The following is a 40,710-nucleotide window of genomic DNA, read 5'->3' as shown; positions in this document are numbered from 1 at the left end:
GCGCCTGTAGGAGCTGGCTTGCCTGCGATGGGGGCGCTACATGCCCAGCCAGTTGGGCAAGGCCAGGGAGATCAGCGGCACGTAGGTCACCAGGATCAGGAACAGCAGCAGGATCATCAGCCACGGCATCGCCGCGCGGATGGTCTGGCCCAGGGTCAGGCCGGTCACCGCCGAGGTCACGAACAGGTTCAGGCCCACCGGCGGGTGCACCAGGCCAATCTCCATGTTGACCACCATGACGATGCCCAGGTGAATCGGGTCGATCCCCAGCTTCATGGCAATCGGAAAGAAGATCGGCGCCAGGATCAGCACGATCGCCGAGGGCTCCATGAAGCTGCCCGCCACCAGCAGCACCACGTTGACCATCAGCAGGAAACCGATCGGCGTCAGGCCTTCGGAAATCACCCAGGCGGTGATTTCCTGGGGGATCTGTTCGGTGGTCAGCACATGGGCGAAGAGCATGGCGTTGGCGATGATGAACATCAGCATGATCGACAGCCGGCCCGACTCCAGCAGCACCTTGGGGCAGTCGCGCAGCTTCATGTCGCGGTACACGAACAGGGCGACGAAAGCCGAGTACACCGCCGCCACCGCCGCCGCCTCAGTGGGCGTGAACATGCCGCTGTAGATGCCGCCAAGGATGATCACCAGCAACAGCAGGCCCCAGAACGCCCGGCGCGCAGCACTCAGCCACTGGCCAAAGGTCGCCCGTGGCTGGGCCGGCAGTTTTTTCACCCGCGCCACAATGTAGATCGCCACCATCAGCAGCAGGCCCAGCAGCAAGCCGGGCACCACGCCGGCCATGAACAGCTTGCCCACCGAAGTCTCGGTGGCCGCCGAGTACACCACCATGACGATCGACGGCGGAATCAGGATGCCCAGGGTCCCGGCGTTGCAGATGATCCCGGCGCCGAATTCCTTGGGATAGCCGGAGCGCACCATGCCCGCCACGGCAATCGAGCCCACCGCCGCCACCGTGGCCGGCGAGGAACCGGACAGCGCCGCGAACAGCATGCAGGCCAGCACCGCCGCAATTGCCAGGCCGCCACGGATGTGGCCGACGCAGGCATTGGCGAAGTCGATCAGGCGCTGGGCCACGCCGCCGGTGGTCATGAAGGCCCCTGACAAGAGGAAGAACGGAATCGCCAGGAAGGTGTAGGCGTCGGAGGTCTCGAACAGCTTGATCGCCAGGGAGCTCAGGGAGTCCTGGCTGAACATCAGGATCGACACCGCCCCCGACAGCCCCAGGGCAATGGCGATGGGCACGCCGAGGAACATGAACACGAACAGCAGCAGAAACAGACAGAGCACGGCCATCAGTGACGCTCCTCATGGCTGCCCGCCAGCTTGCTGGCCTCGCCCGCCTCGTCGGCCAGGCCCAGGCCGAACTGCCGTCGGGTGAAGATGCGGTAGAAGATTTCCAGGTAGCGGATCAGCACCAGGGCGAAGCCGATGGGCACGATCACCACGATATGGCTGACCCGGATGCCGAAGCGGTCCAGGTCTTCGGCGCCGATATGGGCGGCCATGATCGCGCTCAGCCACTTGAAGCTGGCCACCATGAACAGCCCGGCGTACACCAGGCAGCACAGGCAGGCCAGCAGCGCCAGGTAGCGCTGTACCGGGCGCGGGGTCAGGCGCACCAGGGCGTCCACCCCCAGGTGCCCGGCGGTGCGCACGCCATAGGAGATGCCGAAGAAGATCAGCCAGCCGAACATCGCCTTGGTCAGGGCCACGCTCCAGGTCATGTCCTGGGCCAGGCCCATGGTGGTGTCGCCCAGAGCGTTGAAGAAGGCGCTGCTGGCGGCCCATTTGTCGGCCAGGGTGAAGAACAGGGTGTAGGTGTTGTTGAGCATCACGTAGACGAAGGTCACCAGGGTCATGGTCGCCAGCAGCAGGGCAATCAGGCCCTCCTCCAGGTGCTCCCAGATACGTCTCAGGGACTGCATAGAGATACCTCGCAAAACGGCGGGGCCGTCCGCAGCGGGACGGCCAGAAGGCAATCAGTGACGCTGGTTGGCGGCGTCGGCGGCCTTGATCAGGTCGGCGCCGATCTCGTCCTCGAACTTGTTCCACACCGGGCGCATGGTGTCGCGCCAGGCCTGGCGCTGCTGGGGGGTCAGTTCGATGATTTCGCTGGTCTTGGCCTCGACGATCTTCTGCTTGGCGCTCTGGTTCAGGGCCTCGGCCTGTTTGTTCACCTCCACCGAGACCTCGGCCATGATGGCTTCCAGCTCGCCGCGCACGTCCGCCGGCAGGCCGTTCCAGAAGCTCGCGTTGGTGATCACCATGTAGTCGATCAGGCCGTGGTTGGACTCGGTGAAATACTTCTGCACCTCGTTGACCTTCTGGCTTTCATAGTTCGACCAGGTGTTCTCGGTGCCGTTGACGGTGCCGGTCTGCAGGCCCTGGTAGACCTCGGCGAAACTCATCTTGCGCGGGTTGGCGCGCATCGCCTTGAACTGCTCTTCGAGCACGCTGGAGGCCTGCACGCGGAACTTCAGGCCACGGGCGTCCTTGGGTTCGTGCAGGGGCTTGTTGGCCGACAACTGCTTCAGGCCGTTGTGCCAGTAGGCCAGGCCGAGAATGCCCTTGCCCTGCATCGAGGTCAGCAGCTGCTTGCCCTCGGCGGCCTGGAAGCGGTCCACCGCCGCCAGGTCGTCGAACAGGAACGGCAGGTCGTAGATCTGGATCTTTTTCGTGTACTGCTCGAATTTGGCCAGCGACGGCGCCAGCATCTGCACATCCCCCAGCAGCAGCGCCTCCATTTCCTTGCCATCGCCGAACAGCGAGGAGTTGGGGTAGACCTCGACCTTGACCCGCCCCGGCAGGCGCTCCTCGGCGAGCTTCTTGAACAGCAACGCGCCCTGGCCCTTGGGGGTGTTCTCGGCCACCACGTGGGCAAACTTGATGATGATCGGGTTGCCGGTGGATTCGGCGGCCTGGGCCACCCCGGCAGCGAGCAATGCGGCGGCACAGAACAGCGCTCTTGAGAGCTTGAACATGGACATCACCTTTTTATTGTTGTGATTGAGGGAAGAGTGCCTAAGGCATGGCGTATAGAGAATTTCGAATTTTTGATACCCGCGTTCACCCCCGCCGAACGCCCCTCCCCATTCGGCGCCACCTGCCGCCCCGTAGGAGCCGGCTTGCCGGCGAAAGGGCCCTTGAGCCCTGCGCCGCCCCTGCCAGCGCCTGCAAGGGGCAATTGAACCGCGGGCGCGTAACCCCTAAAGTCACGCCTCCCGATATCACTCTGAGATCGTCGATGACCGCTCTTCGCTTGACCACCCTGCATACCACCCAAGCGGTGCTGGACGCCTTCCGTGACAGCGACGTACCCGCCCAGGTGCTGCTGGAGGGCAGCGGCATCCAACTGGCGGACCTGGAGCTGCCCAACAGCCTGATCAATATCAGCCAGGAAATGCGCGTGTTCAGCAACGCGGTGCAGTTTCGCCAGGACCTGGGACTGGTGCTGGGGCGCAACCTGCACATTTCCGCCTACGGCATGTTCGGCCTGACCCTGCTGACCAGCGCCACCCTGCGCGAAGGCTGGTCCCTGGCGCTGCGCTACCCCTTGCTGCTGGGCACCTTCTTCCGCCTGGACCTTGAGGTCCGCGACGGCCTGGCCTGGCTCACCGCCGACCAGTACAGCGAAAGCGAACTTGAGGTGTTCAACACCGATTTCTGCATGTCGTCCTACCGGGTCACCTGCCAGGACCTGCTGGGCTGTGCCCTGCCCCTGCGCCAGGTGCAACTGATGCATGGCCCCCAGCCCTATATGGACAGCTACGAGCAGGCCTTCAATTGCCCGGTGCAGTTCAATGCCGGGCGCAATGCCATCGGCTTCGACCTGGAGTGGCTGGACCGGCGCCTGCCCCTGGCGGACCTGGTGACCCAGAACGACATGCTGCAACGCTGCATCCGCCTCAACGAGGAGCTCAGCGCGCGGCCGACCTGGATCGACCAGGTGCGGCGCATCCTCAATGAACAACTGCACGCGGTGCCGGATTTCGACAGCCTGGCGCGCCAGGTGCACTGCTCCCCCAGCACCCTGCGCCGGCGCCTGCGAGCCCAGGACACCAGCTATCAGCAGTTGCTGGACGAGTTGCGCTACGCCCGCGCCCAGCAGTTGCTGGGCCAGCACAGCCTGCCCATCTACCGCATTGCCGAAGCCCTGGGCTTCAAGGAAACCGCAAGTTTCCGCCACGCCTTCCAACGCTGGAGCGGCGTCGCTCCCGGGCGCTTCCGCCAGCTGGCCGGCCAGCTCGGGCCGCTCTCGGACTGCGCCGAAGATTGACGCTAAATATCCCCTATTGACCGTTGCAAGCATTCTCTCTGCGACCTATCCGACGAAAAATGTCCGCCTCGGATGGTTCCGCTCATTTCGGACATGGAGTTGTCATATGAAATCGTTGCACACCGCCCTTTCCCGCCTCACCACGGCCTGCACCCTCGGTGCCCTGGCCCTGGCCGCCTCTGTCACCGCCCAGGCCGCCCCCGAGCGCACGGTGAACATCTTCAACTGGTCGGAGTACATCGCTCCCAACACCATCAAGGATTTCCAGGCCCAGAGCGGGATCAAGGTCAAGTACGACATCTTCGAGAGCAACGAAGTGCTCGAAGCCAAGCTGCTGACCGGCAACAGCGGCTATGACGTGGTGGTGCCCTCCAGCGGTTTCGTCAGCAAGCAGATCAGCGCCGGCGCCTTCCAGCCCCTGGACCGCGGGCAGTTGCCGAACTGGAAGAACCTCGACCCGGCCGTGATGAAGCTGCTGGAGCAGAGCGACCCGGGCAACCGCTACGTGATCCCCTACATGTGGGGCACCAACCTGATCGGCTACAACCGCGACAAGGTCCAGGAACTGCTGGGCAGCGACGCGCCGGTCAACAGCTGGGACCTGGTGTTCAAGGAAGAGAACCTGAAGAAGCTCAGCCAGTGCGGCGTGACCTTCCTCGACTCGCCCACCGAAATGCTGCCCCTGGCCCTGCACTACCTGGGCCTGGACCCCAACAGCCAGAACCCCGAGGACTACCGCAAGGCCGAGGCCCTGCTGCTCAAGCTGCGTCCCTACGTGCGCTACTTCCATAGCGCCAAGTGGATGGGCGATATCGCCAACGGCAACATCTGCGTGGCCGTGGGCTACTCCGGCGGTTTCCTGCAGGCGGCCAACCGCGCCAACGAAGCCAAGAACGGCGTGCACATCGAAATGCGCATTCCCAAGGAAGGCACCCTGGTGTGGATCGACACCGTGGCCATTCCCGCCGGCGCCAAGCACGCGGACACCGCCCACGCCTTCCTCAATTACCTGATGGAACCCAAGGTCATCGCCTCCATCAGCAACTACGTCGGCTACCCCAACGGGGTGACCGATTCCAAGCCATTCATCCAGCAGTCACTGCTGGACAACCCGGACCTGTTCCCCAGCGCCGAGACCATGACCCGCCTCTACCCCCTGGCCCCGCTGCCGGCCAAGGCCGAGCGCACCCGGACCCGCACCTGGGTCAAGGTCACCAGTGGCCGCTGAGTCATTCACTGCGAAGGCCCGCCAGGACGCCGCCAACGGCGTCCATGCCGCCTTTCCACACCGTGGCGCAGCCCGCGCCCGGCGTGCTTGAACAAAGAGCCGAATATGCCGTTGCCCACTTCCAGCCAAGCGGCCCTGCCGCACCTGTCGATCGAGGCGCTGCTGCAGGGGTTCGCCACCTTGCAGTTCACCCCGGTGGACGTGCTGCGGGCCGTGCTGGCGCAGATCGAGCGCCACGAGCCACAGCTCAACGCCCTCTGCGAACGCCAGGACCCGGCTGCGCTGCGCGCTGCCCAGGCGTCCACCGCGCGCTGGGCCGCCGGGCAACCCATGGGCCGGCTGGACGGCATTCCGATCCTGGTCAAGGACAACAACGACGTACAGGGCTGGCAGACCCGCAGTGGTTCCCGGGCCCTGGCCAACCGCCCGGCCATGACCCGGGACTCCAGCCTGGTGGCGCGCCTGCGTGAAGCCGGGGCGATCTTCATCGCCAAGACCACCCTGCCGGAACTGGGCAGCACGCCCCTGACCGACAGCCCGTTGACCGGCATCACCCGCAACCCGTGGAACCTGGCCCTGCATGCCGGTGGCAGCAGTGGCGGCAGTACGGCGGGGGTCGCAGCCGGTTATGCCCCGGCCGCGACAGGCAACGATGCCGCCGGTTCGATCCGCACCCCGTCGAGTTTTTGCGGCGTGGTCGGGTTCAAGCCCAGCCATGGCCTGGTGTCCGCCTGCCCGAGCATCGACCCTGGCGGCATGGCCGCCGAAGGCCCGATTGCCCGCTACGTGCGCGACATTGCCCTGTTGATGGAGCTCATGGCCGTGCACGAGCCCGGCGAGCCCTTTGCCTGGCCCCATGGGCCCCGGGATTTTCTCAGTTCCATCGAGGACGGCGTCGCCGGCCTGCGCATCGCCTTCAGCGCCGACCTGGGCTACGCCGCCCATGTCGACCCGCAGATCGCCGCAGCCTGCCTGGACGCTGCCAGGCTGTTGCAGGAAGCCGGCGCCACCCTGGTCCTGGCCTCGCCGGACATCGGCAACCCGGCGCCGAACTACCTGCGGGCCTGGCCGGTGGAAGTGGCCTGCGCCGTGGCCCAGGAAATACCTGCCGAGGACCGCCATCTGGTGGGGGACTTTCTCCAGCAGGCCCAGGTCCGCGCGCGCCAGCTCAATGCCCTGGACTACGCCTGCGCGGTGGAGGAGCGCCATCAGGTGGCGCACAAGCTTCACGCTTTCCTGGGTGAATACGACCTGCTGCTGACCCCTACCGCGGTCGTCGAACCCTTCGCCGTGGAACGCCTGCTGCCGCCGGACTGGCCGGAACAGATCAGCGCCATGTGGCAGCCCACCACCTTCCCGTTCAATTTCAGCCGCCAGCCAGCGTTGAGCCTGCCTTGCGCCCTGAGCGAGGCGGGCCTGCCCATCGGCCTGCAGATCGTCGCCCGCTTCGGCCGCGACGCCCTGGTACTGAGGGCCGCACGGGCCCTGGAAAAACGGCTGCCCGAGGGAGTGTTCCGCCACCCCGCCGGGCTGCACGACGCCCCCCAGGCGTCACCCGCAAACCGCTAGACCCGCACAGAACACAATGCCGACGCCGGCCACGGCGAAGGCTCACGGACAAGGAGGTGGACCATGGATTCTTCAAGCAGTTGGTATCAAGACACCCAATTCGACCACGACATCTACGTGATGATCATTCGTGAACCGAGCTCTCCCAGCCTTGATCCCCATCAGTCCGGTTCCAGCTACAGCTACGTCGGCCGCCTCACCGGCCACGGCCAGCACCCGTGCTTTTCCGTGCACTTCGCCTGCCCGCCCTACGGCAACGACTACGCCAGCACTGAAGCCGCGCTGCAGGCCGGCCTGGCCCATGGCCGGGCGCTGATCGAGCACTGGCGCACCCGTGGGCGCAAGCCACCGGCACGCACCGCCGAAGTGGCGCTGTCCAGCTACAGCAACTGACGCACCAAGGCCCCTGGCTGGCAGGAGGGCAGCGGCTGTCGTAGGCTGCCCTGCCGCCCGTCCATGCGCCATCACCTGGAGTGTCGATCCATGCCCTATATCAACCTGCAGATCACCAAGGGCGCCACGCGCCAGCAGAAGGCCCAACTGGTCAAGGAGTTCACCGAATCCCTGGTGCGGGTACTGGGCAAGAAGCCCGAGCATACCCACATCGTGATCCAGGAAATCGACGGCAGCGATTGGGGGTTTGCCGGCGAGCTGAGCGACGACGACCAGGCCTGAGCCGCTGCTGGGCGCAGGTATCACGAACTCAGTCGCGCGCCAATGAGTTCAGGTAGTCCGTGGCCTGGCGGTACTTCTCCAGGCGCCGCAGGTCTTCGGCACCCGGTTCGGGGATGCGCGACAGGTCGCTGTTTTCCGCCAGATCCGCCAGCTTCACCTGCCGCGCCAGGGGGTTCGCGCCTGCCCGGCGGATGAACGTCGGGTAGTCCTCACCGGCAACCTTGGTCAGCGCCAGCAGCGCCGCCAGTACCTCTTCGCTGAAGCCCTCGCCCCGCAACTGCTCCGGGGTGATGGGGCAGTCTTCCAGGACATCGTGCAGCACCGCGACAATCCGCGCCTCGGGGTGTGTCAGGCGCAGCATCACGCGCAAGGGGTGCAGGATGTAGGGCGCGCCGCCCTTGTCGACTTGCCCGGCATGGGCCTGGGCGGCCAGCGCGATGGCCCGCTCCAGGCTGCTCATCGGACGCTACCGCAGGTGTATGGGGCTGAGCTGTGCATGGTGCCACCTCGATAAAAAGACCGCGCCATTCTACCTGCGCCGCGGCCCGGGCGCAGGCTCAGGCCATCGCCAGCAAGCGCTGGGCCCGCAGCAGCACCGGGGCATCGACCATCTGCCCATCCACCTGGTAGGCCCCGGCACCCTCGCGCCCGCCTTCCACCACCCGTTGGGCCCAGGCCAATTCCTCGGCGCTGGGCGCCAGGGCCTGGTGGATCACCGGCACCTGGGCCGGGTGGATGCACAGCGCACCGGCAAAGCCCATGGCGTAGGCGTGGCGGACCGAGGCGGCCAGGCCCTGGCTGTCGGCGATGCCGGGAAACACCCCGTCCAGCGGCGCCTGCAGCCCCGCCGCCCGGGAGTGCAGGATCAGCGCCAGCCGCGCCTGGTCCAGGGCGAACTGGGCCGCCGCCGAGCCGCTGCTGAGGTTGAGGTCCAGGGCCAGGTCCAGGCCGCCGAACGACAGGCGCTGGACCCCAGGGGCGCTGGCGATCTCGCCCAGGGCCAGCAAGCCCCGGGCACTTTCGATGATCGGCCAGACCAGGCGGCCGCTGGCGGCCACCCGCGCCACCTGGGCTGCGCTCTCGACTTTCGGCAGGAGAATGCCCACCACACCGGCATGGGCCTGGCAGAACGCCAGGTCGGCCAGGTGCTGGGGGTGCTCGGGTGCGTTGATTCGTACCCAGGCCCGCACCTGGGGCTGCGCCAGCAGGAAGCGCCCCAGGTGCTCTCGCGCCTGCACCTTGAGGGGTTCCTCGACGGCGTCCTCGAAATCGACGATCACCGCATCGGCGCCACAGGCCAGGGCCTTGGCGAAACGCTCGGGGCGGCTGCCGGGGACGAACAGCGCGGAGCGGACAATGGGGTTGGACATGTTCGGATCCTTGTTATTGGAAGACCAATGGCGGCCAGGCTTGCTGCCCGGCCCCTACGGTAAGAGCCTGGTGTTGCCCTGCCCTCTGCGGGAACCGGCTTGCCGGCGAAGGCGATCTCAGGGCCCCCTTCGCTGGCAAGCCAGCTCCTACGGGGAGGTTGGGGTTCAGATGACGCCGCGGGCCTGCAGTTGCTCGATGCCTTGCGGGCTCAGGCCCAGCTCGGCGAGTATCGCTGCGCTGTGCTGGCCCAGCGCCGGGATTGCGTCCATGCGCGGCGCATAGGCGCTGTTGCGCGCCGGGGGCAACAGCGCCGGCAGGCGGCCCGCCGGGCTGTCCACCTGGCGCCAGGCATCCCGGGCCGCCAGTTGCGGGTGCTGCCACACGCCCTGCATGTCGTTGACCCGGGCGTTGGCGATCTGCGCCTGCTCCAGCCGTTCGATCACCTGGGCGACGCTGAGCCGGGCAAAGCGCTCGACGATGATCTGGCGCAGCACCTCGCGGTTGGCCGAACGCTTGAAGTTGGCGCCAAAGCGCTCGTCCGTGGCCAGTTCGGGCAGCTCCAGCACCTTGTCGCAGAAGGCCGCCCATTCCCGTTCGTTCTGCAGGCCGAGCATCACCGTGCCGCCGTCACCGGCGGGAAACGGCCCGTAGGGGTAGATGGTGGAATGGGCCGCGCCGGCCCGGGGTGGCGGTTCGGCGCCTTCGAAGGCGTAGTACAGGGGGTAGCCCATCCACTCCACCAGGCTTTCCAGCATGCTGATGTCGATGCGGCTGCCCAGGCCGGTGCGCCCACGCAGCAGCAGGGCCGAAAGAATGCCGCTGTAGGCGTACATGCCGGCGGCGATGTCGGCGATCGAGCAACCGGCCTTGGCCATCTGCTCCGGTTCGGGGCCGCCGGTCACCGATACAAAGCCGCCTTCGCTCTGGATCAGCAGGTCGTAGGCCTTTTTCCGCTCATAGGGGCCGCCTTCGCCATAGCCGGAAATATCGCAGACGATCAGCCGTGGAAAGCGCTGATGCAGCGCCTCGAACGACAGCCCCATGCGCGCCGCCGCCCCCGGTGCCAGGTTCTGCACCAGCACGTCGGCCCCGGCCAGCAGGCTGTCCAGCAGGCCCTCGGCTTCGGGCTGTTTGAGGTCCAGGCTCAGGCTTTCCTTGGAGCGGTTGGTCCACACGAAATGCGAGGCCAGGCCCTTGACCCGCTGGTCGTAGCCCCGGGCGAAATCGCCGCTGCCGGGGCGCTCGACCTTGATCACCCGGGCGCCCAGGTCCGCCAGCTGGCGGGTGCAGAACGGCGCGGCAATGGCGTGTTCCAGGCTGACCACGGTGATGCCGTCCAGGGGCCGTGGCTGTGCTGTGTTGTCAGTCATGTTCGGTCCTCGCCCTGTTCGATGTCGGGCATTCAGAGCAGTGAGTTGAGGTCGGCAGCGTCCCGCAGGGCCCAGACCCGGCGGATCAAGGCATCGCCCTGCTCCGGGGTGCGGGCGCCAGAGAACTGCAGCAGGCGCTGGAACTTGTCTTCCAGCTCGGCCCGGGACAGGCCATTGCCCGGGTCACCCTTGGGCTCATTGATGGCGCCGTGCAGGGTGCGGCCATCCACGCACTGCACCTCGACCCGGCCCAGCCAGCGCGCGGGATAGGCCGCATCGACTTGCGGGTCCAGCTGCATGCCGACCTTGTCGCGAAACGCCGCGACCCGGGGGTCGTTCAGCCCATGGCGCTGGAACTCCGGCAAGCCGGCCTTGCCGTGCACGGCGATCAGGCCAAGCACGGTGCCCATGGAGAACTTGGCCTGGTGCACGGTCTGCGGCACCTGGACCCGGCCCAGCACGTCGATGGCGCCCTGGTGCACCCGGGTCAGCACCCGGGCAATCTGCCCGTGTTCCAGGCCTTCGCGCTGCATCACCTCAAGCAAGGCATCGGCGGCGGGATGGGTGTGGCGGCAGGAGGCGTGGAACTTGAACGAGGTTTCCAGCAGCGCCCAGCGGCTGCCCAGGCGGGCACTGAGCAGTGCCGGTTCGGCATCCCGGGACATGCCGGCGGCCATGCCTTGCTCGCCTTCGAGGATATTGCGCGCGCCGCTCAGGCCGTCCCGGGTCAGGTAGGCGGCCAGCAGACCATCGGCGGCGGCCTTGGCGGTGTGCAATTGCTTGGAGTCGGCGGCGTCGCGCAAGAATTCCCAGAGCCCGGCGGCCTGGGTCCCGGCGCTGCCCAGCAGGTTGATGAACTGCTCGCTGTCGAATTCCATCAGCTTACCCACCGCCACCGCGGCGGCCAGGGTGCCGACGGTGGCCGTGGTGTGGAAGATCCGGTAGTGGGAACGGCCCATGAATTCGCCGATGCGGATCCCTGCCTCATAACCGGCCACCGCCGCCAGCAGCAGCTCGCGGCCGGACTTGCCCAGGTCCTGGGCCGCCGCCAGCGCCGCCGGGAACACCACAGTGGCCGGGTGCAGCACGGAGCTGTTGTGCAGGTCGTCCTGCTCCACCAGGTGCGAGGAGGCGGCGTTGACCAGGGCGGCGAAATACGCCGAGCTGCCGGCCCCATTGACCAGGATGCGCGCCGGGCCACTGGCCGGGCCCATGTGCCGGGCATAGGCCTCGAACAACGGGATCGGGTGCGCGCCCTGGGCGGCCAGGGCCGAGCCCAGCCAGTCGAGGAACAGCTCTTGGGTGCGCAGCAGGACGCTTTCCGGCAGGTCGGCGTAGCGCAGGCCGGCGAGGAACCCGGCCAGATCGTGGGTATGGCTCATGGGGGCTCCTTAGAAGCTGCGGGGCAGCTCCAGCAAATGCTCGGCGACATAGGACAGGATCAGGTTGGTGGAGATCGGCGCCACCTGGTACAGCCGGGTCTCGCGGAATTTGCGCTCGACGTCGTACTCGCAGGCAAAGCCGAAGCCGCCGTGGGTCTGCAGGCAGGCGTTGGCCGCTTCCCAGGAAGCCTTGGCCGCCAGGTACTTGGCCATGTTGGCGCTGGCCCCGGCGTTGCCCCCGCTGTCGTATTCCTCGCAGGCGCGCCAGCGCATCAGGTCGGCGGCCTCGATCTCGATATGGGCCTCGGCAATCGGGAACTGCACGCCCTGGTTCTGGCCGATGGGCCGGCCGAACACCACCCGGTCGCGGGCATAGGCGCTGGCCTTGTCGATGAACCAGCGGCCATCGCCGATGCATTCGGCGGCAATCAGCGTGCGCTCGGCATTGAGGCCGTCGAGGATGTACTTGAAGCCCTTGCCCTCCTCGCCAATCAGGCTGTCGGCGGGCAGCTCCAGGTTGTCGAAGAACAGCTCGTTGGTCTCGTGGTTGACCATGTTGGCAATGGGCTGCACGGTCAGGCCGTTGCCGATGGCCTGGCGCAGGTCCACCAGGAAGATCGACATGCCTTCGGACTTCTTGCGCACCTCGGCCAGTGGCGTGGTGCGGGCCAGCAGGATCATCAGGTCGGAATGCTGGATGCGCGAGATCCATACCTTCTGCCCGTTGATCACGTACTTGTCGCCGCGGCGGATGGCAGTGGTCTTGATCTTGGTGGTGTCGGTGCCGGTGGTGGGCTCGGTGACGCCCATCGATTGCAGGCGCAGTTCGCCGCTGGCGAGCTTGGGCAGGTAGTAGTGCTTCTGCGCCGGGCTGCCGTGGCGCAGCAGGGTGAACATGTTGTACATCTGCCCGTGCACGGTGCCGGAGTTGCCGCCGCAGCGGTTCACCTCTTCGAGGATCACCGAGGCTTCTGCCAGCCCCAGGCCGGAGCCGCCGTACTCGGCAGGGATCATCGCTGCCAGCCAGCCGGCCTCGGTCAGGGCCTTGACGAAGGCTTCCGGGAAGCCCTTGCGCTCATCGATGCCGCGCCAGTAGGCGGCGTCGAATTCGGCGCACAGGGCACGCACGCCTTCACGGATGGCATTGAGTTCTTCAGTGTCATGGGGGGTCATCAATCGGCACTCCGCCTTTGCTTATTGTTGGAATTCAGTCGAACTGCACTTCGCCGCGCTGGGCCAGCCCGGAGCCGTCGCCGGCCCACAGTTCGGCGTGGCCAGGGGCGCTGATGCGCCCGCCGACCTCGAAAGGCTGCGGGGCAATCAAGGGCCGCAGGCCGCGGTAGGCGAAATGGCGCAGGCGCGCCTCGGGGTGGGCCCGGCAGAAGGCCCCCAGGCTCAGGGTGGCGATCAGCGGGCCGTGCACCACCAGCCCCGGGTAGCCCTCGGTGGCGGTGACGTAGGGATAGTCGTAGTGGATGCGATGGCCGTTGAAGGTCACCGCGCTGTAGCGAAACAGCAGGGTCGGCGTGGGCTCCACCGGCTCGCGCCAGTCGCCTTCGGGCAGCAGCTCGCCACTGCTGATTTTCGGCGGGGTCGGTTCGCGGTAGACGATGTCCTGTTCTTCGCGCAGCGCCAGTTGGCCGTCCTGAACGTATTCGTGGCACAGGGTGACGAACAGCAGCTTGCCGGTGCGCCCGGCCTTTTCCTCGACCTGGAGGATGGTGCTGGTGCAACTGGCCTCGGCGCCGGCCCGCAGCGGCCGGTGAAACGCCAGGCGGCCACCGGCCCACATGCGGTTGCGGTTGGCCGCCGGCGGCAGGAAACCGCCCCGCGCCGGATGGCCGTCGCCGCCCAGGGCCGAGGCCGGCTGCGGCTGCTGGAAGAAACACCAGTGCCACAACGGCGGCAGGGCCTCGCCCGGGGCCGGGGCGGGCTGGCCGAACGTGGCGGCGATGCGGGCCAGCAGGTTATGGCTGAGGTGGTCGTCGATCCGCTGGCTGCGGCCGATCCAGGCGCTGGGGTCGGTGGCACTCATGGGGGCTGGGTCCTGTGGCACGAAGGTGATGGCGGCCATCATGCAAGGGGCTGGCGCGTATGGAGAATTTGCATTTCTATAAACCGGCGTTCGTTTATGCTGAACGCCATTCGCCCCTACCCCTGCCTTCAGGAGCCCGGACATGCATTTCGATCTCGCGGACCTGCGCCTGTTTATCCATATTGCCGAATCCCCCAGCCTGACCCAGGGCGCGCGCCGCGCCTTTCTCTCGCCAGCGGCCGCCAGCGCGCGGATCAAGGCCCTGGAAGGCCAGCTCGAAACCCGCCTGCTGTACCGCGACAGCCGTGGCGTGGAAGTCACCCCCGCCGGCGAGCGGCTGCTGCAGCACGCGCGGCTGATCATGCGCCAGGTGGATTACCTGAAAAGCGAATTCACCCGGTACGGCGGCGATTCCTCCGGGCACATCCGCATCTTCGCCAACACCACGGCGGTCACCGAATTCTTGCCGGAAGTGCTGGCGAAATTTCTCTCGGTACGCCCGGGAGTCACGGTGGACCTGCAGGAGCGCCTGTCCCGTGACATCGTTCGCGGTGTGCTGGACGGCACCAGCGACATGGGCATCATCGCCGGCCCGGTGGAAGCCAGCGGCCTGCAGGTGCTGCACTTCAGCACCGACCACCTGGTGCTGATGGTGCCCGTGGGCCACCCGCTGTCGGGGCAGGCTTCGGTGACCCTGGAACAGACCCTGGCCTACCAGCACATCGGCCTGCATGAAGGCAGCACCCTCTTGACCTTCCTGCGCGAGCATGTGGAACGCCTGGGCAAGCAACTGTCGCTGCGCATCCAGGTGTCGAGCTTCGAAGCGATCTGCCGCATGGTGGAAGCCGGGGTCGGCATCGGCATCATTCCCGAGTCCGCGGCCTTGCGGCACAGCCGCACCATGCAGTTGGTGACGGTGAAGCTGGATGAAAGCTGGGCCGTGCGCGAACGCAGCATCATCGTCCGCGAACTGGAGGCCCTGCCCGGCAGCGTGCGGGCGCTGATCGCGACGCTGATGCCCGATCCCCGGAGCCCGCAAGCCTCGTGACCGGTGATCGCCCTGGCCGGCAGCGCAAGCGAAGACATTGATGCCGATCAAGTGCCCGCCTCGCCAGCGGAGTAAACCTGAAGCCAATCAGGGCTGTTTGTGCAGCCCGCCCTTTGGCTCCGCGGAGACTTGACCATGCCCAGCACCGCTCTCGATACCCTCGCCCACCCGCCGTTCCCGGCGCAGCAAGGCCAATACTGGATCGACGCCCTGAACGACGGCAGCCATGTGCTGATCCGCCCGCTGCGGCCCCAGGACCGGGAGCGGGAAAAGGCCTTTATCGAAAACCTCTCCCCGGCCACCCGGCACCAGCGCTTTCTCGGTGAGATCAAGGAAGTGGGCGAGCAGTTGCTCAATCAACTGATGGATGTGGGCACGCCGCAGCGGGTGGCTTATGTGGCCCTGGTCCACGACAACGGCGAACTGCGGGAAGTGGGGATCAGCCGCTACGCCCAGGTCGACGAGCAGCCCTCGCATTGCGAGTTCGCCGTGACCATCGCCGATGAGTGGCAAGGCAAGGGCCTTGGCGCGCTGCTGATGCAGCACCTGATCGACGAAGCCCGCAACAACGGTTTCCAGCAGATGTACTCGGTGGATTCCGCCGCCAACTACAGCATGCGCCGCCTGGCAAAACAGCTGGGCATGCGCAGCGCCATCGACCCCGATGACGCCACCCAGGTGATCCACAGCCTGGCGCTGTAACCTGGCTGGCGCCGCGCCTCGGACCGAGGCGCGGCCGCACTGCCCGCAGAACGGGCCCGACCGGCACTTCGGCACGCTGGCCCATCACCACGCCACGACAGCTGTTCGCACAGCGGCTAGCCTGTGCAGTCCACCCGTTGATTCGTGGAGGTACCCCATGCAACTCCAGGGCTCCTGCCATTGCGGCGCCGTGCACTTCAGCCTGTCCAGCCGCCATCCCTATCCTTACCAACGCTGCTACTGCTCGATCTGCCGCAAGACCCAGGGCGGTGGCGGCTACGCCATCAACCTGGGGGGCGATGCGGCCAGCCTCAAGGTACGTGGGCGCAAGCACATCGTCATCTACCATGCCCGGCTCAAGTCCGCCGGTGCCGCCCGGGCCCACAGCAGCAGCGCCGAACGGCACTTCTGCGGCCGCTGCGGCTCCGGGCTTTGGCTGTTCAGCCCGCAATGGCCGGAGCTGATCCACCCTTTTGCCTCGGCCATCGACACCCCGTTGCCAGTGCCGCCGCAACACACCCACCTGATGCTCGACTCCAGGGCGCCCTGGGTCGAAGTCGATGCCGGGGCGCACGACCTGCAGTTCGCCGAATACCCCGAAGAATCGATTGCCCAATGGCACCAGCGCCTGGGGCTGGAGGCCTGAGCGCAACCGAGGCTTAACACTCTTTGACAGTTTCCCGACAAAGCTGTCAAAGACTGCCACGCCCCCCTTCCCTAGCATCCGCTGATCCAATTGGCCCTCGGGTGCTGCATGTCCCGCAAACTTCTCGGCCTGCCGCTGGTGGGCCTGCTCTTGAGCAACCTCGGCTGCAACGGCCAGCCTCCGGCGCCGCCGCCCATCGCGACCGGCGACTACGCCAGCATCATCGGCTACCTGAAGCAGTACATCCCGCAACAGATGGCCGACCATCAAGTGCCTGGGCTGTCCATCGCCCTGGTGGACGGCCAGCAACTGATCTGGGCCCGGGGATTTGGTTTCGCCGACCAGGCCCGCGGCCTGCAAGTGACCGAAAACACCGCGTTTCGCGCCGGCGCCCTGTCGCAGTTGCTGACTGCCACGGCGGTGATGCAACTGGTGGAGCAAGGGCGCCTGCAACTGGACGCACCGCTGCAGGACACCCTCAGGGAGTTCTACGTCCGCTCGCGCTTCCACGAGGACCAGAACGCCGCCGACCGGGCCGTGACTCTGCGCCGCCTGCTCAGCCACCAGGGCGGCATTCCCAGCGAATACCTGCGCGACGCACGCGCCCCCAACGCCCTCGACGAACTGCCGAGAAAGCTCAGCGGGCTGTGGCTGAGCAACGCTCCGGGAACCCAGACCGCCTACTCCAACCTCGGCTATGCCCTGCTCGGGGCGGCGGTGGAGCGCAGCAGCGGCGTGGATTTCGAACAGCAGTTGCAAAGGAGCCTGCTGCGCCCGCTGGGCATGAGCCAGTCGAGTTTTGTCGGGGACAGCCGCGCCCAGCCTTACCGGGCAAGAGGCTATGAAGACGGTGCCAGCAGCGATGCCATGGTCCGCGACCTGTCCTCCCAGGGCCTGTGGAGCAGCCCCCGGGACCTGAGCCGCTACGTACGCATGCTGTTCGCCCAGGGCCGGTACCAGGACCGCCAACTGCTCTCGGCCGCATCCATCGACGAAATGGTGCGCACGCAGAACGCCGGCAATCCGCTGGATTTCGACTGCCAGGTAGGCCTTGGCTGGTTCCTGTCGCCCTGCGGCGAGGAATGGGTCCGGCCAGATATGCGCACCTGGCAGCAAAGCGGTTTCGGTGAGGGTTTTCATGCCCGGATCAGCGTGCTGGCCGAGCCGCAACTGGCGGTGATCGTGATGAGCAATTCCGACAGCGGCGAGGCCCTGGCCCAGCCCCTGGTGCCCCAGGTACTGCGCATGCTGCTGCAGGCCCACGGCGCCCCGCCACCGCCACCACAACCGGCCGCAGCCCCCCAGGCCCAGCAACGTCGGGTTCCGCAAGCGGCGGATCGCCGGCACCTGGCGGGCTTCTATGCCACCCGCTGGGGCGTGCTGCGGATCCGCGACCAGCACCAGCGCCTGTACGCCGAGCTGGCCGGCGAGCGCTACGAACTGCTGCGGGACGAACAGGGCTGGCTGCGAGTGCGCAAGAAGCGCTTCGGGCTCTGGCCCCAGGACCTGGGCCCACTGGGGCAACTGCAACTGGACGTGATGCAGGTCCAGGGCCATCAGGTATTCACCGCCAAGAACCACGGCCAGTTGCTGGCGGTGGGGGAACGGATCGAGCCGGTGCCCCTGACGGACAACTGGCTGGCCACGGTCGGCACCTACCAGGCTCTGAGCGCCGATCCCGACGAAGCCCCCATCAACGGCATGGACATCGCCCTGGAGGACGGTTTCCTGATGATCCGCAGCCTGCAGCAAGGCCGTCCCCTCACCGACTACATCCTCGCCCCGGTGGACAACGCCCACGCGGTGATCGCCGGCAACGGCCCGGGCCTGGGCGACACCGTGCGCCGCCAGGTCAACGGCGTGAACGTCCTGGGCTACTCATTCAAACGCACCTATAACGCCAACCACCTGAGGTTCTGACCCTTCATGAAAACCCTGAAACACTCCACCACCGCCGCCTTGTGGGCCGGCACCCTGGGGCTGAGCACGGTCTGCGGCACGCTGCATGCCGAAGACTGGAAGTACGGCGTGCACGCCGGGGTGGCCAGCGTGCCCTGGCGCCGATTCTCGGCGGCGAGATCAAAAGCCCCTGGGGCGTGTTCCTCAATACCGACCAGGGCCTGGGCTGGGGCAACGAATGGGGCGACCTGTCGTTCAGTACCTGGGTCGGCCCGAGCGAATCACGGCGCGACAAGAACCACCTGGGCCAGGGCTCCAAGCGCCTCAAGGGCATGGGCGAAATAAAGTCCCGGGCGCAGTTCGGCGCACACCTGGGCTACGACCTGGGGCCGTTCGAACTGGGCGCCACCCTGACCCACGCGGTGAAGAAGAACAACAACCGCGACACCGGCTCGGCCTACAGCGCACTGGAACTGAGCATTAGCAGCAACCTCTACCAGGGCCGCCTCGGCAGCCTGGATGCCAGCCTCAACAGCCTGTTCGGCAACGCCGACTACATGCAGACCTGGTACGGGGTGAGCGACACCCAGGCGGCCCACAGCCGCTTCGGCGCCTACCGGGCCAAGGGTGGGCGGGTCAGCAGCGGCGCCGACCTGGCCTGGACCCTGCCCCTCAATGAGCAGACCAAGGTCTCGACCCTGCTGTCGATGAAGTACCTGAGCAAGGAAGCCGGCGACAGCCCGATCGTCGACCGGCGCATGCAGACCAGCATCGCCACTCAACTTGAGTACAGCTTCTAGGAAAGGAAACACGCGGCCCGTGATCACGGGCCGCGTTGCTGCGCAGGTTCAGGGCTGCGTGCGAACCTCAGTCGAGGTGGGCCCAGGTCATGCGGAACGAGGCACCGCCCCACTCCGAATCCGCCACTTCGACCTTGCCGCCGTGCCACTGCGAGACCCGCCGCACCAGCGCCAGGCCCAGGCCGAAACCGCCGGTACGCCGGTCACGGCTGGCGTCCAGGCGGGAAAACGGCTCGAAGATCTTCTCCCGGCCATCCACTGGCACCCCGGGCCCGTCATCGTTGACCCGCACTTCGTAGCCATGCTCCAGGCGCACCAGGGACACCTCGACCCGGCGGTCGGCGTAGCGGATGGCGTTGCGCAGCAGGTTGATCACCGCCCGGGCCATGAAACGCGGCTCGATGCGCACGTACTCCACCTGGCAGGAACGGATCAGCAGTTGCACCCCGGCCGCCTCGGCCTCCAGGGCTACGCTGCCGACCACGCTGTCGAGCCAGCTCTGGGCCTGGATGTTTTCCCGGTTGAGGGTGGCCGCGCCATGCTCCAGGCTGGCGTAGCTGAGGAGTTCGGAGACCATTTCCTCCAGCTCGCCGAGGTCGGCATACATGTCGGCGATCAACTCGCGGTTTTCATCCGGGTCTGGCTGTTGCTGCAACTGGTCCAGCTCGAAGGACAGCCGGGCGATGGGCGTGCGCAGTTCGTGGGACACCGCGTTGGTCAGCTCGCGCTGATTGGCGATCAGGCCCTCGATGCGCGCCGCCATGCGGTTGAAGTGCTGGGCCAGGTCGCGGATGTTGGAACGCCGCGACAGGTGCAGCCGGGTGCCCAGCTCGTTGTCGCCAAAACGTTCGGCGGCCAGGCGCAGGCGCTCCAGGTCACGCCAGTGCGGGCGCACCCAGAAGTACAGGACGATGGCCAGCAGCACGCCGAGCAAGGCATAGGCGGCGATGTTGTAGAGCAGGGTCAGGGGCGGGTCTTCCGGCAGCTTGATGCTCAACAGTTGCTTGCCGCCGTCGATGCTGCCGATGAACTCGGTGAATGCCTCGCGCACCACCAACTGGTTGGAATCCAGCAGGGCCTGTTCGCGCACGCTCAGGTCCAGGTCGTCGGCCTGCACCAGTTTGAGCAGCAGCCCGTAGTGCGGCTTGAGCTGCTCCAGCTGCTGTTGGCGCCCGGCCTCGTCGAACGGCCGCAACTGTTCGCTCAGGCTGTAGGCCGGCCCGCGCACCGCGTCGCGGTTATAGGACTCGATCAGGTCGGCGGCCAGGTAGTTGATGAAGATGTGTTGCACCGCGGTCATGGCCCCGGCGAAGCCCAGGGCCAGGAACAGGTAGAGCCCCAGAAACAGACGCAGCATTCAAACCTCCCAGGCGAACGGATTGAACAGGTAGCCCTTGCCCCACACCGTCTTGATGCACACCGGCTCGCGCGGGTTGTCCTTGAGCTTGCCCCGCAACTTGCTGATGTAGACATCGACACTGCGGTTGAGGCCGTCGAACTCGATGCCGCGCATGCGGTTGAGGATGTCGTCCCGGGACAGGGTCTTGCCCGGCGCGCTGGCCAGCAGCCAGAGCAGCTCGAACTCCATGGTGGTCAGTTCCACCGGCTCGCCCGCCAGGCGCACCTCGCGGCTGTTGCGGTCGATGTTCAGCACGCCGAATGCCAGGGCCCCGCGCAGGGGGGTGGTTTCCGGCACCTGGCGCCGTTGCAGGGCCCGCAGGCGCGCCAGCAGCACCGCCGGTTTAATAGGCTTGATCACGTAGTCATCGGCGCCGGATTCCAGGCCGAGGATGTGGTCCAGGTCGTCTTCCTTGGCGGTGAGGATGACGATGGGGGTGTCCGCCACGGCGCGGATTTCCCGGCACACGTGCAGGCCGCTCTGACCGGGCAACATCAGGTCGAGCACCACCAGTTTCGGTTTGAATTCGAGAAATGCCGCCAGGGCGGTATCGCCGCGGTGAACCGTCAGCACTTCAAAGCCGTGCTGGGACAGAAAGTGCGCGATCAGCCCGGCGAGCTTCTCGTCATCTTCCACCAGCAATACCTTGCCAAGACCCAGGTTTTCCATATTTGCCAATCTGAGAACACACAATTTGTGCGCGCGCATTATAGAGGGCAAGAGGTTAAGGAAAGGATAACGCGAGCCACAAAACCCGGGACTTGCAGCGGTTTTGCGCGATATTTCATTCTTTTAAGAGTTTTTAACAATTTGCCCCTGTTTTTACACAAGGGCAGTGCATCACCAGGCGGGCACGCCACTGTGAAAACGGAACTCAGGGTCCGGCGACTCGATCAGTTCCTGCTCCGCTGCCCGCACCCGGTCGATGACCTGGGCGATGTCCTTGGCGTCGCCATACTGATAGGCCAGCTTCAGGTAGCCCTGGTAGTGCCGGGCCTCGCTTTTGAGCAGGCCGAAGTAGAACTTGCCCAGCTCCTCGTCCAGGTGCGGCACCAGGGCTTCGAAACGCTCGCAGCTGCGGGCCTCGATAAAGGCGCCCACCACCAGGGTGTCCACCAGCTTCACCGGTTCGTGGCTGCGCACCACCTTGCGCAGGCCCGAGGCATAGCGGCCGGCATGCAACTGGCGCAGCTCGACCTTGCGTTTCTTCATCAGGCGCAGGACCTGCTCATGGTGCACCAGCTCTTCCCGGGCCAGGCGCGACATCATGTTGATCAGGTCGACATGGGCGTGGTACTTGGCGATCAGGCTCAAGGCGGTGCTGGCGGCCTTGAACTCGCAGTTCTTGTGGTCGATCAGCAGGGTTTCCTGGTCGGCCAGGGCCGCCTGGACCCAGGCGTCGGGCGTGCGGCAGCCAAGAAAGTCGGGAATTTCAGGAAAGTTCATCGGCGCATTTCCGAACAATCAGCCACGACCGCAAAGCGGCAGGCAGCACTATCAGTGGTCGTTAACATGAGGCTCACGGGACAAGAAGGCTTCATAGCCAAAGGCCGGCGATTATACCGGCCAGGCCGCAGACCACCAGCGGCCGCGGTTGATATGCATCAACATCCGGCCCGGGCGCCAGCAACTATAGTTGTGCACGGTAGCCGTTCATCTTCCTGGAGATCCCGATCATGCAAAGCATCCGCAGTATCCTGGTGGTCATCGATCCCACGCCTGGCGAAAGCCTCGCCCTCAAGCGCGCCAAGCTGATTGCCGGGGTCACCCAGGCCCACCTGCACCTGCTGGTCTGCGACAGAAAGCACGAGCATTCGGCGCTTTTGAGCGTACTCAAGAGCAGCCTCACCGGTGAAGGCTACAGCGTCACCACCGAACAGGCCTGGAATGAAAGCCTGCACGAAACCATCATCGATGTGCAGCAGGCCGAGGGCTGCGGCCTGGTGATCAAGCAGCACCTGCCGGACGCCCCGCTGAAGAAAGCCCTGCTGACCCCGGCGGACTGGAAACTTCTGCGCTACTGCCCGACCCCGGTACTGCTGGTCAAGACCGCCACGCCCTGGGCCGGCGGCGTGGTGATGGCCGCCATCGACGTCGGCAACATGGACGGCGAGCACCGGGCCCTGCACGCCAGTATCGTCGACCACGGCTTCGATATCGCCAGCCTGGCCAAGGCCCAGTTACATGTGATCAGCGCTCACCCCTCACCGATGCTGTCGGCCGCCGACCCGGTGTTCCAGCTCAAGGAAACCATCGAGGCGCGCTATCGCGAGCAGTGCAAGGCGTTCCAGGCCGAGTTCGACATCGACGACGCCCACCTGCATATCGAGGAAGGCCCGGCCGATGTGCTGATTCCCCACCTGGCCCGCAAGCTTGGCGCCGTGCTGACCATCATCGGCACCGTGGCCCGCACCGGGATTTCCGGGGCGCTGATCGGCAACACCGCCGAAGTGGTGCTCGACTCCCTGGACAGCGACGTGCTGGTGCTCAAGCCGGCGGACATCATGGATCACCTGGAAGAGCTGGCGGCCAAGGCTTGAGCCCCCTCCCCGCATCGCCATCGCGTGACCTGCGTCGCCCATGACGACGCTTTCGCTGGCAAGCCAGCTCCTACAGAGCCCGATCAACCTGATCCCGTAGGAGCCGGCTTGCCGGCGAAGAGGCCTACAAGCCTTGCACCGCCCTGGCGGCCGTCTTCGCTGGCAAGCCAGCGCCTACAGTGGCATTTGCGTGGGGGGCGCCTTGGCGGCGGAGCACTCAGCCGAGGGCATCCTTGAGAAAGCCGGGGGCGATGTAGCGCTGGTAGTGGGCTTCGGACAGCAGGAAGAATTCCCGATCAATGGCGTCGCGCAACTCCGGCAAGGCCCAGTCGCGAAACTCAGGCAGCAGCACCATCCCATAGGCATCGAGCTGGTTGATCACCCGCGCGCCACGGGCAATCAGCTGGTAGGCCCAGCAATACTCGGACTGATGGGGCACGAAGCGGATCTTGCGCTGCTCCAGTTGCTCGCGCAGGCGCACCGGATCGAAGACTTCCAACTTGGCCGCCATCACCTGCACCAGCAGGTGCTCAAGACGCAGCCAGACCGCGCGTTTTTCCTCCTCGTTGTAACCATTCCAGTTGATCACTTCATGGTGGAAACGCTTGCAGCCACGGCATACCAGATCGCCGTAAACCGTGGAACAGAGGCCGACGCAAGGGGTCTTGATGGTCTGATTGGGCATAGAGAGACAACGCACGCAAAAGCAAAACAGTGGGCAATGTTAGCCCTTTGTCTAAGATTGATCACCCCTCAAACTTCAATACAGCAACTTACGTTGAGGCTTTTTTTACCGTAGAATCAGCCAGCCTTTTTAGGCGCCAATGTCCGTTTGAAGCTGTTTTCAAAGCGTCACGAGCACAGTCGTTCCTTCAGAGCGGTGTTGGCGAGGGGTTTTTCCAGCGGGGAAAAACCCAACGCCAACCCTCATCAGCTCCCCGTTCTGCAGGCGTAAAACTTTGAAAGCAGCTTCTGTAAGGAATTGTCGGTAATTCTGGCTAAGCGGCCCACAACGCCACGCAGCGCATGAGTACGGCAATTTCGGGATGAGCGTCCCGGACACCCATTTGGGACCACTGATGAGGGTAATAACTGTGCTTGAAGCCTACCGCAAACATATCGAAGAGCGCGCAGCACTGGGTATCGTTCCCCAGCCGCTTAACGCCGAACAAACTGCAGGCCTGGTCGAGCTGCTGAAGAATCCCCCGGCTGGCGAAGAAGCTTTCCTCGTTGACCTGATCACCAACCGCGTTCCACCAGGAGTTGACGAAGCCGCCTACGTCAAGGCCGGTTTCCTCTCCGCGCTGGCCAAAGGCGAAGCCTCCTCCCCTCTGATCGACAAGAAGCGCGCCGTTGAACTGCTGGGCACCATGCAGGGCGGCTACAACATCGTGACCCTGGTGAACCTGCTGGACGACGCCGAACTGGCGCCAGTGGCCGCCGCTCAACTCAAGCACACCCTGCTGATGTTCGACGCCTTCCACGACGTCGCGGAAAAAGCCAAGAACGGCAACGTTCACGCCCAAGGCGTACTGCAATCCTGGGCCGACGGCGAGTGGTTCAAGAACCGTCCGGTACTGGCCGACAAGATCAGCCTGCGGGTGTTCAAGGTCACCGGCGAAACCAACACCGACGACCTGTCCCCGGCACCAGACGCCTGGTCGCGTCCTGACATCCCGCTGCACGCCCTGGCCATGCTGAAAATGGCCCGTGACGGCATCGTTCCGGACGAGCAAGGCAAGACCGGCCCGATGAAGCAGATCGAAGAAATGCGCGGTCAAGGCTTCCCGATCGCCTACGTCGGTGACGTGGTCGGTACCGGTTCCTCGCGTAAATCGGCCACCAACTCGGTGCTGTGGTTCTTCGGCGACGACGTGCCTTACGTGCCGAACAAGCGCGCCGGCGGCTTCTGCTTCGGCAGCAAGATCGCTCCGATCTTCTACAACACCATGGAAGACGCCGGCGCCCTGCCGATCGAATTCGACGTGTCGAAGATGAACATGGGCGACGTGATCGACCTGTACCCGCACGCAGGCAAAGTCTGCAAGCACGGTACCGACGAAGTCCTGGCCACCTTCGAAATGAAGACCCCGGTCCTGCTCGACGAAGTCCGTGCCGGCGGCCGTATCCCGCTGATCATCGGCCGTGGCCTGACCGAAAAGGCTCGCGCCGAACTGGGCCTGCCTGCGTTCGACCTGTTCAAGAAGCCCGAAGCCCCTGTTGAAAGCACCAAGGGCTTCACCCTGGCGCAGAAGATGGTCGGCAAGGCCTGCGGCCTGGCAGAAGGCAAAGGCGTGCGTCCTGGCACCTACTGCGAACCGAAGATGACCACCGTCGGCTCTCAGGACACCACAGGTCCCATGACCCGTGACGAACTGAAAGACTTGGCGTGCCTGGGCTTCTCCGCTGACCTGGTGATGCAGTCCTTCTGCCACACCGCGGCGTATCCGAAGCCGATCGACGTGACCACCCACCACACCCTGCCTGACTTCATCATGACCCGCGGCGGCGTTTCCCTGCGTCCGGGCGACGGCATCATCCACTCGTGGCTGAACCGCATGCTGCTGCCAGACACCGTCGGTACCGGTGGTGACTCCCACACCCGTTTCCCGATGGGCATCTCGTTCCCGGCCGGTTCCGGCCTGGTAGCGTTCGCCGCTGCCACCGGCGTCATGCCGCTGGACATGCCGGAATCGATCCTGGTGCGCTTCAAGGGCAAAATGAAACCTGGCATCACCCTGCGTGACCTGGTCCATGCCATTCCTTACTTCGCCATCCAGAAAGGCCTGCTGACCGTCGAGAAGAAAGGCAAGAAAAACGCCTTCTCCGGCCGCATCCTGGAAATCGAAGGCCTGGAAGGCCTGACCCTGGAGCAGGCGTTCGAGCTGTCCGACGCCTCGGCCGAGCGTTCGGCTGCCGGTTGCACCATCAAGCTGTCGAAAGAGTCGATCACCGAGTACCTGCAATCCAACATCACCCTGCTGCGCTGGATGATCGGCGAAGGCTACGGTGACGCACGTACCCTGGAACGTCGTGCTCAAGCGATGGAAGCCTGGATCGCCAACCCGCAACTGATGGAAGCCGATGCCGACGCCGAATACGCCGAAATCATCGAAATCGACCTGGCCGACATCAGCGAGCCGGTACTGTGCGCGCCGAACGACCCGGACGACGCCCGTCTGCTGTCCAGCGTTGCTGGCGAGAAGATCGACGAAGTGTTCATCGGTTCGTGCATGACCAACATCGGTCACTTCCGCGCTGCCGGTAAACTGCTGGATCAGGTCAAGGGCCAGCTGCCTACCCGTCTGTGGCTGTCGCCGCCGACCAAGATGGACGCTCACCAACTGACCGAAGAAGGCTACTACGGCATCTACGGCAAGGCCGGCGCCCGCATGGAAATGCCAGGCTGCTCGCTGTGCATGGGTAACCAGGCTCGCGTCGAGCCGAACAGCACCGTGGTGTCGACCTCGACCCGTAACTTCCCGAACCGTCTGGGCGATGGCGCCAACGTCTACCTGGCTTCGGCCGAGCTGGCGTCGGTGGCTTCGATCCTGGGTCGCCTGCCGACCGTCGAGGAGTACATGGAATACGCTGGCAAGATCGACAGCATGGCGGCCGATATCTACCGCTACCTGTCCTTCGACCAGATCGCCGAGTTCCGTGAAGCGGCTGCCAACGCCAACATCCCGGTGGTGCAAGCCTAAGGCTGTAGCGTTGTAAGAAGGAACGCCGCGTATTCCACGATACGCGGCGTTTTTTTATGCCTGGGAAAAAGCCCCGGCCTTCCAGCCCCGCAAGCTCTCCTGCAGCGTGTCGTCGACGCTGGTGCCGCTGAGCAGCACCTGGTACTCGCGACTCGACGGCAGCAGTGCCAGGGCGTCCTTGGCCTCGTGCTTGAGCCGCGCCAGGGCCAGGTGCTTGTGCTCCAGGCTGACCTGGCGGAAGAACTCGTCCAGGGCCTCGATGCTGGTGCCGTCCAGGTCCGGGGACTCCTCCAGGCTGAGGATGATGCTGTGGATCGGCGCCTGCACATGGCGGATCAGGCGCAGGGCGCCGCCGAGGATGCGTTCGGCGTTGGCGAAGAACAACGCCTCCCCCGGCCGCAGGATCAGCACGCCGGGCACCTGTCGGGCCTGAGGATGAAGGCTGAGATCGACAAAGTCGTGGCCGCTGCCCAACTGCCCGAGGATCTGGATATCCGCCGCCGACATCTGCCGCAGCAGCAACAGGATGCTGATGCCCACTGACAGCAGCAGCCCGTCCAGCACCCCCAGCACCAGCACCGCGCTGACCGCACAGATCACCAGCACCCGGTCACGCCGCCAGATGAAGTAGCGCCCCAGGGGTTGCAGGCTCAGGCCATGACCCAGGGCGTACATGACAATCGCCGCCAGCACCGGCTCCGGGGTCAGGGCGATATAGGGCAGCACGGTCAGCACGATGAGCAGCATCACCGCCGCCGCGGTCAGCCCTGCCAGGCGCGAGCGCGCCCCGGCCGCCTCGTTGGCGGAAGTGGCCGAGTAGCCGGCCCCCGCGGGCATGCCATGGAACAGCCCCGAGAGCAGATTGGAAGCGCCCAGGGCCAGCAGGTCGCGGTTGGAGGAAACCCGGTCGCCATGCTTCAGGGCAAAGGAGCTGATGGAGCCATAGGATTCGGCATACAGGATCATCACCAGGGCGAACGCCAGTTCCCCCAGGCGCAGCCAGTCGGCAAAGGGCAGTTGCGGCAGGCTCGGCACCTCCAGCTTGAGTTCGATGACCCCGATCAGGTCCACGCCATGGGCCGGCAGGTTGAACCACTGGCCGGCGCCAATGCCGATCACCACCGCCACCAGCCCGCCGGGCACATAGGGAATTCGCGAGCAGATCCCCAGCACCAGCAGCGCCACCGCCGCCACCGCGGCGCCGGCCCAGTTCCATTGCGGCCACTGCTCCAGCAACTGCGGCAGGAAGCGCACCAGGTTGCCGGTGCTCAGGTGCACCCCGACCACGGTGGCGAACTGCTTGAGGACAATGGTCAACGCCAGGCCGAAGGCAAAGCCGCGCAGCACCGGCTTGGCAATGAAAGCGGTCACGCCCCCCAGGCGAAACAGCCCGGCCAGGAGGAAGAACCCCCCAGTGAGCAGCACCAGGGCAAAAGCCAGGCTCAAGCGCAGCTGGGTATCGCCACCGGCCAGGGACAGGGTGGCCGCCGCCAGCACCGCGGCCGACGATGAAGTGGCAGACACAATGGCAAAGCGGCTGGTGCCGAACAGGCCGTAGCACAGCAACCCGGCAAACAGGGCAATGACCCCGGCCTGGGGCGGCAAGGCGGCGATGCTGGAATAGGCCACGGCTTCCGGCAACAACAGGCCCGCGATGGACAGCCCGGCCAGCAGGTCGCGGCTGCGCCGCGGTTCAGGAGTGGCAGAAAGCTGCCCTTGATCAGTCGACAATCTGGCCCACCCATCCCGGCAAGTAACGTGCCTCCTGGCTGCGCGCCAGCTTCATGGCCCGACCTTGAACCTTGGCCCCCAGCCTGCCCAGCGCCTGACTGTCGATGCGCCGGCGGAAAAAGTCCGCCCAGAGAAATTCGCTGAACGGCGTGGTGTCCTTGGCAAAACCGCCAGCACGCCGCAACAGGCCGGCCAGGCTGCGGTAGGGATCGTCCTGCAGGTCGAGGATACGCGCGGGAATCCGCTCGAATGAGCGCCGCACGCCCTGCGCATCGTAAGGATGAGCCCATTGGTTGAATGCCATTACCTCCCAGAAACTGTCGGGCTCGACAAAGGACAAATCCTTGAGCACCAGCAACGACACCTCTTTCACCCGCTCCTGCAACAAGGCCATACCGAAGTGATGATGGTCGACGATGTAATAGCGCTGCCCAGGGCCCAGCACGCAGGGGAACCAGTGATCCTTCAGGGCTGCCGCCCGCGCCTTGCGCTTGAGCTGCTGCCACATCTGGCGCTTGGCGTTGACTTCGGCCAAGCCCACGGTGAGTTGGGTCGGGTGCAGGGTATCCAGCCGGGCGCGAATCAACTGTGGGTGAGCACGGGCCATGCAATGACTCCAGACAGGAACAAAATCATCAGCTTAGACCTTTATTCGAGGTCACAGACGATCCCGGTCATTACCTTGAACGACAACGCCGCCGATGCTGTGAAGCAACGGCGGCGTTGTCTGTAGGAGCGGGCTTGGGCCAAGGCTTGGCTGCAGGCTCCCTTCACCGGCAAGCCGGGCCCTGCCGGGAGTGCGCGCTCGGCCCAGGCACCGAAAGCGCCCACAAGGGCGCCCAACCACTCACGATGCCAGGGAGTACACCAGGGCGGTAATGGCCACCAGGCCCACCAGGGTCACGAAGACGTTGGAAGCCTGGCCGCGGTAGCGGGCCATGGCCGGCACCTTGCGGATGGCGTACATCGGCATCAGGAACAGGATCGCCGCGATCACCGGGCCGCCCATGGTCTCGATCATCGTCAGGATGCTCGGGTTGAGGGTGGCCACGGCCCAGCAGATCACCAGCATGAAGGCGGCGGTGACGCGGTCCAGGGTTTTGGTGCCCGGGCGCCGGCCGCTCTTGCCGATCAAGCCCTTGAGACCTTCGCTGGCACCGATGTAGTGGCCCAGGAAGGACTTGGCAATGGCCACGAAGGCAATCAACGGCGCGGCAAAGGCAATGGTCGGATTCTGGAAATGGTTGGCCAGGTAGGACAGGATCGACAGGTTCTGCGCCTTGGCTTCAGCCAACTGCGCCGGGCTCAGGGTCAGTACGCAACTGAAGACGAAGAACAGCACCATGCCCACCATCAGCAGGTGAGCACGGGAGAGAATCTGCGAGCTGCGCTCTTGGGCGTGCACGCCATAGCGGCGCTTCTGGTCGACGGCAAAGGCCGAGATGATCGGCGAATGGTTGAACGAGAAGACCATCACCGGAATCGCCAGCCACAGGGTATGCAGGAAGGCCGAAGGCGCCGGGACATCGCTGACGGTGGCGAGGATGCCGCCATTCCAGTGCGGGATCAGGAACACCGCGAGGAACAGCAGGGCCACGATGAAGGGGTAGACCATCAGGCTCATGGCCTTGACGATCACCTGCTCGCCGCAACGCACCACCACCAGCAGGCCGAAGATCAGCACCAGGGCCAGGATCGCCCGCGGTGGCGGCGCGATGTGCAGTTGGTTGGTCATGAAGCTGTCGACGGTGTTGGTCAGGGCCACGCTGTAGATCAGCAGGATCGGGAAGATCGCCAAAAAGTACAGCAAGGTGATCAGGGCACCGGCGGTGAGGCCGAAATGCTCTTCCACCACGTCAGTGATGTCCGCACCGTCACGCCCGGAAAGCACGAAGCGGGTCAGGCCGCGGTGTGCATAGAAGGTCATGGGGAAGGCCAGCAGCGCCAGGATCAACAGCGGCCAGAAACCGCCGATGCCGGCATTGATGGGCAGAAACAGGGTACCGGCACCGATGGCCGTGCCAAACAGGCCGAGCATCCAGGTGGTGTCTTGGCGGTTCCAGCGGGTCAGGGTCGCTGGGGCCGCGGTTTCAAAGCGTTGATCAACGCTGTTGGCCTGATCATTCATCCGGTGGGATCTCCACATTCCGGTCGTTTGCCATTCACCCGGGCGTATCGGAGTACCCGACAGGCAGTGCCCGAGCGAAAAGAGGGGGCGCGATTGTCCGGGATTCCAAGGGCCCTGCATAGACTCAGCTGAGGAACGGTTTATGCGCTTCAGGGATTTTTTCGTTTGATGGCAAAGCGTCTGGCCCGGCCCTCTCCCGCTCGATCCGCGTTCCGTAGGAGCTGGCTTGCCAGCGAAAGGCGCCCGCCTGAAGACGTCATTCGCCGGCAAGCCGGCCCCTGCCGGGCCGCGTTGACAAGCCTCACGGGCAGGCGGCATGATCGGACCCCATGAATATCTACGCGCTGAACCCTACCTCCACCACCACGACTGCCTTCGGCGGGTCGTGTGGTGGCTGTGCGGGATGACACAAGCACAGTAGAACCAAGGCCCCGCCAGCAATGGACGGGGCCTTTTGTTTCTCCGTCCGGCTGGCACTACAAGGAGAGACAAGATGCCTTTATCCAACGCCAAGCGTGCCCTGTTGGTGATCGACATGCAGGTTGGCCTGTTCAATGGACCGGACAAGCCCTACCACCGCGAGCAGGTCCTGGAAAACATCAACCAACTGATCCGCCGCGCCCGCCAGGCCGGAGCGCCGATCTTTGCCGTGCGCCACACCGGCCCGGCCCAATCCCCCATCGCCGCCGGCAGCCCGTTGTGGCAGCTGCTGCCGACCCTGGAAGTGGATGAACAACAGGACTGCGTACTGGACAAGACCCGCCCCAGCTGTTTCGTCGGCACCGGGCTGGCCGAGCGCCTGCAAGCAGCCCAGGTCAAGGAGTTGGTGATCGTCGGCATGAAGACCCAATACTGCGTCGATGCCACCTGCCGCGCGGCCGGCGACCTGGGCTTTGCCGCCGTGCTGGTGGAAGACGCCCACACCTGCATGGACACCCCGCTGCTGGGGGCCAGGACCATCATCGCCCATCACAACGCCACCCTGAACGGCCCCTTCGTGCGCCTGGCCACAACCGCCGATGTAACCTTCTGACCCCATCGTCCCCACACCGCCCCGGGCACGCCGAACATGGCGTGATTCCCCCGGGAACGGTGCCGGCGAGCATTGCCAAAAACCCTCGCAACCCGCACCCTTGAGCCTTCGCCCCTGCCCGTATGGAACCCTCCATGAGCGCCACGACGATCGCCGGCTGCCTCCTCTACAGCCTTGATCCACCTTCCCTCGCCCGCTTCTATGCCGAACTGCTGGGCTGGCCCATCACCGAACAGCAAGCCGATTACCAGCAACTGGCCCATCAGGGCTTCGAGCTGACCCTGGTCCAGGTACCGCCAGCGATTGCTTCGCGCATCGTCCTCCAGGAACCGCCACTGCCCCGCAGCGATTGCGCCTGCAAGCCACTGTTCCAGGTAGACGACCTGGCCCGGGCCCGGCAGCGCGCTGCCAAGGCCGGTGGCCGGGTGTACGAGGCCGAGCGCGAATGGCAATTCAAGGACGCCCGGGCCTGCGACGGCATCGACCCGGAAGGCAACATCTTTCAATTGCGCCAACCCCTGCCCCGCTAACCCACGAGGAGTCCGCCATGCGCGCCACCGTTCTGGTCCTGGTTGAAAACGTCAACGCCTACCTGCCGCACCTCGAAGACCTGGGTTTCAGGCTGATCCTGGCGCCCACCCCACAGACCCGGGCCCAGGCGATCCGGGACCACGCGGGGCAGATCGATGCGGTGCTGACCCGTGGCCCCCTGGGGCTGAGCGCGGCGGAAATCGCCGCCCTGCCCCGATTGCAGATCATCTGCGTGATCGGCGCCGGCTATGAGCAAGTGGACCTGCAAGCGGCGAGCAATCGCGCAATCGCGGTAACCAATGGCGCCGGGGTCAACGCTTCGTCCGTGGCCGATCATGCCCTGGCCCTGCTGCTGGCCCTGGTGCGCGGCATTCCCCAGTCCGACGCCGCGGTACGCCAGGGGCACTGGCCGAAGGTGCTGCGCCCGTCCCTGGCCGGCATGCGCCTGGGGGTGCTCGGCCTCGGCGCCGTAGGCCAGGCCATCGCCCGGCGCTGCGCCCTGGGCTTCGACATGCCGGTGAGCTACCACAGCCGCCAGCCACGCCCCGACCAGCCCTACCGCTTCAGCCCGACCCTGGTGGAACTGGCCCGGGACTCGGACGTCCTGGTGATCGCCACCCCGGGCGGCGCCGACACCCGGCACCTGGTGGATCAGCCGGTGCTGCAAGCCCTTGGCCCCGAAGGGTTCCTGGTGAACATTGCCCGGGCCAGCGTGGTGGACACCAACGCCCTGCTGCTGGCCCTGCAGCAGCGGCGGATTGCCGGCGCGGCCCTGGATGTGTTCGATGACGAACCCCAAGTCCCGGACGCCTTCAAGGTGCTCGACAACGTTGTGCTCACGCCCCACGTGGCCGGCCTTTCGCCCCAGGCCAGCCGCGATACCGTGGCGATGGTCGGCCAGAACCTGCTGGCCCACTTCGAAGGCCGGCCACTGCTGACCCCGCTGGCCCTGCCGGCACCGAACTGACCCGTCCCCGAGTCAACGCCTATGCTCGTGGGGCGGACAACCTCTGTGCCTGCATGGCCGGCTCCTGTGGGGGCTTGGCCTCACCGGGTCGTAGCCACACGGGGCTAAATTCAAACGCTTGTATCAAAAGCAATGATTGTCCGGCAACACGCGCACCTATAAAGGCCCGCCGCGATTGTGAGGGGCCGGTAGGCGCATTAGATTAGCCAATAATCTCTGGCCTCCAGAATAAGCAGAAGGGATAAGCATGGCGCTTACAGACCAGTCCACCCGCACTCGCTCCGGCGAGGAACTCGATGCCAACCTGATCGACCCGTACCTCAAGGCGCACATTCCCGGCCTGAGCGGTACGCCGCAGATCAGCCAGTTCCCGGGCGGTGCCTCGAACCTCACCTACCTGCTGGAATACCCCGGGCAGGAGTTTGTCCTGCGTCGCCCGCCCTTCGGCCACAAGGCCAAGTCGGCCCACGACATGGGCCGCGAGTTCCGCATTCTCAACCAGCTCAGGGACGGTTTCCCCTACTGCCCCAAGGCCTACGTGCACTGCACCGACGAGTCGGTGATCGGCGCCGAGTTCTATGTCATGGAACGGGTCAAGGGCATCATCCTGCGCTCCGACCTGCCGCCGGAGCTGGGCCTGGATGCCGGCCAGACCGAGGCCCTGTGCAAGAGCTTCATCGATCGTTTCGTCGAGCTGCACCGGGTCGACTACAGCGCCTGCGGCCTGGGTGACCTGGGCAAGCCCGAAGGCTATGTGCAGCGCCAGATCAAGGGCTGGAGCGACCGCTACGAGAAGGCCCTGACCCCGGACGCGCCGCACTGGGAGAAGGTCAAGGCCTGGCTCAACGAGAAGATGCCCGCCGACCACCCGACCTCGAGCATCGTGCACAACGACTACCGCTTCGACAACGTGATCCTCGACCCACAGAACCCGATGCAGATCATCGGTGTGCTGGACTGGGAACTGACCACCCTGGGGGATCCGCTGATGGACCTGGGCAACACCCTGGCCTACTGGATCGAGGCCGGCGACCCGGCGCCGGTGCAACTGATGCGCCGCCAGCCGAGCAACGCCCCGGGCATGCTGACCCGCCAGCAGTTCGTCGACTACTACGCCGAGCGCGCGGGAATCGAAATCGGCAACTTCGACTTCTACTACACCTACGGCCTGTTCCGCCTGGCCGGCATCGTGCAGCAGATCTACTACCGCTTCTACCATGGCCAGACCCAGGACAAACGCTTCGCGCAGTTCATTCACATGAACAAACTGCTGGAGCAGATGAGCCTGCAGGTCATTCACAAATCCAGCCTCTGACCGCGCCCCGGCGCTCGACAGCCCAAACAAGGAAAAACCATGTCCAAGACTCAGTTGTTCGACCTCGACGGCAAGATCGCATTCGTCTCCGGCGCCAGCCGCGGCATCGGTGAGGCCATTGCCAAGTTGCTGGCCCAGCAAGGCGCCCATGTGATTGTGTCGAGCCGCAAGCTCGAAGGTTGCCAGCACGTGGCCGATGCGATCATCGCCGCGGGCGGCAAGGCCACCGCCATTGCCTGCCACATCGGTGAAATGGAACAGATCAGCCAAGTCTTCGCCGGCATTCGCGAACAGTTCGGGCGCCTGGACATCCTGGTCAACAACGCCGCGACCAATCCGCAGTTCTGCAACGTCCTGGACACTGACCTGGGGGCCTTCCAGAAGACCGTCGACGTCAACATCCGCGGCTACTTCTTCATGTCGGTGGAAGCCGGCAAGCTGATGCGCGAAAACGGCGGCGGCAGCATCATCAACGTGGCCTCGATCAACGGCATCTCGCCGGGGATCTTCCAGGGCATCTACTCGGTGACCAAGGCCGCGGTGATCAACATGACCAAGGTCTTCGCCAAGGAATGCGCGCAGTTCGGCATCCGCTGCAACGCCCTGCTGCCGGGCCTGACCGACACCAAGTTCGCCTCGGCCCTGGTCAAGAACGACGCCATCCTCAAGACCGCCCTGGCGCAGATCCCCCTCAAGCGCGTGGCCGACCCCAGCGAAATGGCCGGCGCGGTGCTCTACCTGGCCAGCGACGCCTCCAGCTACACCACGGGTGTCTCGCTCAATGTGGACGGCGGCTTCCTCTCCTGAGGCCCGCTTGCACCATAAAAAAGGCAGCCTCCGGGCTGCCTTTTGCATTTCCCATAGAAGCGGGCTTGCCAGCGACGAGGGCCTTGGGCCCGGCGCAACCCAGGCGGCCCTTTTCACCGGCGAGCCGGCTCCTACAGGCGCCTTTCAAAATTTTAATTCCACCAATTGCAATTAGAGAATTTTTATTCCATAACTAGCCTTCCCTAGAACAATAATTCTGCAGGTGCGGTTATGGATGAGCTTGGCATTGGTTTGATCGGCACTGGTTTCATGGGGCGGGCCCACGCCCTGGCGTTTCGCAGTGCTGGCACGGTCTTCGAATTGCCGGTGCGCCTGCACCTGGCGGCCCTGGCCGACGCCGACGCCCAGCGCGGCGAACACTGCGCCGGCGCCTGGGGCTTTGCCCGGGCCCACCGCGACTGGCAAGACCTGATCGCCGATCCCCGGGTCAATCTGGTGGCCATCACCACCCCCAACCATCTGCACTTCCCCATGGCCATGGCAGCGTTGGCGGCGGGCAAGGCGGTGTACTGCGAAAAGCCCCTGGCGGTCAGCGTCGAGCAGGCCCGGCAGATGCATCACGCGGCCCAGGCCGCCGGAGTGGTAACCCGGGTGGGCTACAACTACCAGCACAACCCGATGATCGCCCTGGCCCGGGAGCTGATCGGCAACGGCGAACTGGGGCAACTGGTGAGTTTCCAGGGCGAGTTCAGCGAAGACTTCATGGCCGACCCGGACTCGCCCTGGTCCTGGCGTTGCGAACCGCAGCACGCCGGCGGCGCCCTGGCGGACCTGGGCAGCCACCTGCTGGCCATGGCGCGCTTTCTCATGGGGCCGGTGCAGGCAGTGTGCGCCGATACCCAGACCGTGCACCTGCAACGCCCCACCGAAGCCGGCAGCCAGGAACGCCGCGCCATCGCCGTGGACGACCAGGCCCACGCCCTGCTGCGCTTTGCCAATGGTGCCCGGGGCAGCGTGAGCAGCAGCTGGATCAAGCACGGCTACAAGAACCACCTGAGCTTCGAGATCAGCGGCACCCTCGGCACCCTGGCGTTCGACCAGGAACGGCTCAACGAACTGCGCCTGTACCGGGTCGGCCAGAAGGGTTTCCAACGCCTGCTGGCCGGGCCCGACCTGCCCGGCTACGCCGCCTTCAGCCCGGCCCCGGGGCACCAGCTGGGCTACAACGAACTCAAGACCCTGGAGGTTCACGAATTGATCATGGCCCTGTGCGGCCAGGGTCGCGATGGCACGGATTTCCACCAGGCCTGGGAAGTGGAACGCCTGGCGGCGGCGATCCGCACTGCCGCCGCCGAACAGCGCTGGGTGGCATTGTAGGAGCCGGCTTGCCGGCGAAGGCGATCTTGCGGGCGCCTTCGCTGGCAAGCCAGCGCCTACGGTTGGTGGTTGGCCAGGCGCGCGGCCAGGGCCTTGGCCTGCAGGGCGACGTCGGTGACGGCGGTGCTTTCCCACCACAGGCCGCGCAGGGGCGGCCCCATGGCGAACAGGCGATCGCAGGCCTGGCCCTGAGCGTTGTGCACGGCACCATCGGGCGCGGCGCTGATGCCCAGGGCCAAAGGCCCGGGTGTCACCAGGCCGCGGGCCAGCAGCTGGCGCGGCAAAGGCCGCGCTACCCGGCGCCAGTCGTATTCGATGCCGCTGGAGTTGATCAGGGCATCGCCCGCCATGCGCACGCTGTCCTGGCTGCCGCGGTAGCGCAGGCGGATCGCCAGCCGACCGTCGGCGCCCGGCTCCAGGCCCTGGTAGCAAGCGGCATGAATCCGCAACCGCCCTTCTTCATGCAGGCGCGCCACCAACTCGGCGCTCAGGGGCGGCGAGCGATGGTGATGGCTTTCCCACCAGGGCCGTACATGGCGCACGAACTGGCGTTTTTGCACCTCGCTGGCCTGGCTCCACAGGCGCCCGATATGCACCCGCACCGTGTCCAGCGGGGCCTGCCAGTCGATGCCCTGGGCCTCGGCCGCGCGGCATTGCTGGCGCAGCGCCCGCAGCAGCTGCCGAGGGCTGCGGATGCTCGGGTCGGCGCCGAGAAAGTCCTCCCAGGCCGGGGGCTGGCGGCGCACGTGCGGCAGCAGCCCATGCCGGGAAAACACCTCGATCGGCCCACGATGCCCGGCCTGCTCCAGGGAGACCACGGCGTCCACCATGGTCAGCCCGGAACCGATGATCAGCACCGTCGCCCGGGGATCGAGGCGGGCCATGGCCGCCACATCCCAGGGGTCCAGCGCCGCGGCATTCAGGCCGCTGGAGCGGGTCTGCGGGGTACGCGCCGCCGGGAACATGCCGGTGGCCAGCACCGCCACCGCGCCGTGCAGTTGCCGGCCATCGGCCAGGGTCACTCGCACCCCGTCAGGGCCGGTCTCCAGGTCCACCGCCTCGCCCTGCACATGGCTCAACGAGGAGCCCTGCGCCCGGCCCTGCACCTGGGCCTCGGCCAAGCGCTGCTGGACGTAGACACCAAACAGCCCGCGGGGCGGAAACAATTCGCTGACCGGCACATGCTGGCGGTCCGACTCGGGCCAGCCGCCCTCGGCAATGTGCCGGGCCAGCCATTGGGTCAGGTCGTCGGCGTTGTCCGGGTCGACGCTCATGCGCGCGGCGTTGCCATTGAGGGTGTGCCCCAGCTCCACGGCGCTGTAGGCCTCGCCGCGCCCCAGCTCGCTGCGCGGTTCTATGACCAGGATCCGTCGCTGGCCCGGCAGGCGCAGCAACTGGGCGGCCAGCAAGGCGCCGCTGAGGCCGCCGCCGACAATCAGGATTGGCGCATCACGGGTGGCAGGGGTTGCCTGTCCGGTGTGGGTTTGGCTCATGGAATGCTCACGGTCAGTGTTTGCCCAGGTAGAAATCCAGCAGGTCGCCACGGGCCAGCAGTTGCTCGGCGCTGCCGGACAAGGCCACGCGGCCGGTGTCCAGCAGGTAGGCATGGGAAGCGTACTTGAGCGCCAGACTAATGCTTTGCTCGGCGATCAGAAAGCTCACCCCCGCCTCGCGATTGAGCTGGGCGACGATCTGGAAAATCTCCTGGACGATAATAGGCGCCAGGCCCATGGACGGTTCATCCAGCAGTACCAAAGTAGGACGAGTCATCAACGCCCGGCCGATGGCCAGCATCTGCTGCTCGCCGCCGGAGGTCAGCCCGGCGCGCACCCGGCGCTTGGTCAGCAGCCGCGGAAACCAGCTGTAGATACGTTCCAGGTCCTGTTCCAGCTGGCGCCGGCCCAGGCCACGGACAAAGCCGCCGGCGCGCAGGTTGTCTTCCACCGTCAACTGGGGGAAGACGTGTCGCCCTTCCAGCACATGCACCATGCCCTGGCGCACCCGCTGGCTGGGGTCGACCCCGGCCAGGTCCTGCCCGGCAAAGGCGATGGCGCCGCGGCTGAGCTGGGCACGCTCGGCCCGCACCAGCCCGGAAATGGCCTTGAGGGTGGTGCTCTTGCCGGCGCCATTGGCCCCCAGCAAGGCGACAATAGCCCCCCGGGGCACGCTCAAAGATACCCCGGCCAGCGCCAGGATCACGCCGTCGTAGATCACCTCGATGTCCTGTACCTGCAGCAAGGTCTCGGCCGTCGCGGCCGTGGCGCTGTGGCTCATGGTTCAGTCACCCTCGTTGCATGTACGGGGCACCAGGCGCTTCTCCTTGGCGAAGGCCGCGGCCTTTTCATCGATCAGCGGCCGTAGCAGCGCGCGGTCGGCGTCAATCCACTCGCTGATCAGGGTCCAGTGGGCGCCGTCCCATTGCTGCACCCGGGCCGCGCCGCCGCCTTCATGATCGCGGCAGGACAGCTTGAGGTTCTGCATCAGCCCCAGGTAGCCCATGTCCTTGAGCCGGGCGTCGTCGATGTTCAGGTGTTCCAGGCCCCAGCGCCCCTCCTCGCCATTGAGCGGGCGCTTGCCGAACTTGCCCTGGGCGGTCCGGATCGCCTCCACCGCCACCGCCGCGTTCACCAGGCCGGAGTTGTAGTACACGCTGCCGAAATTCTTCAGGTCCTTGAGGTCGCTCTTGCCGGTATCGAGGATGTACTGCTTCAGGCGCTTGTGGATCTCGAAATCGCTGCCTGCCGGGTACGGGGTCAGCGCCAGGTAGCCCTTGGCGGCGACCCCGGCCGGCAGCACGTCCTCGCTGGAACTGGCCCAGATGTCGCCGATGATGTGATCCACCGGGAAGCCGAAGCGCGCCGCGGTCTTCACCGCCACCGGGGTCGACACGCCCCAGGTGCGCAGGAACACCCAGTCCGGGTTCTGCTGGCGGATCTGCCGCCATTGCGCCGACTGCTCGTTGCCCGGGTCGGCCACCGGGATCTGGATGTTCTCGAAACCGTACTTCTCGGCCAGCAGCTTGAGCGGCCCGAGGGTTTCCCGGCCATAGGCGGAGTCGTGATAAAGCGTGGCGATCTTCTTGCCCTTGAGCCGGTCGAACCCGCCCTCGCGCTGGGCGATGTAGTTCACCAGGGTCGAGGCCTCGCTGTAGAAGGTCAGCATCACCGGGAAGTTGTAGGGGAACACCGTGCCGTCGGTGGCTTCGGTGCGGCCATAGCCCAGGGTGATCAGCGGGATCTTGTCCACCTCGGCCCGCTCACTCAGGGCATAGGCCGCCGGTGCGCCGTTGGGCTGGTAGACCGCCACCGGTGCGCCATCCAGGCCGTTCTTGAAGCGCTCGTAGCACTCGATGCCCTTCTCGGCGGTCCATTCGGTCTCGCACTCCTGCCACACCAGCTTGACCCCGTTGATGCCGCCCTCCACCTGGTTGATGTAGTTCAGGTAGTCGATCATCCCGGCCCACACCTGCACCCCGCTGGAGGCGTAGGCGCCGACCCGGTAGGTGGCCAGGGGGAAGAACTGCTGGTCCGGCCCGGCCTGGGCTGCCGGGGCAACGGCCGCCGCCAGCAGCAACGCCGCGCCGGCCAGGGAAGCTTTCAAGGATGCACGCATGTTGTCTCTCTGTTCTGGGAGAAGGAATTCAGAAGCGCAGCGGCCAGTGCCGCAGGCGCTCGCGCAGGTTGCCCAGCAAGCGGATCAGGCCCTCGGGTTCCTTGATCAGGAACAGGATGATCAGCACGCCGAAAATGATTTTCTGCAGGTTCTGCAACTGCCCGGCGTCCACCGCCCCGCCCAGCAGCGCCTGCCCGGCATGGCTGAGGAAAATCGGCAACAGGCTGATGAAGGCTGCGCCGATGAAGTTGCCGGCCACGCTGCCCATGCCGCCGATAATGATGATGAAGAGGATCTGGAACGAACGATTGATATCGAAGCTGCTGGCGCTGGCGGTGCCCAGGTAGGCGAAGGCCCACAGCGCACCGGCGATGCCCAGGTAGAACGAGCTGACGGCAAACGCCTGGCGTTTGTAGCGGGCCACCGGGATGCCGATCACCGCGGCGGCGGTGTCCATGTCGCGGATCGCCATCCAGTTGCGCCCGACCTGGCTGTGCACCAGGTTCTGCGCAACCCAGGTCAACAACAGCACCGTCACCAGGGTCAGCAGGTAGCGCCCCTGGGGGTGGTTCAGGTCATG

38 protein-coding genes (1 of these 38 cut by a window edge) are annotated in these 40,710 nt (G+C 65.7%); 18 read left to right on the top strand and 20 right to left on the bottom strand.

Going from position 1 to position 40,710, the window contains the following annotated elements:
- Positions 1-36 precede the first annotated feature (36 nt).
- Genes dctM through KCG88_RS27380 form a run of 3 tightly spaced genes read right to left on the bottom strand, consistent with a single transcriptional unit; the run spans position 37 to position 3,005 of the window.
- The gene (gene dctM / locus KCG88_RS27390; protein WP_011060956.1) at positions 37-1,317 is read right to left on the bottom strand and encodes a C4-dicarboxylate TRAP transporter large permease protein DctM; all 1,281 of its coding nucleotides are present in this window, start codon (positions 1,315-1,317) and stop codon (positions 37-39) included.
- On the bottom strand, positions 1,317-1,949 hold the full coding sequence (locus KCG88_RS27385) for a TRAP transporter small permease (protein WP_047286218.1): 633 nt from the start codon (positions 1,947-1,949) through the stop codon (positions 1,317-1,319). The genes dctM and KCG88_RS27385 overlap by 1 nt, the downstream gene beginning before the upstream one ends.
- 54 nt (positions 1,950-2,003) lie before the next feature.
- Entirely contained in the window at positions 2,004-3,005 is a 1,002-nt protein-coding gene (locus KCG88_RS27380; RefSeq protein ID WP_047286273.1) for a TRAP transporter substrate-binding protein, read from the bottom strand.
- A gap of 263 nt (positions 3,006-3,268) precedes the next feature.
- Between KCG88_RS27380 and KCG88_RS27375 the strand changes: the two genes are divergently transcribed.
- The 5 genes from KCG88_RS27375 (at position 3,269) to KCG88_RS27355 (ending at position 7,772) form a co-directional block, all read left to right on the top strand.
- Positions 3,269-4,300 (top strand): AraC family transcriptional regulator, encoded by a 1,032-nt coding sequence (locus KCG88_RS27375; protein WP_047286217.1) that lies wholly within the window; start codon positions 3,269-3,271, stop codon positions 4,298-4,300.
- Between the two features lie 106 nt (positions 4,301-4,406).
- Positions 4,407-5,528 carry a polyamine ABC transporter substrate-binding protein gene (locus tag KCG88_RS27370; protein ID WP_047286216.1) on the top strand — a complete coding sequence of 374 codons (1,122 nt, stop codon included), beginning with the start codon at positions 4,407-4,409 and terminating at the stop codon, positions 5,526-5,528.
- 105 nt (positions 5,529-5,633) lie between these two features.
- Positions 5,634-7,097, top strand: a complete 1,464-nt coding sequence (locus tag KCG88_RS27365) for an amidase family protein (protein WP_047286215.1) — start codon at positions 5,634-5,636, stop codon at positions 7,095-7,097.
- 63 nt (positions 7,098-7,160) lie between these two features.
- Positions 7,161-7,490: a hypothetical protein gene (locus KCG88_RS27360; RefSeq protein WP_011060950.1), complete on the top strand. Its 330-nt coding sequence runs from the start codon at positions 7,161-7,163 to the stop codon at positions 7,488-7,490.
- A 90-nt stretch (positions 7,491-7,580) separates the two neighbouring features.
- Positions 7,581-7,772: a 4-oxalocrotonate tautomerase family protein gene (locus KCG88_RS27355; RefSeq protein WP_011060949.1), complete on the top strand. Its 192-nt coding sequence runs from the start codon at positions 7,581-7,583 to the stop codon at positions 7,770-7,772.
- 28 nt (positions 7,773-7,800) lie between these two features.
- Here the strand turns inward: KCG88_RS27355 and KCG88_RS27350 are convergent, their stop codons facing one another.
- The 6 genes from KCG88_RS27350 to KCG88_RS27325 all read right to left on the bottom strand — a co-directional run bounded on the left by KCG88_RS27350 (position 7,801) and on the right by KCG88_RS27325 (position 13,930).
- Positions 7,801-8,232 (bottom strand): HD domain-containing protein, encoded by a 432-nt coding sequence (locus tag KCG88_RS27350; RefSeq protein WP_047286214.1) that lies wholly within the window; start codon positions 8,230-8,232, stop codon positions 7,801-7,803.
- Positions 8,233-8,329: 97 nt separating this feature from the next.
- Positions 8,330-9,142: a CoA ester lyase gene (locus KCG88_RS27345; protein ID WP_011060947.1), complete on the bottom strand. Its 813-nt coding sequence runs from the start codon at positions 9,140-9,142 to the stop codon at positions 8,330-8,332.
- Between the two features lie 165 nt (positions 9,143-9,307).
- Positions 9,308-10,513 carry a CaiB/BaiF CoA-transferase family protein gene (locus KCG88_RS27340; RefSeq protein ID WP_210713543.1) on the bottom strand — a complete coding sequence of 402 codons (1,206 nt, stop codon included), beginning with the start codon at positions 10,511-10,513 and terminating at the stop codon, positions 9,308-9,310.
- 32 nt (positions 10,514-10,545) lie between these two features.
- A complete protein-coding gene (locus tag KCG88_RS27335) occupies positions 10,546-11,895 on the bottom strand; it encodes an MmgE/PrpD family protein (RefSeq protein WP_210713542.1) in 1,350 nt (449 codons plus the stop codon).
- Positions 11,896-11,904: 9 nt separating this feature from the next.
- Complete coding sequence (locus tag KCG88_RS27330; RefSeq protein ID WP_210713541.1) at positions 11,905-13,068, bottom strand: acyl-CoA dehydrogenase family protein; 1,164 nt, start codon at positions 13,066-13,068, stop codon at positions 11,905-11,907.
- A gap of 34 nt (positions 13,069-13,102) precedes the next feature.
- Complete coding sequence (locus KCG88_RS27325) at positions 13,103-13,930, bottom strand: MaoC family dehydratase N-terminal domain-containing protein (protein ID WP_210713540.1); 828 nt, start codon at positions 13,928-13,930, stop codon at positions 13,103-13,105.
- A gap of 142 nt (positions 13,931-14,072) precedes the next feature.
- Between KCG88_RS27325 and KCG88_RS27320 the strand changes: the two genes are divergently transcribed.
- The 5 genes from KCG88_RS27320 (at position 14,073) to KCG88_RS27300 (ending at position 19,025) form a co-directional block, all read left to right on the top strand.
- Positions 14,073-14,978, top strand: a complete 906-nt coding sequence (locus KCG88_RS27320; protein WP_047286210.1) for a LysR family transcriptional regulator — start codon at positions 14,073-14,075, stop codon at positions 14,976-14,978.
- A 135-nt stretch (positions 14,979-15,113) separates the two neighbouring features.
- Positions 15,114-15,680: a GNAT family N-acetyltransferase gene (locus KCG88_RS27315; RefSeq protein ID WP_011060939.1), complete on the top strand. Its 567-nt coding sequence runs from the start codon at positions 15,114-15,116 to the stop codon at positions 15,678-15,680.
- A 157-nt stretch (positions 15,681-15,837) separates the two neighbouring features.
- The gene (locus tag KCG88_RS27310) at positions 15,838-16,326 is read left to right on the top strand and encodes a GFA family protein (RefSeq protein ID WP_047336562.1); all 489 of its coding nucleotides are present in this window, start codon (positions 15,838-15,840) and stop codon (positions 16,324-16,326) included.
- A gap of 108 nt (positions 16,327-16,434) precedes the next feature.
- Positions 16,435-18,246: a serine hydrolase domain-containing protein gene (locus KCG88_RS27305; protein ID WP_047336561.1), complete on the top strand. Its 1,812-nt coding sequence runs from the start codon at positions 16,435-16,437 to the stop codon at positions 18,244-18,246.
- Between the two features lie 176 nt (positions 18,247-18,422).
- The gene (locus tag KCG88_RS27300; RefSeq protein WP_348984540.1) at positions 18,423-19,025 is read left to right on the top strand and encodes a MipA/OmpV family protein; all 603 of its coding nucleotides are present in this window, start codon (positions 18,423-18,425) and stop codon (positions 19,023-19,025) included.
- 67 nt (positions 19,026-19,092) lie between these two features.
- Here the strand turns inward: KCG88_RS27300 and KCG88_RS27295 are convergent, their stop codons facing one another.
- From KCG88_RS27295 to miaE, 3 genes are all read right to left on the bottom strand, one after another.
- Positions 19,093-20,382 carry an ATP-binding protein gene (locus KCG88_RS27295; protein WP_047336559.1) on the bottom strand — a complete coding sequence of 430 codons (1,290 nt, stop codon included), beginning with the start codon at positions 20,380-20,382 and terminating at the stop codon, positions 19,093-19,095.
- Positions 20,383-21,093 (bottom strand): winged helix-turn-helix domain-containing protein, encoded by a 711-nt coding sequence (locus tag KCG88_RS27290; protein ID WP_047286205.1) that lies wholly within the window; start codon positions 21,091-21,093, stop codon positions 20,383-20,385.
- 171 nt (positions 21,094-21,264) lie between these two features.
- Positions 21,265-21,870, bottom strand: coding sequence for a tRNA isopentenyl-2-thiomethyl-A-37 hydroxylase MiaE (miaE, locus tag KCG88_RS27285; protein ID WP_011060932.1), 606 nt, complete (start codon positions 21,868-21,870; stop codon positions 21,265-21,267).
- A 230-nt stretch (positions 21,871-22,100) separates the two neighbouring features.
- Between miaE and KCG88_RS27280 the strand changes: the two genes are divergently transcribed.
- On the top strand, positions 22,101-22,964 hold the full coding sequence (locus KCG88_RS27280) for a universal stress protein (protein ID WP_210713539.1): 864 nt from the start codon (positions 22,101-22,103) through the stop codon (positions 22,962-22,964).
- A 217-nt stretch (positions 22,965-23,181) separates the two neighbouring features.
- Here KCG88_RS27280 and KCG88_RS27275 read toward each other — a convergent pair whose 3' ends face one another.
- The gene (locus KCG88_RS27275; protein ID WP_011060930.1) at positions 23,182-23,649 is read right to left on the bottom strand and encodes a DUF1289 domain-containing protein; all 468 of its coding nucleotides are present in this window, start codon (positions 23,647-23,649) and stop codon (positions 23,182-23,184) included.
- Positions 23,650-24,058: 409 nt separating this feature from the next.
- On the opposite strand from KCG88_RS27275, the gene acnB reads away from it, so the two are divergent.
- Positions 24,059-26,668, top strand: coding sequence for a bifunctional aconitate hydratase 2/2-methylisocitrate dehydratase (gene acnB, locus KCG88_RS27270; protein WP_047286203.1), 2,610 nt, complete (start codon positions 24,059-24,061; stop codon positions 26,666-26,668).
- 54 nt (positions 26,669-26,722) lie between these two features.
- On the opposite strand, the gene KCG88_RS27265 is transcribed toward acnB, so the two are convergent.
- From KCG88_RS27265 to KCG88_RS27255, 3 genes are all read right to left on the bottom strand, one after another.
- Entirely contained in the window at positions 26,723-28,399 is a 1,677-nt protein-coding gene (locus KCG88_RS27265) for a SulP family inorganic anion transporter (protein ID WP_047336556.1), read from the bottom strand.
- A complete protein-coding gene (locus tag KCG88_RS27260) occupies positions 28,389-29,006 on the bottom strand; it encodes a ParB-like protein (protein WP_047286201.1) in 618 nt (205 codons plus the stop codon). Before KCG88_RS27260 ends, KCG88_RS27265 begins: the two co-directional genes overlap by 11 nt.
- Positions 29,007-29,246: 240 nt before the next feature.
- Positions 29,247-30,527 carry a serine/threonine transporter gene (locus KCG88_RS27255; RefSeq protein ID WP_047286200.1) on the bottom strand — a complete coding sequence of 427 codons (1,281 nt, stop codon included), beginning with the start codon at positions 30,525-30,527 and terminating at the stop codon, positions 29,247-29,249.
- 493 nt (positions 30,528-31,020) lie between these two features.
- Between KCG88_RS27255 and KCG88_RS27250 the strand changes: the two genes are divergently transcribed.
- The 6 genes from KCG88_RS27250 to KCG88_RS27225 all read left to right on the top strand — a co-directional run bounded on the left by KCG88_RS27250 (position 31,021) and on the right by KCG88_RS27225 (position 36,518).
- Entirely contained in the window at positions 31,021-31,560 is a 540-nt protein-coding gene (locus KCG88_RS27250) for a cysteine hydrolase family protein (RefSeq protein ID WP_047286199.1), read from the top strand.
- A 134-nt stretch (positions 31,561-31,694) separates the two neighbouring features.
- Positions 31,695-32,090 carry a VOC family protein gene (locus KCG88_RS27245; RefSeq protein ID WP_210713538.1) on the top strand — a complete coding sequence of 132 codons (396 nt, stop codon included), beginning with the start codon at positions 31,695-31,697 and terminating at the stop codon, positions 32,088-32,090.
- 17 nt (positions 32,091-32,107) lie between these two features.
- Positions 32,108-33,058 (top strand): 2-hydroxyacid dehydrogenase, encoded by a 951-nt coding sequence (locus tag KCG88_RS27240; RefSeq protein ID WP_047286198.1) that lies wholly within the window; start codon positions 32,108-32,110, stop codon positions 33,056-33,058.
- A gap of 247 nt (positions 33,059-33,305) precedes the next feature.
- Positions 33,306-34,373, top strand: coding sequence for a phosphotransferase family protein (locus KCG88_RS27235; RefSeq protein WP_047336553.1), 1,068 nt, complete (start codon positions 33,306-33,308; stop codon positions 34,371-34,373).
- Between the two features lie 39 nt (positions 34,374-34,412).
- Positions 34,413-35,180, top strand: a complete 768-nt coding sequence (locus tag KCG88_RS27230) for an SDR family oxidoreductase (RefSeq protein WP_011060922.1) — start codon at positions 34,413-34,415, stop codon at positions 35,178-35,180.
- 231 nt (positions 35,181-35,411) lie between these two features.
- Entirely contained in the window at positions 35,412-36,518 is a 1,107-nt protein-coding gene (locus tag KCG88_RS27225) for a Gfo/Idh/MocA family oxidoreductase (protein ID WP_047336552.1), read from the top strand.
- 56 nt (positions 36,519-36,574) lie between these two features.
- On the opposite strand, the gene KCG88_RS27220 is transcribed toward KCG88_RS27225, so the two are convergent.
- The 4 genes in view from KCG88_RS27220 to KCG88_RS27205 are tightly spaced (at most 28 nt apart) and all read right to left on the bottom strand, a layout consistent with a single transcriptional unit that may run on beyond the window.
- Positions 36,575-38,011 carry an FAD/NAD(P)-binding protein gene (locus tag KCG88_RS27220; RefSeq protein WP_210713537.1) on the bottom strand — a complete coding sequence of 479 codons (1,437 nt, stop codon included), beginning with the start codon at positions 38,009-38,011 and terminating at the stop codon, positions 36,575-36,577.
- Between the two features lie 13 nt (positions 38,012-38,024).
- Positions 38,025-38,792, bottom strand: a complete 768-nt coding sequence (locus KCG88_RS27215) for an ABC transporter ATP-binding protein (protein ID WP_210713536.1) — start codon at positions 38,790-38,792, stop codon at positions 38,025-38,027.
- Between the two features lie 3 nt (positions 38,793-38,795).
- Positions 38,796-40,130: an ABC transporter substrate-binding protein gene (locus KCG88_RS27210; RefSeq protein WP_047286194.1), complete on the bottom strand. Its 1,335-nt coding sequence runs from the start codon at positions 40,128-40,130 to the stop codon at positions 38,796-38,798.
- A 28-nt stretch (positions 40,131-40,158) separates the two neighbouring features.
- Positions 40,159-40,710 carry the 3' portion of a branched-chain amino acid ABC transporter permease gene (locus KCG88_RS27205; protein WP_210713535.1) on the bottom strand. The gene runs 498 nt beyond the window's last position, so 552 of the gene's 1,050 nt are visible here — the last part of the coding sequence; its start codon lies beyond the right edge, outside the window; the stop codon is at positions 40,159-40,161.

The organism is Pseudomonas sp. MWU349, from assembly GCF_017947325.1.
Classification (GTDB): Bacteria; Pseudomonadota; Gammaproteobacteria; order Pseudomonadales; family Pseudomonadaceae; genus Aquipseudomonas; species Aquipseudomonas protegens.
This window is presented reverse-complemented; position numbering and strand designations above follow the sequence as displayed.

Bases quoted from the DNA above. Each gene is read 5' to 3' on its own strand.
- KCG88_RS27240 (WP_047286198.1), top strand. From the start codon at position 32,108: ATGCGCGCCACCGTTCTGGTCCTGGTTGAAAACGTCAACGCCTACCTG.
- KCG88_RS27345 (WP_011060947.1), bottom strand. From the start codon at position 9,142: ATGTCCAACCCCATTGTCCGCTCCGCGCTGTTCGTCCCCGGCAGCCGC.
- KCG88_RS27360 (WP_011060950.1), top strand. From the start codon at position 7,161: ATGGATTCTTCAAGCAGTTGGTATCAAGACACCCAATTCGACCACGAC.
- KCG88_RS27230 (WP_011060922.1), top strand. From the start codon at position 34,413: ATGTCCAAGACTCAGTTGTTCGACCTCGACGGCAAGATCGCATTCGTC.
- miaE (WP_011060932.1), bottom strand. From the start codon at position 21,870: ATGAACTTTCCTGAAATTCCCGACTTTCTTGGCTGCCGCACGCCCGAC.
- KCG88_RS27225 (WP_047336552.1), top strand. From the start codon at position 35,412: ATGGATGAGCTTGGCATTGGTTTGATCGGCACTGGTTTCATGGGGCGG.
- KCG88_RS27320 (WP_047286210.1), top strand. From the start codon at position 14,073: ATGCATTTCGATCTCGCGGACCTGCGCCTGTTTATCCATATTGCCGAA.
- KCG88_RS27235 (WP_047336553.1), top strand. From the start codon at position 33,306: ATGGCGCTTACAGACCAGTCCACCCGCACTCGCTCCGGCGAGGAACTC.
- KCG88_RS27255 (WP_047286200.1), bottom strand. From the start codon at position 30,527: ATGAATGATCAGGCCAACAGCGTTGATCAACGCTTTGAAACCGCGGCC.
- KCG88_RS27370 (WP_047286216.1), top strand. From the start codon at position 4,407: ATGAAATCGTTGCACACCGCCCTTTCCCGCCTCACCACGGCCTGCACC.
- KCG88_RS27385 (WP_047286218.1), bottom strand. From the start codon at position 1,949: ATGCAGTCCCTGAGACGTATCTGGGAGCACCTGGAGGAGGGCCTGATT.
- KCG88_RS27290 (WP_047286205.1), bottom strand. From the start codon at position 21,093: ATGGAAAACCTGGGTCTTGGCAAGGTATTGCTGGTGGAAGATGACGAG.
- KCG88_RS27375 (WP_047286217.1), top strand. From the start codon at position 3,269: ATGACCGCTCTTCGCTTGACCACCCTGCATACCACCCAAGCGGTGCTG.
- KCG88_RS27245 (WP_210713538.1), top strand. From the start codon at position 31,695: ATGAGCGCCACGACGATCGCCGGCTGCCTCCTCTACAGCCTTGATCCA.
- KCG88_RS27350 (WP_047286214.1), bottom strand. From the start codon at position 8,232: ATGAGCAGCCTGGAGCGGGCCATCGCGCTGGCCGCCCAGGCCCATGCC.
- KCG88_RS27250 (WP_047286199.1), top strand. From the start codon at position 31,021: ATGCCTTTATCCAACGCCAAGCGTGCCCTGTTGGTGATCGACATGCAG.
- KCG88_RS27215 (WP_210713536.1), bottom strand. From the start codon at position 38,792: ATGAGCCACAGCGCCACGGCCGCGACGGCCGAGACCTTGCTGCAGGTA.
- KCG88_RS27310 (WP_047336562.1), top strand. From the start codon at position 15,838: ATGCAACTCCAGGGCTCCTGCCATTGCGGCGCCGTGCACTTCAGCCTG.
- KCG88_RS27330 (WP_210713541.1), bottom strand. From the start codon at position 13,068: ATGACCCCCCATGACACTGAAGAACTCAATGCCATCCGTGAAGGCGTG.
- KCG88_RS27340 (WP_210713543.1), bottom strand. From the start codon at position 10,513: ATGACTGACAACACAGCACAGCCACGGCCCCTGGACGGCATCACCGTG.
- KCG88_RS27260 (WP_047286201.1), bottom strand. From the start codon at position 29,006: ATGGCCCGTGCTCACCCACAGTTGATTCGCGCCCGGCTGGATACCCTG.
- KCG88_RS27325 (WP_210713540.1), bottom strand. From the start codon at position 13,930: ATGAGTGCCACCGACCCCAGCGCCTGGATCGGCCGCAGCCAGCGGATC.
- KCG88_RS27275 (WP_011060930.1), bottom strand. From the start codon at position 23,649: ATGCCCAATCAGACCATCAAGACCCCTTGCGTCGGCCTCTGTTCCACG.
- KCG88_RS27355 (WP_011060949.1), top strand. From the start codon at position 7,581: ATGCCCTATATCAACCTGCAGATCACCAAGGGCGCCACGCGCCAGCAG.
- KCG88_RS27280 (WP_210713539.1), top strand. From the start codon at position 22,101: ATGCAAAGCATCCGCAGTATCCTGGTGGTCATCGATCCCACGCCTGGC.
- dctM (WP_011060956.1), bottom strand. From the start codon at position 1,317: ATGGCCGTGCTCTGTCTGTTTCTGCTGCTGTTCGTGTTCATGTTCCTC.
- KCG88_RS27210 (WP_047286194.1), bottom strand. From the start codon at position 40,130: ATGCGTGCATCCTTGAAAGCTTCCCTGGCCGGCGCGGCGTTGCTGCTG.
- KCG88_RS27305 (WP_047336561.1), top strand. From the start codon at position 16,435: ATGTCCCGCAAACTTCTCGGCCTGCCGCTGGTGGGCCTGCTCTTGAGC.
- KCG88_RS27220 (WP_210713537.1), bottom strand. From the start codon at position 38,011: ATGAGCCAAACCCACACCGGACAGGCAACCCCTGCCACCCGTGATGCG.
- KCG88_RS27295 (WP_047336559.1), bottom strand. From the start codon at position 20,382: ATGCTGCGTCTGTTTCTGGGGCTCTACCTGTTCCTGGCCCTGGGCTTC.
- KCG88_RS27380 (WP_047286273.1), bottom strand. From the start codon at position 3,005: ATGTTCAAGCTCTCAAGAGCGCTGTTCTGTGCCGCCGCATTGCTCGCT.
- KCG88_RS27335 (WP_210713542.1), bottom strand. From the start codon at position 11,895: ATGAGCCATACCCACGATCTGGCCGGGTTCCTCGCCGGCCTGCGCTAC.
- KCG88_RS27315 (WP_011060939.1), top strand. From the start codon at position 15,114: ATGCCCAGCACCGCTCTCGATACCCTCGCCCACCCGCCGTTCCCGGCG.
- KCG88_RS27365 (WP_047286215.1), top strand. From the start codon at position 5,634: ATGCCGTTGCCCACTTCCAGCCAAGCGGCCCTGCCGCACCTGTCGATC.